General features: G+C 70.9%; 46 protein-coding genes and 4 pseudogenes. 23 read left to right on the forward strand and 27 right to left on the reverse strand.

The features are described from left to right. Positions 1 to 811, forward strand: an 811-nt coding sequence (locus G569_RS66665) for a (Fe-S)-binding protein (protein ID WP_211232967.1), incomplete at its 5' end; no start/stop codon positions are given. A gap of 12 nt (positions 812 to 823) precedes the next feature. Beyond that, positions 824 to 2,136 (forward strand): annotated as a pseudogene (locus G569_RS64545) (SLC13 family permease). Positions 2,137 to 2,183: 47 nt separating this feature from the next. On the opposite strand, the gene G569_RS57770 reads toward G569_RS64545, so the two are convergent. The 3 genes and pseudogenes from G569_RS57770 to G569_RS66325 all read right to left on the reverse strand — a co-directional run. Further along, positions 2,184 to 2,420, reverse strand: coding sequence for a helix-turn-helix domain-containing protein (locus tag G569_RS57770; protein ID WP_028063562.1), 237 nt, complete (start codon positions 2,418 to 2,420; stop codon positions 2,184 to 2,186). Then, positions 2,318 to 2,872: a cupin domain-containing protein gene (locus G569_RS66320; RefSeq protein WP_084284732.1), complete on the reverse strand. Its 555-nt coding sequence runs from the start codon at positions 2,870 to 2,872 to the stop codon at positions 2,318 to 2,320. Before G569_RS66320 ends, G569_RS57770 begins: the two co-directional genes overlap by 103 nt. Before the next feature lie 284 nt (positions 2,873 to 3,156). After that, positions 3,157 to 3,357 (reverse strand): annotated as a pseudogene (locus tag G569_RS66325) (cupin domain-containing protein); the annotation flags it as partial. 70 nt (positions 3,358 to 3,427) lie between these two features. On the opposite strand from G569_RS66325, the gene G569_RS47605 reads away from it, so the two are divergent. Continuing rightward, positions 3,428 to 4,183 (forward strand): Rossmann-fold NAD(P)-binding domain-containing protein, encoded by a 756-nt coding sequence (locus G569_RS47605; RefSeq protein ID WP_064750332.1) that lies wholly within the window; start codon positions 3,428 to 3,430, stop codon positions 4,181 to 4,183. Here the strand turns inward: G569_RS47605 and G569_RS0111785 are convergent. Together G569_RS0111785 and G569_RS47610 are read right to left on the reverse strand one after the other, a co-directional pair. Continuing rightward, positions 4,128 to 4,934, reverse strand: coding sequence for a family 1 encapsulin nanocompartment shell protein (locus G569_RS0111785; RefSeq protein WP_028063563.1), 807 nt, complete (start codon positions 4,932 to 4,934; stop codon positions 4,128 to 4,130). The genes G569_RS47605 and G569_RS0111785 overlap by 56 nt on opposite strands. A gap of 77 nt (positions 4,935 to 5,011) precedes the next feature. After that, positions 5,012 to 5,314, reverse strand: a pseudogene (locus G569_RS47610) (ferritin family protein); the annotation flags it as partial. A 23-nt stretch (positions 5,315 to 5,337) separates the two neighbouring features. Between G569_RS47610 and G569_RS0111795 the strand changes: the two are divergent. Both G569_RS0111795 and G569_RS47615 read left to right on the forward strand, forming a co-directional pair. Next, positions 5,338 to 6,063, forward strand: coding sequence for a sugar phosphate isomerase/epimerase family protein (locus tag G569_RS0111795; protein WP_028063564.1), 726 nt, complete (start codon positions 5,338 to 5,340; stop codon positions 6,061 to 6,063). Further along, complete coding sequence (locus G569_RS47615) at positions 6,060 to 7,073, forward strand: Gfo/Idh/MocA family protein (protein ID WP_037495901.1); 1,014 nt, start codon at positions 6,060 to 6,062, stop codon at positions 7,071 to 7,073. Before G569_RS0111795 ends, G569_RS47615 begins: the two co-directional genes overlap by 4 nt. Here the strand turns inward: G569_RS47615 and G569_RS0111805 are convergent. From G569_RS0111805 to G569_RS0111860, 12 genes are read right to left on the reverse strand one after another with little or no spacing between them, the layout of a single operon-like run. Continuing rightward, positions 7,057 to 8,874 (reverse strand): methyl-accepting chemotaxis protein, encoded by a 1,818-nt coding sequence (locus G569_RS0111805; RefSeq protein WP_157591974.1) that lies wholly within the window; start codon positions 8,872 to 8,874, stop codon positions 7,057 to 7,059. The genes G569_RS47615 and G569_RS0111805 overlap by 17 nt on opposite strands. A gap of 57 nt (positions 8,875 to 8,931) precedes the next feature. Then, positions 8,932 to 9,603, reverse strand: coding sequence for a GntR family transcriptional regulator (locus G569_RS47620; RefSeq protein WP_053226213.1), 672 nt, complete (start codon positions 9,601 to 9,603; stop codon positions 8,932 to 8,934). Between the two features lie 12 nt (positions 9,604 to 9,615). After that, entirely contained in the window at positions 9,616 to 11,127 is a 1,512-nt protein-coding gene (locus G569_RS0111815) for an APC family permease (protein ID WP_028063566.1), read from the reverse strand. A 22-nt stretch (positions 11,128 to 11,149) separates the two neighbouring features. Next, positions 11,150 to 12,589, reverse strand: coding sequence for an aldehyde dehydrogenase (locus G569_RS0111820; protein WP_028063567.1), 1,440 nt, complete (start codon positions 12,587 to 12,589; stop codon positions 11,150 to 11,152). Beyond that, positions 12,586 to 13,416 (reverse strand): acetoacetate decarboxylase family protein, encoded by an 831-nt coding sequence (locus G569_RS0111825; RefSeq protein ID WP_028063568.1) that lies wholly within the window; start codon positions 13,414 to 13,416, stop codon positions 12,586 to 12,588. The genes G569_RS0111820 and G569_RS0111825 overlap by 4 nt, the downstream gene beginning before the upstream one ends. Continuing rightward, positions 13,413 to 14,291: a VOC family protein gene (locus G569_RS0111830; protein WP_028063569.1), complete on the reverse strand. Its 879-nt coding sequence runs from the start codon at positions 14,289 to 14,291 to the stop codon at positions 13,413 to 13,415. Before G569_RS0111830 ends, G569_RS0111825 begins: the two co-directional genes overlap by 4 nt. Beyond that, positions 14,288 to 15,499 (reverse strand): cytochrome P450, encoded by a 1,212-nt coding sequence (locus tag G569_RS0111835; protein WP_037495905.1) that lies wholly within the window; start codon positions 15,497 to 15,499, stop codon positions 14,288 to 14,290. Before G569_RS0111835 ends, G569_RS0111830 begins: the two co-directional genes overlap by 4 nt. A 10-nt stretch (positions 15,500 to 15,509) precedes the next feature. Continuing rightward, complete coding sequence (locus G569_RS0111840; RefSeq protein WP_053226214.1) at positions 15,510 to 16,850, reverse strand: glutamine synthetase family protein; 1,341 nt, start codon at positions 16,848 to 16,850, stop codon at positions 15,510 to 15,512. Further along, positions 16,847 to 17,509, reverse strand: a complete 663-nt coding sequence (locus G569_RS47625) for a type 1 glutamine amidotransferase (protein WP_084284735.1) — start codon at positions 17,507 to 17,509, stop codon at positions 16,847 to 16,849. Before G569_RS47625 ends, G569_RS0111840 begins: the two co-directional genes overlap by 4 nt. Further along, positions 17,506 to 18,612, reverse strand: coding sequence for an NAD(P)/FAD-dependent oxidoreductase (locus G569_RS47630; RefSeq protein WP_053226216.1), 1,107 nt, complete (start codon positions 18,610 to 18,612; stop codon positions 17,506 to 17,508). The genes G569_RS47625 and G569_RS47630 overlap by 4 nt, the downstream gene beginning before the upstream one ends. A gap of 1 nt (position 18,613) precedes the next feature. Further along, entirely contained in the window at positions 18,614 to 18,805 is a 192-nt protein-coding gene (locus G569_RS0111855) for a ferredoxin (protein ID WP_028063572.1), read from the reverse strand. Continuing rightward, positions 18,802 to 19,674 carry a fumarylacetoacetate hydrolase family protein gene (locus tag G569_RS0111860; protein ID WP_028063573.1) on the reverse strand — a complete coding sequence of 291 codons (873 nt, stop codon included), beginning with the start codon at positions 19,672 to 19,674 and terminating at the stop codon, positions 18,802 to 18,804. Before G569_RS0111860 ends, G569_RS0111855 begins: the two co-directional genes overlap by 4 nt. 76 nt (positions 19,675 to 19,750) lie before the next feature. Between G569_RS0111860 and G569_RS47635 the strand changes: the two genes are divergently transcribed. Next, entirely contained in the window at positions 19,751 to 20,389 is a 639-nt protein-coding gene (locus tag G569_RS47635) for a GntR family transcriptional regulator (protein WP_053226217.1), read from the forward strand. Further along, positions 20,386 to 21,504, forward strand: coding sequence for a histone deacetylase-like amidohydrolase (locus G569_RS0111870; RefSeq protein WP_028063574.1), 1,119 nt, complete (start codon positions 20,386 to 20,388; stop codon positions 21,502 to 21,504). The genes G569_RS47635 and G569_RS0111870 overlap by 4 nt, the downstream gene beginning before the upstream one ends. 476 nt (positions 21,505 to 21,980) lie before the next feature. Here G569_RS0111870 and G569_RS0111880 read toward each other — a convergent pair whose 3' ends face one another. Genes G569_RS0111880 through G569_RS0111900 form a run of 5 tightly spaced genes read right to left on the reverse strand, consistent with a single transcriptional unit; the run spans position 21,981 to position 25,951 of the window. Then, positions 21,981 to 22,823, reverse strand: a complete 843-nt coding sequence (locus tag G569_RS0111880) for an ornithine cyclodeaminase family protein (RefSeq protein WP_028063575.1) — start codon at positions 22,821 to 22,823, stop codon at positions 21,981 to 21,983. A gap of 14 nt (positions 22,824 to 22,837) precedes the next feature. Next, entirely contained in the window at positions 22,838 to 23,635 is a 798-nt protein-coding gene (locus G569_RS0111885; protein WP_028063576.1) for an amino acid ABC transporter permease, read from the reverse strand. Next, positions 23,632 to 24,285 carry an amino acid ABC transporter permease gene (locus G569_RS0111890; protein ID WP_028063577.1) on the reverse strand — a complete coding sequence of 218 codons (654 nt, stop codon included), beginning with the start codon at positions 24,283 to 24,285 and terminating at the stop codon, positions 23,632 to 23,634. The genes G569_RS0111885 and G569_RS0111890 overlap by 4 nt, the downstream gene beginning before the upstream one ends. 5 nt (positions 24,286 to 24,290) lie before the next feature. Beyond that, on the reverse strand, positions 24,291 to 25,196 hold the full coding sequence (locus G569_RS47640; protein WP_064750320.1) for a glutamate ABC transporter substrate-binding protein: 906 nt from the start codon (positions 25,194 to 25,196) through the stop codon (positions 24,291 to 24,293). Between the two features lie 14 nt (positions 25,197 to 25,210). Then, positions 25,211 to 25,951: an amino acid ABC transporter ATP-binding protein gene (locus G569_RS0111900; RefSeq protein WP_028063578.1), complete on the reverse strand. Its 741-nt coding sequence runs from the start codon at positions 25,949 to 25,951 to the stop codon at positions 25,211 to 25,213. Between the two features lie 73 nt (positions 25,952 to 26,024). On the opposite strand from G569_RS0111900, the gene G569_RS0111905 reads away from it, so the two are divergent. The 13 genes from G569_RS0111905 (at position 26,025) to G569_RS0111965 (ending at position 37,758) form a co-directional block, all read left to right on the forward strand. After that, positions 26,025 to 26,723 carry a FadR/GntR family transcriptional regulator gene (locus tag G569_RS0111905; protein ID WP_064750321.1) on the forward strand — a complete coding sequence of 233 codons (699 nt, stop codon included), beginning with the start codon at positions 26,025 to 26,027 and terminating at the stop codon, positions 26,721 to 26,723. Then, complete coding sequence (locus tag G569_RS0111910; RefSeq protein WP_028063580.1) at positions 26,720 to 27,358, forward strand: fumarylacetoacetate hydrolase family protein; 639 nt, start codon at positions 26,720 to 26,722, stop codon at positions 27,356 to 27,358. The genes G569_RS0111905 and G569_RS0111910 overlap by 4 nt, the downstream gene beginning before the upstream one ends. Then, complete coding sequence (locus G569_RS47645; RefSeq protein WP_053226220.1) at positions 27,355 to 28,065, forward strand: FAD binding domain-containing protein; 711 nt, start codon at positions 27,355 to 27,357, stop codon at positions 28,063 to 28,065. Before G569_RS0111910 ends, G569_RS47645 begins: the two co-directional genes overlap by 4 nt. Beyond that, positions 28,055 to 28,528, forward strand: coding sequence for a (2Fe-2S)-binding protein (locus tag G569_RS0111920; RefSeq protein ID WP_028063581.1), 474 nt, complete (start codon positions 28,055 to 28,057; stop codon positions 28,526 to 28,528). Before G569_RS47645 ends, G569_RS0111920 begins: the two co-directional genes overlap by 11 nt. Further along, the gene (locus tag G569_RS65920) at positions 28,525 to 29,862 is read left to right on the forward strand and encodes a xanthine dehydrogenase family protein molybdopterin-binding subunit (protein ID WP_028063582.1); all 1,338 of its coding nucleotides are present in this window, start codon (positions 28,525 to 28,527) and stop codon (positions 29,860 to 29,862) included. The genes G569_RS0111920 and G569_RS65920 overlap by 4 nt, the downstream gene beginning before the upstream one ends. Beyond that, positions 29,863 to 30,867, forward strand: coding sequence for a xanthine dehydrogenase family protein molybdopterin-binding subunit (locus tag G569_RS65925; RefSeq protein ID WP_028063583.1), 1,005 nt, complete (start codon positions 29,863 to 29,865; stop codon positions 30,865 to 30,867). It abuts the gene before it with no gap. After that, the gene (locus tag G569_RS47650; RefSeq protein ID WP_053226221.1) at positions 30,857 to 31,699 is read left to right on the forward strand and encodes an AAA family ATPase; all 843 of its coding nucleotides are present in this window, start codon (positions 30,857 to 30,859) and stop codon (positions 31,697 to 31,699) included. Before G569_RS65925 ends, G569_RS47650 begins: the two co-directional genes overlap by 11 nt. After that, complete coding sequence (locus G569_RS47655; RefSeq protein ID WP_053226222.1) at positions 31,696 to 32,736, forward strand: vWA domain-containing protein; 1,041 nt, start codon at positions 31,696 to 31,698, stop codon at positions 32,734 to 32,736. The genes G569_RS47650 and G569_RS47655 overlap by 4 nt, the downstream gene beginning before the upstream one ends. Further along, positions 32,733 to 33,623 (forward strand): amidohydrolase family protein, encoded by an 891-nt coding sequence (locus G569_RS0111945; protein ID WP_028063584.1) that lies wholly within the window; start codon positions 32,733 to 32,735, stop codon positions 33,621 to 33,623. Before G569_RS47655 ends, G569_RS0111945 begins: the two co-directional genes overlap by 4 nt. After that, positions 33,620 to 34,780 carry an XdhC family protein gene (locus G569_RS0111950; protein WP_064750322.1) on the forward strand — a complete coding sequence of 387 codons (1,161 nt, stop codon included), beginning with the start codon at positions 33,620 to 33,622 and terminating at the stop codon, positions 34,778 to 34,780. The genes G569_RS0111945 and G569_RS0111950 overlap by 4 nt, the downstream gene beginning before the upstream one ends. After that, positions 34,759 to 35,052 carry a putative quinol monooxygenase gene (locus G569_RS0111955; RefSeq protein ID WP_028063586.1) on the forward strand — a complete coding sequence of 98 codons (294 nt, stop codon included), beginning with the start codon at positions 34,759 to 34,761 and terminating at the stop codon, positions 35,050 to 35,052. The genes G569_RS0111950 and G569_RS0111955 overlap by 22 nt, the downstream gene beginning before the upstream one ends. 148 nt (positions 35,053 to 35,200) lie before the next feature. After that, the gene (locus tag G569_RS47660) at positions 35,201 to 35,545 is read left to right on the forward strand and encodes a response regulator (RefSeq protein ID WP_169542124.1); all 345 of its coding nucleotides are present in this window, start codon (positions 35,201 to 35,203) and stop codon (positions 35,543 to 35,545) included. Between the two features lie 20 nt (positions 35,546 to 35,565). Beyond that, a complete protein-coding gene (locus G569_RS0111965; RefSeq protein WP_037495908.1) occupies positions 35,566 to 37,758 on the forward strand; it encodes a PAS domain-containing sensor histidine kinase in 2,193 nt (730 codons plus the stop codon). Here the strand turns inward: G569_RS0111965 and G569_RS62470 are convergent. Next, positions 37,736 to 38,125, reverse strand: a complete 390-nt coding sequence (locus tag G569_RS62470) for a response regulator transcription factor (protein WP_037496188.1) — start codon at positions 38,123 to 38,125, stop codon at positions 37,736 to 37,738. The two genes, G569_RS0111965 and G569_RS62470, sit on opposite strands and share 23 nt — an antisense overlap. 52 nt (positions 38,126 to 38,177) lie before the next feature. Here G569_RS62470 and G569_RS62475 point away from each other — a divergent pair, with 52 nt between their 5' ends. Further along, on the forward strand, positions 38,178 to 39,023 hold the full coding sequence (locus G569_RS62475) for a hypothetical protein (protein ID WP_028063588.1): 846 nt from the start codon (positions 38,178 to 38,180) through the stop codon (positions 39,021 to 39,023). 60 nt (positions 39,024 to 39,083) lie between these two features. Further along, entirely contained in the window at positions 39,084 to 39,737 is a 654-nt protein-coding gene (locus G569_RS47670; protein WP_053226225.1) for a response regulator transcription factor, read from the forward strand. A gap of 65 nt (positions 39,738 to 39,802) precedes the next feature. Here the strand turns inward: G569_RS47670 and G569_RS0111985 are convergent, their stop codons facing one another. Then, on the reverse strand, positions 39,803 to 40,144 hold the full coding sequence (locus G569_RS0111985) for a hypothetical protein (RefSeq protein ID WP_028063589.1): 342 nt from the start codon (positions 40,142 to 40,144) through the stop codon (positions 39,803 to 39,805). A gap of 228 nt (positions 40,145 to 40,372) precedes the next feature. Here G569_RS0111985 and G569_RS0111990 point away from each other — a divergent pair, with 228 nt between their 5' ends. Next, on the forward strand, positions 40,373 to 40,909 hold the full coding sequence (locus G569_RS0111990; protein ID WP_084284749.1) for a CAP domain-containing protein: 537 nt from the start codon (positions 40,373 to 40,375) through the stop codon (positions 40,907 to 40,909). Here G569_RS0111990 and G569_RS0111995 read toward each other — a convergent pair whose 3' ends face one another. From G569_RS0111995 to G569_RS63775, 3 genes and pseudogenes are all read right to left on the reverse strand, one after another. Beyond that, positions 40,910 to 41,884, reverse strand: a complete 975-nt coding sequence (locus G569_RS0111995; RefSeq protein ID WP_028063591.1) for a VOC family protein — start codon at positions 41,882 to 41,884, stop codon at positions 40,910 to 40,912. It lies immediately after the preceding gene. 77 nt (positions 41,885 to 41,961) lie between these two features. After that, positions 41,962 to 43,227, reverse strand: coding sequence for a hypothetical protein (locus tag G569_RS64550; protein WP_028063592.1), 1,266 nt, complete (start codon positions 43,225 to 43,227; stop codon positions 41,962 to 41,964). A gap of 2 nt (positions 43,228 to 43,229) precedes the next feature. After that, positions 43,230 to 43,672: pseudogene (locus G569_RS63775) on the reverse strand (hypothetical protein); the annotation flags it as partial.

The raw sequence follows: 43,672 nt of genomic DNA on the forward strand, positions 1-43,672 counted from the left end.
CGCGGGCGGCGCGGCGGGCGCGAGCGGCGCGGCGGGCGCCAGCCGCGCGGCGGGCGCGGGCGGCGCGGCCGGCGCCAGCGGCGTGGCGGGCGCAAGCGGCGTCGGCGAGGCGCGGGGCCAGGTCGTGTTCCTCGCGGACTCGTTCACCACGTTCACGGAGCCCGGGGTCGGGCGGGCGGCGATCGAACTGCTCGACGCCGCGGGCTACGACGTGCGGCTCGAGGGCGGCGGGTGCTGCGGGCGGGCGAGCCTCTCCAAGGGGCTGCTCGATGACGCGAAGGCCAAGGGCGAGGCGCTGACCGAGCGGCTGCAGGGCGAGTTCACGATCACGGGGGTCGAGCCGTCCTGCCTGCTGACGTTGCGCGAGGAGCACGTGCAGCTGCTCGGCGACCGCGGGGTGGCGTCGCGCGTCAAGCTCGTCGAGGAGCTGCTCGTGGCGGCGATCGACGACGGCGCCCTGCGGTTGCGGGACCTCGGTCCGCGCCGGATCCTCTTCCACGGCCACTGCCACCAGAAGGCGCTCGCGGGCACCGCGGCGACCGTCGCGCTGTTGCAGCGGATCCCCGGGGCCGAGGTCGTCGAGCTCGACGCAGGCTGCTGTGGCATGGCGGGGTCCTTCGGCTTCGAGGCCGAGCACTATGAGTTGTCGATGCGCATCGGCGGGATGCGCTTGTTCCCGGCGGTCAGGCGCGAGCCCGCGGCGACGGAGATCGCCGCCACGGGCGTCTCGTGCCGCCAGCAGATCGCGCACGGGACGGGACGCCCGGCGCGCCACCCGGTGCAACTCGTGAGAGAGGCACTGATCGAGTAGGGAGGTACTCGAATGAGCCACCACGTCACAGCGATCCTCGTGCTCGCGGCGATCTTCGCGATCGGCACGCTGCGCCCGATCAACATGGGGTTGCTCGGCATCACCGCGGCGTTCGTCGTGGGGAGCTCGGTCGGGGTGTCGGAAGATGACATCTTCGCCGGCTTCCCGGGCGACCTGTTCATCATCCTCGTCGGTGTCACCTACCTGTTCGCGATCGCGAACAACAACGGCACCGTCGACTGGCTGGTTCATGCCGCGGTGCGCGCTGTTCGTGGACGAGTAGCGCTGATCCCGTGGGTGATGTTCGCCATCACCGCGCTGTTGACCGCGGTCGGCTCGGTCGTCCCCGCCGCGGTGGCGATCGTCGCGCCGATCGCGCTCGGCTTCGCCGTCCGGTACCGCATCAGCCCGGTGATGATGGGCCTGATGGTGGTCAACGGCGCGACCGCCGGAGGCTTCTCCCCGATCAGCATCTTCGGTCGATCGTCAACGGCGTGGTGGAGCAGAACGACCTCGCGGGCAACCCGACGCTGCTGTTCCTCTCCTCGTTGATCTTCAACACCGTGCTCAGCGTGGTCGTGTTCTTCCTGTTCGGCGGCCGCGATCTGCTGCGCCGCCGCGTCGACCCCGAGCCTCAGACGACCGCGCGATTCAGACGCGAGACCACCGCCAAGGGCCAGCCGGTGATCGGCGGCGGCGCGGTCGCGATGAGCGCCGAGGCACCGCCGCTGGACCGCGACCGGATCCTCACGCTCGTCGGCATCGCCGCGCTGGTCGTGATCGCGCTCACGCTCGACTGGGACGTCGGATTCATCGCGGTGACGATCGCCGTGATCCTCTCGCTGTTGATGCCACACGCGACCAAGGGCGCGGCGGAGAAGGTCGCGTGGCCGACGGTCCTGCTGATCTGTGGCATCGTGACCTATGTCGCGCTGCTCCAGGAGATGGGCACGATCGACTGGCTCGGCAACGAGGTCGCCGGCATCGGCGCGCCGCTGCTCGCCGCGCTGGTGATCTGCTTCATCGGCGGCGCCGTCTCGGCCTTCGCGTCGACCACCGGCATCCTCGGTGCACTGATCCCACTCGCGGTCCCGTTCCTCGCGCAGGGCGAGATCGGCGCCGTCGGCATGATCATCGCGCTCTCGATCGCCTCGTCGGTCGTCGACTCGAGCCCGTTCTCCACCTCAGGCGCCCTCGTCGTGGCGAACTCGCCCGACGATCGCCGCGACCTCGTCTACAAGAAGCTCCTCCAGTGGGGCATGAGCATGATCGTCGTCGCGCCCGTCACGGCGTGGGCGATCTTCGTGCTCCCCGGTTGGCTCTGATTCGCCGGGTGAGTCGGTTTCGTCGCGCTTTCCGCGACCAAACCGACTCACCTGGCCGCGCGCGCGTCGCGCCAGCGGCCCGGCGGCTCGCCGAAGTGGCGGCGAAACGCGGCGGCGAACGCGAACGCGTTCGTGTACCCCGCCTCCGCCGCCGCCTCGGCGACGCTCGCGTCGCGGTCGGTCAGCGCCTGCGCCGCGAGCGCCATGCGCCAGCGCGTGAGATAGGCCATCGGCGCCTCCCCGACGACGTCGCTGAAGCGTTTCGCGAAGGCCGCGCGCGACACGCTGCCGAGCGAGCCGAGCTCGGCGACCGACCACGGTGCCGAGGGTCGGCGTGCATCGCGAGCACGGCCGGCGCGATCGTCGGATCGTCGAGCGCGGCGTACCACCCGGGCACGCTCGCGCCAGGCTGCGTGAAGTACGCGCGCAGCCCGAGCACGAGCAGCAGGTCGAGCGCACGGTCGAGGATCGTCTGCTCGCCCGGCCCAGGCGACGAGAGCTCGTCAGCGAGCAGCGCGGTGACGCGCTCGAGTCGCGCGTCGCGCAGGACGACGAGCGGCGGCAGGGGCGCGAGGATCGCGTCGGAGAGGAGCGCATCGAGGGTGTAGGCGCCGCACAGGAGGGCCGCCTGGGTGGGCGCGGCGTCGCGCGGAGGCAGCGCGGCGCGAGCGGCCGGCGCGGGCAGGACGTCGCGGCGCGGCGCGGCGTCGCGCGGCGGCGGCGCGGGCGCGGGCATGGCGCCGCGCGGCGGCGGCGCGGCGCGAGCGGCCGGCGCGGCAGGACGTCGCGGCGCGGCGCGGCGTCGCGCGGCGACGGCGCGGGCGCGGACGGGACCTCGCGCGGCGACGGCGGTGCGGGCGCGGACGGGACCTCGCGCGGCGACGGCGCGGGCGCGGACGGGACCTCGCGCGGCGGCGGCGGCGCGGGCGCGGACGCGGCGTCGCGCGGCGGCGAGATCGTCGTGTGGTCGAGCGGGTCGGTGGGGGCGCCCGGCGTGGGGACCGCGCGGTACGGCGTGCCCGCCGGGACGAGGACGATGTCGCCGGCCGAGGCGTGCAGTGACGTGTCGCGTTCGAACCAGACCTCACCGCGAAGGACCGTGTGGACGGCGAGGAGGCGGCGGCCGCCGAACTCGATGCCACGGTCGGGGCCGATCGTGGTGCGGGCGAAGACGGAGCCTTGAGCGCGGGCGCGGGCGAGGAGGTCGGCGAGGACGTCCATGGACGATCACAAATGCATCGCAGCGTTTGACCCATTGTACGTCTTCCTTGACGCACGCATGCTGGAGGGCATGAGCACCTATCTCGTCATCGGCGGCACCGGGAAGACCGGACGGCGCGTCGTGGATCGTCTGAACCAGCACGACGTACGGATCGCCAGTAGAGCCACCGGCTTCGACTGGGCGGATCCACGCGCGGACCTCACAGGAGTCGACGGCGTCTTCCTCACCGTCCCCGGGCAGGACCCGCGCAACCCCGAGCGGGTCGAACGCCTGCTCGACGGCTATGAGGGCCGGACCGTGCTGCTGTCAGCCCGTGCGGTCGAGTTCCACCCAGAAGGCGCACTCGCGCAGGTCGAAGAAGCGGCGCCGCGAGCGACGATCCTGCGCCCGACGTGGTTCGTCCAGAACTTCACCGAGGGTTTCCTGCAGCCCGACGCGAACAACGAGATCACCGCGCCCACCGGCGACGGCAAGGAGCCGTTCGTCGACCTGGAGGACGTCGCCGACGTCGCGGTCCACGCGCTCACCCACCCCGGCCACGAGGGCATCATCGAGCTCTCGGGCCCACACGCGATCACGTTCGCAGAGGCGGCAGAGCGCGTCGGGGGACGCTTCGTCGCGGCCCAACGAAGCTCGTACGTCGACGGTCTCGACCTCCCGCCCGAGTACGTCGCCTGGCGGATGGCGATGTTCGATGCCATCCGCGAGCACCGCGACGCGCGGGTCAGCCGAGGCGTCGAGGACGTCCTCGGCCGGCCCGCGCGACCGTTCACGCCGACGGTTTCAGGAAGCAGGCCGCCTCTGGCGTCGCAACGCGGAAGGTGAAGCTCTCCTCCAGGTACAGGTGGACGAGCTCGGCGTCGTGGTGGTCGTAGCCGATCGAGAGGTCCTGCCCGGACTCGAACAGGAAGTCGCCGCCTCGCAGCGACACCACGACGGCGCCGCGCACGCCCGGCGCCCACACGATCGGACCGCCGCCGAGGATCTTCTTGAGGTGGTCGAAGAGCGGGTAGCCGCCGTGCTCGGTGCTCTGGATCACGCCCGTGTACTGGTCGGGGCCCAAGGCCAGCGCGAACGGCCCGCCGATGCCGGCCCGCAGCAAGGTCTCGACCGCCTCGGCGGTGTGGCGCGCGTACGCGTTGAAGTCCGCCGACAGCTCGACGGCCGGATGCGTGCACGCCTCGGCGATCCCGCGCACACCCGCCTCGGTCCACCCGTGGAACACGGCGACGTTCTCGGCGTGGGCGATCCGGCGGGCGGCCTCGTCCAGCGGGCCCAGATCGATGTCCTCGGCGCCACGCTCGAGATCGTCGAGCTCGGCGCGCGACAGAGAGAACGACGCCCGCAGCTCGACCACGGACAGCACCCGCCGGCGCCGCGCGCCCACGTTCTCGAAGTCGTCCAACGCCCCCACGCGGCCGAGGTTCGTCGCGCTGTAGTCCCACCCGTGCGGGCCGCCGAAGTCGACGACCTTGCGCGCCGCCAATGCCGGCGACAGCCGCTCGCGAGCCTCCTCGTCGAGCTCGTTCCACCCCGCCTCGGTGATCGGCGCCCGCTCACGTAGAAGATGGTTCACAGTCCCGCTCCCCTCAAGCTTCCGATCCCGAGCGAACCCGGCTGTCCACCGCCGCCGGAGCCGCCGAGCCCGGCGCCCTCCTCGGCCTCCTCGCCCGCTTCCACGATCGCCTCGTCGGTGAACAGGATGCCCTCGGCGATCGACCGCCAGACGGGCGTGCGCCGCAGCAGGAACTCGAGGTCCATCGCGAAGTGCTTGAACTCCTCGGTCTGCGCGTTGCGCATCACCGCGACGGCCTCCGGGTCCTGCTCGACGGCGAGCCGCTGCTCATACCAGCCGATGGCCTCCGCCTCCTCGGTCAAGGACGCGCACAGCCGGGCAAACGTTCGTGTTCGCGCCGGAAGCTCGTCCGGCGGCTCGTGGTACTGATCGAACCCCATGCGCTGAACGTTACGCTCCGGCCATGAAGCTCGCCGTCCAGCTGTACACCCTGCGGGCCAAGCTCGCCGAGGACGTCCCGGGAACGCTGCAGGCGCTCGCCGCGGCCGGAGCCGAGGAGGTCGAGCTCGCCGGGCTCTATGAGAGATCGGCGGGGGAGCTGAGGGCGATCCTCGACGACGTCGGGCTTAGAGCGGCTTCCATGCACGCGCCGCTTCAGCGGCTGGAGACAGAGCCGGAAGCGGTGATCGACGAGGCGCAGACGCTGGGCGTGGACACGGTGATCATGCCGTGGCTTCCGGAGCCGCCCGAAAACGCTTCCGACGCCGACGAGATCGTTGCCCGGATCGTCGCGGCCGGGCAGAAGATCAAGGACGCCGGCCTGCGCTACGGCTACCACAACCACGCGTTCGAGTTCGGGCCCGCCGACCTCTGGGGGAAGCTCGTCGCGTCAGGAATCGACCTCGAGCCGGACGTCGGGTGGATCCGGATCGCCGGCCGCGACCCGATAACCGAGCTCAACGACCTCTCCGGCCGCATCCTCCTCGTCCACGCCAAGGACGTGCGCCCGGACGGCGACGGCTGGATCGACGTCGTCGCCGGCGACGGCGAGCTGGACTTCAAGGCGATCGCGGACGCCGCACGCCAAGGCGGCGCGAGCCACCTCGTGGTCGAGCTCGACACCCCCTCCGACGACCCCGTCGAAGACGCACGCCGCTCCCTCAACACCCTGCGCGAGGCGATCGCATGAACATCGGGCTCGTCGGCTGCGGCAAGATCAGCGGCATCTACCTCGACAATGCGCCGCGGCTGGACGGCGTGCGCTTCGTCGCCTGCACCGACGTCGACGCCGCAAGGGCGCAGGAGGTCGCGAGCGAACGTGGCATCAGAGCGCTCACCGCCGAGGAGCTCCTCACCGACCCCGAGGTCGAGGTCGTGCTCTGCCTCACCCCGCCCGACTACCACGCGGAGGTGATGCTGCAGGCGATCAGCGCCGGCAAGCACGTCTACACCGAGAAGCCGCTGGCGACGAGCGTCGACGACGCCCGCTGGGTCCTCAGCCAGGCCGCCGGCGCGGGCGTGCTGGTCGGCTCGGCACCGGACACCTTCCTCGGCGCCGGCATCCAGACGATCAAGAAGGCGATCGACGACGGCGTGATCGGCGAGCCGGCGGTCGCCCAGATCCGCCTGCTCGCCGGCCCGCCGGAGCGCTGGCACCCCTCCCCCGCGTTCCTCTACGCGGAGCTCTCCGGCCCGCTGATGGACCTCGGCCCGTACGCCGTCGCCACCGCGCTCGAGCTGTTCGGCCCCGTGGCCCAGGTCACCGCGCTGGCCACGATGCCACGCACCTCCGGCGTCACCCTCAGTGGCACCGAGTTCCCGATCCAGGAGCCCACCCGCGTCGCCGGCGTGCTCGCCCACGAGTCAGGTGTCATCACGACGATCACCACCACGGACGACGCCAACGGCCCGGCGCGCTACGGCGTCGAGGTCCACGGCCTCGACGGCTCGCTGCTCGGCGGCGACCCGAACACGTTCGACGGCCCGGTCATCCTCGCCCGCCGCGGCGAGCTCGACCAGACGCTGCCGCTCGTGAGCCGGTGGAACGAGAACTCGCGCGGCCTCGGCCTCGAGGACCTCTGCCGCGCGGTCCGCGACGGGACGCCTCAGCGCGCGAGCGGCGAGCGCGGCCTGCAGGTCGTCGAGACCCTCCTGGAGATGCGTGACATCGCGCTCGACCGGCTCACACCGTCAACTTGAACCTGCGCACGAGTGCGTCGAGCTCGTTGGCCGTGCCGGCCAGCGACTGGGCCGACGCGGCGATCTCCTGGGTCGACGCACTCGTCTGCTCCGTCGACGCGCTGACCTCCTCGGCTGACGCGGAGGAGTGCTCGGCGACGGTGGCGACCGCGGCGACATCGCTGCCGGCAAGCTCCGCCTCGCCCGCGATGCGCTCGATCGCGGCGGTGATCTCGGCGATCCGCGCGCCGACCTCCTCCACCGCGGTGTCGATCGCCTCGAACGACCCGCGCGCCCGCTCGACCGTCTCGACGCCCTCGTCGGTGCGGCGCGAGCCCTCCTCGACGACCGTGACGACGCCCGTCATCCCGGTCTGGATCTCGCCGATCAGCCGGGAGATCTCGGCGGCCGCACCCTGGGACTCCTCGGCCAGCTTGCGCACCTCCTCGGCCACGACGGCGAACCCCTTGCCCTGCTCGCCGGCGCGCGCCGCCTCGATCGCGGCGTTGAGCGCCAGCAGGTTGGTCTGCTCGGCGATGCCGGAGATCGTGTCGACGATGCCGCCGATCCGCTCGGAGCGGGTGGAGAGATCCTCGATCGCGGTGCCGACCCGCGCGGACGAGGAGGCGACCTCGCGCATCGCCGCCGACGCGTCGGTGGCGGCGGCGACGCCGTCGCGCGCCAACTCGCGCGCGGTCGCGGCCGCCTCGGCCGTCGCGCGCGCCGTCTCCGCACCCGCGCCGGCCGCCTCCGAAGCGCGCCCGACCGCCTGCTGCGTGGACTCGACCATCTGGACCTGACGCGTCGCGCCCTGGGCCACGTCGCTCACCGCGGAGGCGATCTCGCCCACGGCACGCCCGGCCTCCTCGGAGGTCGCCGCCATCTGCTGCGAGGCCGAGGAGATCGCCTCGGCGCCGGCCGACACGCGGCCGACCGTGGAGCGCAGGCTCGCGACCATCCGCGCGAACGCGTTGCCGAGCATGTCGCGGTCTGACTTCGGCTCGATCTCGACCGTCAGGTCGCCGTCGGCGATCCGTCCCGCGCCCGCCGCCATGACCTGCAGGTGCTCGACCATCCGGCCGAACGCTGCGGCCATCGCGCCCACCTCATCGCGCGAGCGGACGTCGAGCCGCTGGTCGAGGTCGCCGTCGGCGATCCCCTCGGCCGCGCGCAGGACCGCGCCGACGCCGCGCAGGATGCCGCGCGAGACCAGCAGCGTGACGCCGATGCCGAGCAGGAGCGCGGCGATCAGCAGCGCGATGGTCAGCGTGCGGCTCGAGTCGTTGGTGGCCTGGATCTCGGCGTTGAGCGAGCGGGCGACGTGATCGTTCGTGGCGACCAGCCCGGCGAGGCTGTCATCGACCGCCGCGTAGTGCTTCGCGGTCTGGGCGAAGTACAGCGCGCCCGCCTCATCCTTGCGGCCGGCGACCGACAACTTGAAGACCTCGACGGCGTTGACGCTGTAGTCGGCCCATGCGCGGTCGAACGCCTTCAACGCCTGCTGCTCGGCAGCCACCAACTCCGTCTTGCGGTACGCGCCCACGAGTGCCTCGACGCGATCGCGATCGCTCGCCGCCGCCTTGCGGGCGGCGGCGGTGTCACCGCCGGGGGCGAAGCTGCGCAGCGTCTGGCTGTCGATGTCGCCCAAGATCGCGCGTATCTGGCCGAGATCCCGCAGCGGCGCGACACGATCGCCGTACATCGACGCGCCCTTGGTCCCGACCGAGGAGAGGCTCGAGATCGACGCGATCCCGAGTACGGCCGTCATGGCCAAGATGATTCCGGCAAGGACCAGGAGCTTGCCGCGCAGTGAGAGACTCATGGCCACAGCGGTCGGCGGGTGTCCGTTCCCGCTGGACGAATTTCATCCGGGTGAACTTCAGGCGGCGTCCGAGAGCGCGCGGCCGTCAGGCCCCACGCGGCCCGCGAGGACGTCCTGCGCGTGCGTGATGTGCTCGCGGGTGAGGCGCTCGGCGGTCTCCTCGTCGCCGGCCTCGATCGCGTCGAGGATGCGTTCGTGCTCGAGCGCGTCCTTGGCGAACTGCTCGGGCGTCATCTGCTGCGCGTAGACGTGCAGGCCGAGGCGGCCGGCCCACAGCGTCTCGGAGAAGTCGACCAGGAAGGAGTTGCCGGAGGCGACGGCCAGCTCGAGGTGGAACGCGCGCGACGCGGCGTAGGCGGCCTTCGGGCCCTTGCGGGCGGGCGTGAGCGTCTTGCGCAGCTTCGCCAGCTCGGCGGCGTCGCGGCGCCGCGCGGCGAGCCGGGCGGCGAGGGGCTCGATGCCCAGGCGCGCCTCGTAGGCCGCCTCCATGTCGTTCTTCCCCACCGCCGCGACGCGGGCGCCGCGGTTGGCGAGCAGCTCGACCAGGCCTTCGGCGGCGAGCCGGGCGATCGCCTCGCGTACCGGCGTTCGGGAGACGCCGAGCTCGGCCGAGATGCCCTCCTGGTGCAGGCGCGACTCGGGCTCGAGGTCACCGGCGAGGATCTGCTCGCGCAGGATCGCGTAGACGCGGTCAGGGACCGAGGTGATGTCTACGCGACCCTTCGCCATGTCGCTACGAGATTACTCGCGGCCCTCCCCGATCCGGGCATACACATCGGGCTTGCTCGTCTTCAGCCGCGCGCCCACGATCAGGCCGAGGACGCCGCCCGCCAGCAGGATCAGCGGGAGGATGACCGTCATCTTGTCGGTCGGCGCGTCGGTGGCGCTCGTGATCAGCACGTTGAAGTTCAGGACGCCGAGCACGAGGATCACGACCAGCAGGATGCCCGCGATCGCGGGCGCGATCTTCGACGACCACGCGCTCAGCCCCGCCTCCGGCCGCGCGCGGAAGTAGCCGACGACCGCGAACGAGGTCGCCGCCATCAGCGCCAGCACGCCGAGCGCGCCGAGGTTGGTCAGCCAGGTGAAGAGCTTCAGCACCGGGTCCGCGCCGGCGATGGCGAACACGATCACGATCGTCAGGGCGAGCACGGTCTGCGTGATCGAGGCGACGTAGGGCGCGCCGGTGCGCGGGTTCACGCGGCCGAAGGCCTTGGGCAGCACGCCCTCGCGTCCGAGCGCGAAGGCGTAGCGCGCGACCGCGTTGTGGAAGGACAGCAGCGCGGCGAACAGGCTGGTGGCGAACAGCAGCGAGGCGGCGTCGCCCCAGAACGCGCCGAGCCGGTCCTGGCCGGTGATGAACAGCACCGTGGTCGGGTCCGGGCCGCCGTTGGTCGCGAAGCCGGCCGCGACGAGCTTGTCGGGCGAGACCATCGTGTCCGGGCCGGCGGCGACGCCGAGCAGCCAGCTCGACAGCGCGTAGAAGACCGCGATCAGGCCGACGGCGATGTAGGTGGCGCGGGCGACGGTGCGCTTGGGGTCGCGGCACTCCTCGCTGTAGATCGCCGCCGACTCGAAGCCGACGAACGACGCCACGCAGAACGTCAGAGTGGCACCGACGGCGCTGCCGAACGCGACGCTCGGGTCGAAGGCGACCGTCGTCAGGCCCTGCGGGCCGGGGTCGGCGGCGATCGCGAAGTCGAACAGGGCGACGACGATCACCTCGAGGATCAGCAGCACGGCGAGCACGCGGGCGTTGAGGTCGATCTGCAGCACGCCGAGCGCGCCGATCACGCCGCCGGCGATGACACACCACCAGTACCAGTCGAGCGTGATGCCGATCTTGTCGCTCATGAACGCGCCCATCGCGACGCCGAACAGGCCGTAGATCCCGATCTGCATCGCGTTGTAGGCGAGCAGTGCCACGAACGCGGCCCCGACGCCCTGGACCTTGCCGAGACCACGCGCGACGTAGGCGTAGAAGGCGCCGGCGTTGGCGACGTGGCGGCTCATCGCGGCGTAGCCGACGGCGAAGAGGCCGAGGATGATGCCGAGCGGGATGAACATGAACGCGACTCCGCGGTTGCCCGTGACCAGGTAGGTCGCGGCTTGCCCGCCGGCGACCGCGGTCAGCGGCGCGGATGCGGCGACGATGAAGAACACGAGGTCGGGGACGCCGAGCGCGCGCCTGTGCAGCTTGGCGGTCTCCGAGCCCGCGGGTGCGGCAGGGGGTGCCGACTGGGCGACTGACATGGACTCTCTCCTCCTGAAGGGACTAACGCACGGTGCCGTCGAGGATCTGCAGCGCCTTGAGCTCCGAGTAGAAGTCGAGCGCGTAGTTGCCGCCCTCGCGGCCGATCCCCGAGATGCCGACGCCGCCGAACGGCGCCGTCAGGTCGCGCACGAGGAACGTGTTGACCCACACGGTCCCGGCGCGCAGCTGCCGGCCGACGCGGTCCGCGCGGCCGAGCGATGACGTGTAGACGATTCCCGACAACCCGTATTCGGTCGAGTTGGCGAGTTGGACCGCTTCCTCCTCGGTCTCGAAGCCCTGGAGCGTCAGGACCGGGCCGAAGACCTCCTTCTGCACGACCTCCGAGTCGTTGGACCGCGGCTCGATGAGGGTCGGCTCGTAGTGCAGCCCGCCGGCGCGGCGGCCGCCGCGGACGATGGTGTCGCCGTTGTCTTTGGCCCGTTGCACGAAGCCCTCGACGCGGGCGAGGTGGTCGGGGTGGATCAGCGGCGAGATCGTGGTCGCGTCGTCGCGCGGGTCGCCGAGGACGTGCTCGTCGGTGTAGGCGTGAAAGCGCGCGAGGAACTCGTCTTTGATGCTGTCCTGGATCAGCAGGCGGGTGCCCGCCAGGCAGACCTGGCCGGAGTCGTCGTACTGGCCGGCGGCCTTCTTGGCCGCCGCGTCGAGGTCCGCGTCCTCGAAGACGATCAGCGGGCCCTTGCCGCCGAGCTCGGCCGTGAACGGGACGAGGTTGCCGGCGGCGGCGACACCGATGTGGCGGCCGGTCTCGGGCGAGCCGGTGAAGGACACGCGACGGAGCAGCGGGTGGGCGACGAGCGCGGCGCCGACCTCCTCGCCGATGCCCTGGATGATGTTGAAGACGCCAGGCGGGAAGCCGGCTTCGGCGATCAGGTCGGCGAGCAGGCTGCAGCTCAGCGGCGACCACTCGGCGGGCTTGAGCACCATCGTGCAGCCCGCGGCCAGCGCCGGCGCGGTCTTCCAGGTCGAGAGCATGAAGGGCGCGTTCCACGGTGTGATCACCGCGGCGGGGCCGGCGGGCATGCGCTGGACGCGGTTCCACGTGCCGTTGGAGCGCCAGTCGCGCTCCTCGTAGGCGACCGCGAGGTCGGCGTAGGCGCGGTAGTTGCGGGCGCCGCGGCCGATCACGCGGGCTCTGAGCGAGCGCAGCAGCATCGCCATGTCGAGGCACTCGACCTCGGCCAGGCGCTCGACGCCCGAGTCGATCAGGTCGGCGAGGCGGTGCAGGTAGGGCGCGCGGCCGCTTGGCCCGAGCGCGGCCCACGCGGGGAAGGCGGCGTGGGCGGCCTTGACCGCTGCGTCGGCCTCCTTGGCCCCGCCGCGCGAGACTTCCGCGATGACACTGCCGTCGATCGGCGAGATGTCCTGGAAGTGCTCCCTGGAGGCGACCCGCTCGCCGCCGATGAAGTGATCGGGCGAGACGGCGAGGGCGAGGGCGGTCATGTCAGCTCCTTCACGGTCTCGAGGTCGTCGACCGTGTAGGCGAACGTGAAGCGATAGCCGCGGCCGATCTCGACCGGCGCGAGGACGTGGTGCTCCTCCCCGCGCGCCTCGTAGATGTTCAGCGTGGCGTCGCCGCTGTAGACGGTGCTCGCGCTCCGGTCGCGCGAGACGGAGCGAACCAGTTCGTGCACCTGCGGCTCGTCGTGACGGCCGGCGGCGAGGCGCGGGAAGTGGCGGACGTTGACGATCGGCGGCGCGTTGTGGTGCGGGCCGCCGTCGGTGGCGGGGCCGTCGATCGTCAGCGTCATGTCGGCGATCGCGCGGCCTCGCGCGCTGCACGTCGCGCCGTGACGCGCGCCCGGGCGCAGGCCGGGGTCGGCCGGGCCGCCGAGGCCGTAGTTGCGGGTCATCCAGACCTCGCCCAGCTTCTTCGGGAAGCCCTGGATCCACCCGCGGGCGAGCGCGAAGTCCTGGTCGACCCAGATGAACGGGCAGGTGGTGACCTCTTCGCCCCTGCCTCGCGCAGAGCGCTCATCACCGCTTCGCTCGAGGTACGCGTTGGCGACGACGAAGAACTCCTTGTAGTGCGAGCGCACCGGGTCCAGGAGCTCGTCGCCGCCCTCGCTGCACGACTGCCAGTCGGCGAACACGGCGGCACAGCGGCCGGTGTCCTCGTGCGGCTCCAAGCCCTCGGGCAGGATGCTGCGCACGGCGTCGGGATCGGCCCAGTAGTCGACGACGAGGAAGTCGCCGATGTAGTGCCACGGCGGCGCGGGGACGAGGCTGGCGAGGCCGGTCTCGGTCCGGGGGATCGAGTAGCCCTTCACGCGATCATCTCCAGGCTCTCGCGCTCGGACGCGATCGCATCGGCGTCGAAGCGGAAGTAGGACCGCGGCGGCAGCGGGCCCCACGTGTTGGACGAGTAGCGGTTGTCGGGGTAGACGCGCGGCTCGTGCTCGGCCTCGAGCTGCTCCATGTCGCAGTAGAGCTCGACGAAGCACTCCTCCTCGACGATCCGCACGTAGGAGGCGATGTTGCCGCCGATGCCATGGCGCGTCGGGCCCCAGCCGAGCCAGCGGCCGTGGCGGGCGAGGTGGTCGAGCGAGTCGCGCATCTGGCCGATGTCGACGACGTCGAACGCGAGATGGTGGAAGTGCGAGTAGCCCTTGTCCACGAACGCCATCACGTGGTGGTCGCCGTTGACGTGGAACCAGACGCCGCCGTCGCCGAGCCAGTCGGTGACCTCCATGCCGAGCACGCGCGTGTAGAAGTCGACCTGCTCATGGATCGCGCCCGTGAGGAAGTTGACGTGGCCGAGCTTGCGCGGCGCGCCGATCACGCGATCGCCGGCTGGTCGAACGTGTGCGGTCCAGGTGGTCGGACGGTTGAATGGTTTGACCAGAACCCGATTGCCCTCGGGGTCCGTGACGCGCAGGCCTCCGGCCGCTTCCTCAAAGGGCGCGCCGACGCTCTCGAAGTGCGCGCGGGCGTCGTCGAGCGAGCAGCTCTTGCGGAGTTCGTACGCAATGTGTTCGACGCCCGGCTCGCCCTCGACCAAAGACAAACACACGTCCTCGTCGTCGCAGGCGAGCCTCCCCGGCTCGCGCTCGACGAGCCCGAACTGCAGGCCCCAGCGCTTCGCGGCCTCGCGGACATCGGGCGTGCGCAGCGCGACGTGGTCGATGCGGCGCAGCGCGATCATCGCGTCACCCGCACCGGCAGGCGCTTGATGCCGTTGAAGAAGTTCGAGCGCAGCCGCTCCGGCTCGCCGGCCGGCTCGATGCTGGAGACGCGCTTGAGCAGCTCCTCGAACGCGATCTTGATCTCCATCCGCGCGAGGTGGGCGCCCATGCAGTGGTGGATGCCACCCGGGCCGAACGCCATGTGCTTGTTGGGCGTGCGGCCGACGTCGAACGTGTCCGGGTCCTCGAAGACGGTCTCGTCCCGGTTGCCCGACACGAACCAGGTCGTGACCTTCGCGCCCGCGGGCAGCTCGACGCCCGCCAGCTCGGTCGCCTGCGTCGTCGTGCGGCGGAAATGGTGCACGGGCGTCGCCCAGCGCAGCATCTCCTCGGCCGCCGGCTTGTACAGCGCCGGGTCCTCGCGCAGCCGCTGCAGCTGGTCCGGGTGCTCGAGCAGCGCCAGCAGGCCGTGCGTGATCGTGTGGCGCGTGGTCTCGTTGCCGGCCGTGGCCAGGAGCACGAAGTAGACATCGAACTCGCGCTGCGTGAGCGGCTCGAACGCGAGCTGGGTGATGATGTCGCTGCCCGGGTTCTTGCGCCGCGCCGCCGCCATCTTGCGGCCGAACTCGAACATCTCGATCGCGGCGGGCGAGGAGAACGGCAACAGCCGGTGGCTGTCATCGGTCGGCTGTGCGTACTCCGGGTCCTGGTTGCCGAGCAGGCGGTCGCCGAGCTCGATGATGTAGCGGCGATCCTCCTGCGGGACGCCGAGGATCTCGGCGAAGACCTGCATCGGGATCTCGGACGAGATCTCGCGGACGAAGTCGAACTCCTCCTGCTCGAGCGCGAGGTCGAGCACGCGGTCGGTGACCGTGCGCACGGCCTCCTCCCACACCTGGACGGCGCGGGGGGTGAAGCGGCGCGCGATCAGCCCGCGCAGCTCGTCGTGGCGCGGCGGGTCCATGTCGATCATCGACTTGCGCGCCTCGATCTGATCGGGCTCGAGGTCCTCCAGCGACGTCCCGCCGATCTCCGAGCTGTAGATCTCGGTGTGGCGGTGCACCTCGCGGATGTCGTGGTAGCGGGTGACGGCGTAGAACCCGGTGCCGTTCGCCTCCTCGTTGAAGTGGACCGGATCCTCCTCACGGAGGGTCTTGAACCACTCGTAGGGGACGCGGTCCTTGAACGCGTCGTGATCGGCCAGGTCGATCTGCTGCAGCGTGGTCATGGCGGGGCTCTCAGAGGTGGTGGAGGTACTCGGCCAGCTCCCAGTCACTCACCCATTGGCGGTGGCGTTCGAGCTCGAAGCGCTTCATGGCCAGGAACGTGTCGACGATCTGCGGGCCCATGGCATCGCGCAGGATCGGGTCGCCCTCGAGCGCGTCCAGCGCGACGTCGAGGGAGGCGGGCAGCGGCTCGCCCGGGTCATCGAGCGTGTAGGCGTCGCCGCCGACGGGCGGCCCCAGCTCGAGTTTGTCGCGCAGACCGTGGAGGCCGGCGAAGAGGATCGCGGCGGTCGCGAGGTACGGGTTCGCGCTGCCGTCGCCGACGCGGACCTCGACCCGCGACGCGCGGCCGCGCTCGGCCGGGATGCGGATGAAGCTCGTGCGGTTGTCCCAGCCCCAGTTGGCGTGGGTGGGCGCGAGGCTGTCCGGGACGAGGCGCCGGTACGCGTTGATCGTCGGGTTCAGGAACGCGGTCAGCGCGTGGGCGTGCTTCAGGACACCGGCGCTGAAGTGGCGCAGCTCAGCGGAGACGCCGTCCGGGTCGTGATGGTCGGCGAACGCGTTGTCGTCCTCGCGGTCGAGGCTGAAGTGGATGTGGAAGCCCGAGCCGCCCTGATCGTTGAACGGCTTGCCCATGAACGTCGCGATCAGGCCGTTGATCGCGGCGACGTCCTTGACCGCGGACTTCAGGCGGAACGCCCGATCGGCGGCGGCGAGCGCCGGGCCGTGGCGCAGGTTGATCTCGTACTGCGAGTTCATGAACTCGTGGTTGGAGGCGTACGTGTGCATCCCGAGTCGCGACAGCGCTTCGGTGATCTGGCGCACGACGCCCTTCGGGTCCGCCTGCGGGCCGACCGTGTAGACCATGCTCAGGTTGTCCACGTAGCGGCTAATGCCGTTCGGCGCCGCAGGGTCAGGAGTGCAGAGGAAGAACTCGAGCTCGGGGCCCACGATCGGGCTGTAGCCCAGCTCCTCGAACTGTGCGACGGCCTTGCGGACGGCGCCGCGCGGGTCGGCCGGCGCGGCACTCGTCGCGCTCACCGGCTCGAGGTCGGCGATGCAGCACGCGACGCCCGGCTCCCAGGGCAGCAGCGTGAGCGTGGACAGGTCCGGCTTGGCGATCAGGTCCGGGTAGCCCGCCTCCGAGCCCACGACCGGCGTGTGACGCAGGTCGGTCCCCATGATCGCCGAGCAGAACGCCAGGCCGTGGTCGGCCGTGCGGTCGAACTCGCCGATCGGGACGTCCTTGCCACGGGCGACGCCGTGCAGGTCGCTGTAGACGACGCGGACCGATGTCACGGACTGGTCGCTGAGCTCCGGCGGCCTCGCCATCAGCCCTCTCTCCTCGATCATGCGCTCTCTCCTGTGAAGGCGTCGAACAGGCGGAACGCCGCCCGCCTGGCCGCGTCTCGCCGCTCCGGCGGCGCCTCGATCAGCGCCAGCCCGTCGGTCACGCCGACGGTCTTGAGCTTCTCGACGTCCTTGCGCGCCCAGCCTTCGACGATGTCGGTGGTCGATTCGGGGTGAAACTGCAGGCCGAGATGCCGGCCGTGACGGAACGCGTGCGTCGCGTCCTTGGTGCGGGCGATCTCGGTCGCCCCGGGCGGGACCGTGAAGCGCTGGTAGTGCCACACCAGCCACGGGCCGGCGGGGATCGCGTCCGGCTCGTCGGTCTCGATCTCGAGCCAGCCGAACTCGGGCGTCGGCGCGGCCTCGATCGTCCCGCCGAGCACGTGCGCGAGCACCTGCCCGCCGAAGCACAGCCCGAGGACGGGGACGTCGTGCTCGACCGCCTTTCCGATCAACTCGACCTCGGCCTGCACCTGCGGCACGTCGAGGTCGGCGGGCGAGTAGCGGCAGCCGAGGCTGGCGACGGCGTCGAAGTCGCGCACGTCCGGCGTGTGGTTCGTCCGGGAGTCGCTGACGACGTAGTCGATGCCACGGCTTTCCAGCCACTCGCCGAGCAGCGCGGGCGGGCCGGACTCGCCGTGCTGGCGCACGAGCATCCTCATGCCAGCGCCGCCAGGTCTTCCAGTCGCGGGCGGTCGCCGATCCGGCGCCGGAAGTGCATCAGCCGCCGCGGCGCGTTGAACGTGACCACGCTCACCACGCGGCCATCGCGGATGCCGACCGCCACGTCGGGCTCGATCAGCTCGACGCTCTGCGCTCGCGCCGGCAGGCCGGCGGCCTGGATCTTGACGTCGTACTGGTCCGACCAGAAGTACGGGACGGCCTCGTAGGGCTTGCGCTCTTGCGCGAGCGCGTTGCGGCCGGCGTGCGTCCCCTGCTCGGCGGCGTTGGTCCAGTGCTCGACGCGGACGCGCTCGCCGTCGGCCATCGGATGCGGCCAGACGGCGATGTCGCCGGCGGTGAAGACGTTCGGCGCGGCTTGGAGGGCCGCGTCGCAGACGACGCCGCGGTCGAGCGTCAGGCCGGAGCCCTCGAGCCACTCGATGTTGGGCTGCGAGCCGAGCGCGACGACGATGACGTCGGCGTCCAAGACGTTGGGGTCGGCCGGTGCACCCAGATGGAGATGGACGCCGTGTTCCTCGTGGAGGGCGGCGCACCGTGCGCCCAGCTCGGGCCCGAGCGCCAGCATCGGCTGCTCGGCGATGTCGTGCAGATGCACCTCCAGGCCGAGCTTGCGGGCGCTCGATGCCACCTCGCAGCCGATGAAGCCGGCGCCCACGATCGCGATCGACTGCGCGCGTTGCATCGCGGTCTTCAGGCGGACGGCGTCGTCGCGGTCGCGCAGCGTGTGGACGTTGTCGCCGGTCGGCGTCGGCCACGCGCGGGCGCGGGTGCCGGTCGCGACGATCAGCGTCTCGTAGCGCAACGGGTCCGCCCCGATCGTGACCGTCTTCGACGCGACGTCGAGGGCGGTCGCGGGCGTGCCGAGGCGCCACTCGACGTCGAGCCCGTCGCACGGGAAGGCGCCGGTCTCGAGCTCGTGGCGGCCGTCCAGCACTTCCTTGGACAGCGGCGGGCGGGTGTACGGGCGGTGCGGCTCGTCGCCGACGAGGATCACCTCGCCGGTCCAGCCCTGCGCCCGGACCGCCTGCGCCGCGCGCAGGCCCGCGAGCGAGGCGCCGACGATGACGATCGGGTCGGCCATGTCAGTCGGACAGGCGGATCGCCAGCATCGGGCAGGCGTCGGCCGCCTCCTGGGCGACCTCGCGCTCGTCGTCCGAGATCTCCTCGCGCCAGCGCAGGACGTCGTCGTCGCCGAGCTCGAAGATGTCGGGCGCGACGTAGACGCACTCGCCGTGGCTCTGGCACAGGTTCATATCGACGTGGACTCGGGTCATCGGGCGGTTCTCTCCTCGACCATGCGCTCGGCTTCCTCCTCGGGAATCGCGAGCGCGACATGCAGGGTCTGCGCCGAGGTCTCGGGCTGATCGCCCGGCCCCGACAGGTCAACATCGAGTTCTTCGACGTGGTTCGTCAGCCGGCCGATGCCGTCGATCTCCACCTCGACGGTGTCACCCGGCTCCATCGGGCGGGAATTGGCCGGCGTGCCGGTCAGGATCACGTCCCCGGGCTCGAGGGTGATCAGCCGCGACAGGTCGGCGAGCTGGTAGGCCACGGAGAAGAGCAGGTCGCTCGCGTGGGCCTCCTGCACGATCTCGCCGTTGAGCAGGGTGCGCAGGGTGAAGTTCGTGGGGTCGAACTCGGCCGCGGGGACGAGTTCGGGGCCGAGTGGCAGGAAGCCGTCCTGGCCCTTGACGCGCAGCATCGAGCCGCGGTCGGCGTGACGGAAGTCGTGCAGGCCGACGTCGTTCGCGCACGTGTAGCCGGCGACGTACGTCAGGGCTTCCGCCTCGGACACGCCCTTCATGCGCGTGCCGATGACCACCGCGAGCTCCCCCTCGTAGTTGAGGAAGCGCGTGCCCGCGGGGCGGTGCACGACGCCGCGATGCCCGTTGAGCGTGGTCGGCGGCTTCATGAAGTACGACGGCTGCGGCGGGATCCGCGCCGCGTACTCCTCGACGCGGCTGCGGTAGGTGAGGTGGACGGCGATGATCTTCGTCGGCGTCGCGGGCGCCAGGTACTGCGCGCTCTCCTCCGCGATCCGCTCGCCGTCCTCCAGGACGATCTCAGTGCCTTCGACGCGCCCCCACACCGGCTCCCCAGCGTGTTCGACGCGGACCCGGCGATGCGTGTCGGCGACTGGCATGGCGCATAATGTATCCATTCTTCGCGAAGCCTGTCAAGAGTTGAACTCGAATAATGTATGCATTACTGTCTCGCTCATGCTTCAGGTCGACAGCGTCGTGGACCTCGCCTACGAGCAGATCCGCCGGCTCGTGCTCGACGGTGATATCGCGCCCGGGGAGCGGCTCGGGCAGGTCGAGCTCGCCGAGCGGCTGGGGATCTCCCGGACGCCCGTGCGCGAGGCGCTCCGGCGCCTCAGCGCCGAGGGACTGGTCGAGCTCCGCCCCAACCGCGGGTTCTGGGCCGCGGATCTCGGGTTGGACGCGGTGCTGCGCCGGCTCGAGGTGCGGCTGATCCTCGAACCCGGCATCGCCCGCCTGGCCGCCGAGCGCCGCACCGACCGCCATCTCGCCGAGCTGACCCGCGCGATCACGCGCGAGGAGAAGGCACGCTCCGGCGTGGCCGCCCACGACGCCTCGCGCGAGTTCCACTTCGTCCTCGCCCGCGCGACCGGCAACGACGAGCACGTTCGCATCCTCGACTCGCTCTGGCTGGTCGAGGTCGGGCGGCGCCTGCTCGCCCGCCGCGCGACGACCACCGACTGGCAGGGCGCGGACGTCTCCGAGCACCGCGCGATCGCGGCCGCCGTGAGCGACCGCGACGGCGACCTCGCCGCCCGCCTGATGGACGCGCACGTCCGCGCCGCGTTCCAACACTGGGAGGAGAAGCAACGATGAGCACCGGGTTCCTGTTCCACGAGCGCTACATGTGGCACAACACCGGCCGCCACGCCGGGCCGTTCATCGCCGACGCGTCGGGCTGGCTCGAGCCCGACATCCGCCACACCGAGAACAGCGACACCAAACGGCGCTTGCGCAACCTGCTCGACGTGTCCGGCCTGCTCGACCAACTGGTCCGGATCGACCCGCGCGCCGCCACCGTCGAGGAGCTCACGCGCTTCCACACGACGGGGTATGTCGAGCAGATCAAGACGCTCTCCGAGGGCGTCGGCGGCGAGGGGATCGACGGCACGACCGTCATCGCCCGCGGCTCCTACGAGGTCGCGCGGCTGGCCGCGGGCGGCGTGATCGCCGCGATCGACGCCGTTCTGGACGGCACGGTCGAGAACGCCTACGCGTTGACGCGCCCGGCCGGCCACCACGCGCTGCCGGAAGCGGCGATGGGCTTCTGCCTGTTCGGCAACGCGGCGATCGGCGTCCACCACGCCCGCCAGGTCCGCGGTCTGGAGCGGGTCGCGGTCGTCGACTGGGACGTCCACCACGGCAACGGCACCCAGGCCGCGTTCTACGACGACCCGAGCGTGCTGACGATCTCGGTCCACCAGGACAACTGCTTCCCGCCCGGCTCGGGTCTGATCGAGGAGACCGGCGCGGGCGCCGGGTCCGGCTTGAACCTCAATGTGCCGCTCCCGCCCGGCTCGGGCGACGGCGCGTATGAGGCCGCGTTCGAGCGCGTGGTCATCCCGGCGCTGGAGCGCTTCCAGCCGCAGCTGATCGTCGTCGCGTCCGGCTTGGACGCGAGCGCGATGGACCCGCTCGGCCGGATGCTCCTCTCACCGCGCGGCTACGGCCGGATCGCGCAACTGACCGTCGACGCCGCGCGGCGGCTGTGCGACGGCCGGTTGGTCGCCGAGCACGAGGGCGGCTACAGCGCCGAGCTCGTCCCGTTCTGCGGACTGGCGATCCTCGAGGCGATGAGTGGCATCACGACCGAGTGCACGGGGACGATCCTGCACGAGTTCCCCGCGCATCTGGGCGGGCAGGAGCTCCAGCCGCACCAGGCGGCCGTGATCGACGAGGTCGCCGCGTTGGCGCTGGTGGTCGCCGCTTAGGGGGCCGGCGCCCCGGTTCTCGCGGCCTGGTGGTGCGCCGGAAGACATGCACTGAGGGGAGGGGGACTAGTCCACTCGCGTCTGGTTGCCGGCGCCTGTGTTCGGCTCGTCTATCCGCTCCTGGCTGCCGTGATCGGCCTGAGGAACGTCTATCTGCGCTCCGAAAGGGGTGGCGAACGTTTCGCCCCTGTACGGGGGCGGAACGTCGAACACCCCTACGAACGTGCCAGCTCGAACAGTTCGGTTTCGGTCGGGAGGCGCCGCTGCCGCCGAAATCGGTCACAAACGTCCGTGGACCGTAATTTGACGGTCTCCCTGCACGGCGCCCGCGAGTCAGCACGGCCAGGCGCCGTGACGGACGGCGGCACGACCATTCAGGCCGGGGCGCGGCAGCGCTCCCCCTCCCCCACCGGCCCTGCCCTTCAGCGCACGACCAGGTCGGCACGACCCACGGCGCGCACTCCAACAAGAGCCGCCTAAACGCGCGCCGCCAGCACCCCCGCCATCACCGCGTCCTCCCACGACATCCCGCTGCTCTTGAAGAGTCGCGGCCCGGAAGGAACCGCCGCGCCCCGCACGAGCTCGGACAACGTCACCAACGAGTCGGCTGACAACGCGCCCGACTCGATCGCGCAGATCACATCGCCGCCCTCGCGCAACGCGGACTGGCGGGACTCGACGACGACGGTCGCCCGCGAGGCGAGGGCGTCGTCGGTCTCGCGGGCGTCGGCGTCGTGGGAGCCGATCGCGATCACGACGGCGTCGTCACGGACCAAAGAGCCGTCGAAGACCGGGACAGAGGAGGTCGTGCAGGTGCAGATGATGTCGGCGGCACGCACCAGGTCGGGAGCACCCGCGGCCTCGCGGCCGACGATGTCCACGACGGAGATCGGGCGGATCGCGCGCATCGCGGCCTCGTGTGCGGCGGCCTGCGGACCACGGCCGAAGATCAGCAGCCGCGAGGCGTCCGCACGCGCGAGATGCCGCGCCGCCAGAGCGGAGACGGCCGAGGTGCGGATGTTGGTCATCGCGATGCCGTCCATCAGCGCGACGGGCGCGTAGGTGTCATCCGAGAACACGACGACCACGCCCTGCACGCGCGGCGTGCCGCCGACGGTCACCAGTTTCACGGCGAGATGCCCGCCGAGCTCGGACGGCATCATGATCAGGTCGCCGCCGCCGGCCAGTCCGACGAACGTGCGGGCCGGGTCGGTCTCGGGGTCGAAGCCGCGCTCGAGCGCGGCGCCGAGGGCGTCGATCGCCACCGACGGTGTCAGGTGACGCTCGACGTCCTCAGCGGAGAAATAGGGGAGGTTCATGGGCGGCAAAGACCCTAGACGGGGTCGGCCGCCACCTGGTCCTCGACGCCGACCACGCGTTGCAGCTTGGTGCCGGTGATCCGGCGCTCGCGCAGCTCAAGCCGCCGCGACAGGCGCGAGAGCGCGTAGTTGACGATCACGAACAGGAACCCGACGAAGATGAAGACGTGCAGGATCGGCGCCTCGACGACCGTGAAGAAGTTCGAGGCGGTGACGATGCGGGCGCGGCGCATCACCTCGGTGATCGCGATGATCGAGACCAGCGTCGTGTCCTTGTTCAACGTGATCAGCTGAGACACGGTCGCCGGGACCATGCGACGGAGCCCCTGCGGGAGGATCACGTAGCGCAGCGACTGCCGGTAGGTCATGCCCAAAGCGGCGGCGGCCTCCCCCTGGCCTCGTGGCAAGGACAGGATGCCGGCGCGCATGATCTCCGCCAGCACGGCGCTGTTGTAGAGGACCAACCCGAGCAGCGCGCCCAGCACCAACCCGGACTGGAACGCCTCGGGTGCCCACGAGGGCATCGCGTCCTCCCACGCCTCCTTCCACGAGGACGGCAGTCCCAAGGCGAAGTACAGGATCAGGAAGATCAGCGGCAGGTTGCGGAACAGGTCGATCCACGCACCCGCCGCCACGCTCACGACGCGCGCCCGCGAGAGCCGCAGCAACGCGAGCGCCAGCCCGAAGATCAGGGCCAGCACCATCGAGACCAGCGCGATCTGCAGGTTGATCAGGAAGCCCTCGAGGATGAACCGGACGTTGTTGCCGGTCGTCAGCCACTCCCAGTTGGATGGGTCGAAGAGATACGTCATCGGTGAATGGCGAAGCGCTTCTCGAGGTTGCGGATGAGCAGCGTCACCGCGCCGGTGAGGATCAGGTAGCCGACGGCGGCCCAGAAGAACGTCTCGTCGGTCTGGAACGTGCGCGCCTGCACGATCCGCGCCTCCTTCAACAAGTCAGGCAGCGCCAGCAGCGACACGCCGATGATCGCCGAGTTCTTGATCATCGCGATCGTCAAGGAGCCCAGAGGAGAGATCACGGTCCGGAACGCCTGTGGCAGGACGATCCGGCGCAGCGTCTCCGCGTACGAGAACCCGAGTGACAGCGAGGCCTCGATCTGGCCCTTGCCGACGCTGAAGACGCCCGAGCGCAGCGCCTCGGCGACGTAGGACGCGGTGTACAGCCCCAGCGAGGCGGTACCCGCGACCCACGCGTTGATGTCCACCCCGCCCCGCCGCAGGCCGGCGAACGAGATGAAGAGCAGGACGAGCAGCGGGATGTTGCGGAAGATCTCCACGTACACCCCGCCGACCCGCTGCAGCCACTTCACCGGCGCGATGCGCAACGCCGCCACGAGGGTGCCCACGACCATGGCGATCGCGAACGAGATCACCACGATGCGCACCGTGACCCAGAAGCCCGAGCTGAACTCGGACCAGTGGTCCGTGAGGACGTTGAGCAACGCGGCTAGTTGTTCTTGACCAGTTCCACGGCCTCGGTGACACCGATGGTGGGCGGCTCGCCCTTCTCACCGGTGTACTTGCCGATCCACTCCTCGTGGAGCTTGGCCCAGGTGCCGTCGTCCTTGAGGCCCTGGAAGACCTTGTTGACGAAGTCGGTCATCTGGGTGTCGCCCTTCTTGATGCCGGCGCCGTACGGCTCCTGCGTCAGCTGGTCGCCGACCAGCTTCAGGGTGTCGTCCTGGATGATCATGCCCGTGAGGATCACGTCGTCGGTCGAGACCGCGTCGACGGCGCCGTTCTGCACGAGCTCGAGGCACTCCGAGTAGGAGTCGACGAGCTTGAGCTTCGCGTCGGGCGCCTGCTTCTTCAAGTTGGCCTCATAGGTCGAGCCGAGCGCCGTGCACACGTTCTTGCCCGCGAGGTCGGCCACGCCGGTGATCGCCGAGTCGCCCGGCACCAGCACGCGCCCGCGCGCGATGAAGTACGGGTCGGAGAACTCGATCTGCTCCACCCGCTCCTCGTTGATCGTCATCGTCGAGAGGATCAGGTCCGCGGTCCCGTCCTCCAGGAACGGGATGCGGTTGTCGGAGATCGCCTCGATGAACTTCGGCTTGACGCCGAGCGCCGATGCCACCGCCTTGCCCATCTCGACGTCGAAGCCCTCGACCTCGCCGGACTGCGGGTTCTTGACCCCGAACGGCGGCACGTCGAACTTGACGCCGATCGTGATCTCGCCCTTCTCCTGGATCTTCCCCAGCGTGGTGTCCGCCGGGAACTTCTCCACGTTGGTCTCGGTGGCGCCCTTGACGTCGCCCTCCGGAGTGGCGCTCCCCTCGTCGTCGCCACCGCATCCCGCAACCGCCAATACTCCCGCGCTGAGCGCGATGCCCAGCCAGCGCGAAACCTGCATTACCCCATCCCTCCCTAGTGGTGGATGATCTTGTCGACGAACTCCCGCGCGCGCTCTGACTGAGCGTTGGCGAAGAACTCCGCGGGCGGCCCCTCCTCCACGATTTGACCGCCGTCGATGAACACCAGCCGGTCGCACACCTCGCGGGCGAAGCCCATCTCGTGCGTCACGACCAGCATCGTCATGCCGTCACGCGCGAGATCGCGCATGACATCGAGCACCTCCCGGATCATCTCCGGGTCCAACGCCGAGGTCGGCTCGTCGAAGAGCATCAACTGCGGGTCCATGGCGAGCGCCCGCGCGATCGCCACCCGCTGCTGCTGCCCACCCGACAAGTCGGCCGGGTACTGCTCGGCCTTCTCGGCGATGCCGACACGCTCGAGCAACGCGTGAGCCGTCGCCCGGGCCTCGTCGGCCGCGATGCCCTTCACCTTCACCGGCGCCAGGGTGATGTTCTGCAACACCGTCATGTGAGGGAAGAGATGGAACTGCTGGAACACGAACCCGATCTGCGCGCGTAGCGACGACAGGCCCTTCCCCGTCGTCACAGGTCGACCGTCGAACAGGACCTGGCCCCGGTCGACGGTCTCCAGCCCGTTGACGCAGCGCAGCATGGTCGACTTCCCCGAGCCGGACGGCCCGGCGATGACGATGACCTCGCCGCGGGAGACGTTCAGGTCGACGCCGTCGAGAACGACGTTGTCCCCGAATGCCTTGTGAATCCCCACCAGTTCGACCAGATTCCGGTCTCTCATACACCCCTCATCCTCCACTCAACCTACACGTTCGTCTAGGCGGAATGCCAACGTGATACGGTGCGGTGGTCCAATGGTCCGGCCAATTGCTTATGGAACCGTCACGCGTGACGCGTTGCCCGACCAGATCGCCGCGCGGCTGATCGAGCTGATCACCGAGCGCCAGCTCAAGGCGGGCGACCGGCTGCCGCCGGAGCGCGAGCTGGCCGCGACGATGGGGGTCAGCCGTTCCTCCCTGCGCGAGGCGCTGCGCGCGCTGGCGATGCTCGGCGTGGCCGAGATGCGCCAGGGCGACGGGACCTACCTGACGAACCTGCAGCCGGGCTCGCTGATGCGTTCCGTCGGCCTGGTCCTGGCGCTGAGCGACTCCGGGCTGGAGGAGCTCTTCGAGGCGCGCAAGCTGGTCGAGCCGGGGCTGGCGAAGCTCGCCGCCGAGCGGATCTCGCACGTCAACGCCGGCGAGCTGGTGCGGCTCGCGGTGGCGACGCACGACGTGCTGGACGACCCCGAGGCGTTCATGTGGGCCGACATCGAGCTGCACGCGAAGATCGCCCAGGCCGCCTGCAACGCGGTGCTCGAGCGCCTTCTGGAGTCGATCGCGGGCATGGGCATCGCGAGCCGCCGCCGCACGGGGCGGCTGGCCCCGGTGCGCGAGCAGAGCGCGCACGACCACGTGGACATCGCGACCGCGATCGCGGCGCACAACGGCGACGAGGCCTTCGCGGCGATGCTGCGCCATCTGGAGAACGTCGAAAAGGGCGGGACGAAATGATCGAGAAGCCGGGCAAGATCGTCGCGATCGGGCTCAACTACATGGACCACGTGCGCGAGTCCGGCGCCGAGCCTCCGGCCAAGCCGCTCGTGTTCTGCAAGTTCACCACGGCGGTGATCGGCGACGGCGAGAACATCGAGATCCCGCGCGCGCTCACCGAGCGCGTCGACTGGGAGGTCGAGCTGGCCGTCGTGATCGACCGCACCGCGCGCAACGTGAGCGAGCAGGACGCCCTGGGCTACGTCCGCGGTTACACGGTCGCCAACGACGTGTCCGCCCGTGATCTGCAGTTCGCCGACGGTCAGTGGGTGCGGGCGAAGTCACTCGACACGTTCTGCCCGCTCGGCTCCGAGCTCGTCCTGGTCGACGACCCGCAGAACCTCAAGCTCACGACGAAGGTCAATGGCGAGCTCGTCCAGGACTCGAACACCTCGGAGATGATCTTCGGGGTCGCCGAGCTCATCAGCTTCTGCTCGCACAGCTTCACGCTCGAGGCCGGCGACGTGATCCTCACGGGCACGCCGTGGGGCTGCGGCGAGTTCATGGATCCGAAACGGTCGCTCTCCGGCGGCGACGTGGTCGAATGCGAAGTGGAGGGGGTCGGGGTGCTGCGCAACCCGGTGGTCGAGGTATGAAAGTCCACGTTCCGGAATCGGTCGACGAGGCCGTCGGCCTGCTCGGCGCCGGCGTGCTCTGCGCCGGCGGGACGTCCGTGATCCCGCATGTCGGGCCGACGACGTCGCTGGTCAGCCTGCGCCGTGTGGGCCTGGCCGGGATCACCGTCCAAGACAGGACTGTGCGCATCGGCGCGGCGACCACGTTGGCCCGCATCGGGCGCGAGGTCGAGTTCCTGCACGACGCGATCGAGTCGATCGCGTCGCCGACGATCCGCAACCTGGCCACGATCGGCGGCAACCTGTTCGCGCGCCAGCCGCACGGCGACCTCGCCGTGTGCCTGCTCGCGCTCGATGCCCGCGTGTCGATCATCGACGCCGACGGCGCGCGCGACGTCGGCGTCCTGGACGCCACCGGCCTGGTGACCGCGATCTCGTTCGAGATCCCGGAGCGCTGGTACTACACGAAGGCGATGCGCCGGCGTCAGAACTCGGCCTCGATCGTCACCGTCGCGTCCGACGGCGTCCGGATCGCGCTGGGCGGGGTCGCGCCGCGGCCGGTCCGTGCGACCGCCGCCGAGGAGGCGCTCGCGCAAGGTGACATCGAGAAGGCCGCCGAGCTGTCCGTCGAGGCCGCCGACCCGTTCGACGACGCGTACGCGAGCGCCTGGTACCGCCGCCGCGTCCTCCCTGTCCACGTCCGCCGAGCTCTGACCAATGCCATCTAGCGTCATCGAACTCCAGATCAACGGCGAAGAGCAGGAGTTCATCGCCAAGCCGGGCACGACGCTGCTCGGCGCGCTGCGCGACACGCTCGGGCTGACCGCCGCCAAGCGTGGCTGCGGCGTCGGCACGTGCGGCACGTGCACCTGCCTGCTCGACGGCGAGGCCGTGATGTCCTGCCTGGTCCCGGTCGAGACGATCAACGGCTCGACGGTGACGACGCTCGAGGGGACGACGCCCGCCGAGGGCCTCTCCCCCATCCAGCAGGCCTTCCTGGACGGCTTCGCCACCCAGTGCGGGTTCTGCACGCCGGGGATGATCATGGCCGCGGAAGCGCTGCTCGCGGAGAACAAGCACCCGACGCGCGAGGATGTCGTGCGGGCGATCAGCGGCAACGTCTGTCGCTGCACCGGCTACGAGTCGATCATCCGCGCGATCCTCGACGCCGCCGATCGGATCAACGCATGAGCGCCACCACCAACGGCTTCAACGTCATCGGCAAGGCCGTCCAGCGCTCCGACGCGCTCGGCCATGTCACCGGCCGCACGCAGTTCTTCGAGGACATCAACCCGACCGGGATGCTGCACCTGCGAATGCACCGCTCGGAGCGCCATCACGCGAGCATCGTCAGCGTCGACACGAGCGCCGCCGAGCAGGTCAAGGGCGTCGTGAAGGTGCTCACGCACGCCGACGTGCCGAACAACTGGTACACGGTCCTGACGCTGATCAACGTCGGCTACCCGGACGAGCCGGTGCTCGCCGAGGGCAAGGTCATGTACAAGGGCGAGCCGATCGTCGCCGTGGTGGCGACGAGTGAGCGCGCCGCGCGCGAAGGCGCCGCCGCGGTCAAGGTCGTCTACGAGGACCTCCCCTACGTGCTCGACGTCGAGGAGGCGATCAAGCCCGAGACGCCGGTGATCAAGCCACACGGGCACAACCACTTCATCTACGAGGGCTACAAGTGCCGGCGGGTGCGCTTCGGGGACGTGGAGGCCGGCTTCGCCGAGGCCGATCACATCTTCGAGTGGGACTACCAGTCGCGTCCGATCGAGCAGGCGCCGACCGAGACCACGGGCTGCATCGTCGAGCCGCAGGCGAGCGGGCGGCTGAAGATCTATTCCGACACCCAGGCGTGCTTCTTCACGCTGGACAACACGGCGCTGATCCTCGGCGCGCCGTTCGGGAAGCTGCAGGTCGTCGGCGGGACCGTCGGCGGCGGCTTCGGCGGCAAGGTCGACGTGATCGTCGAGCCGATCGCGTGCGTGGCGGCGATGGCGACCGGCAAGCCGGTCAAGTTCGTCTACGACCGCTACGAGGAGATGCAGGTCTCCTCGCCGCGCGCGGCCGAGCGGATCTACATCAAGGACGGCGTGATGAACGACGGCCGGATCGTCGCGCGGCAGGTGACGATCTATGCCGACGCCGGCGCCTACTCGCGCCACAGCCCGTACGCCACGACCAAGTGCGCGGCGCACATGCCCGGGCCGTACACGATCCCGAACGTGTGGGTCGACTCCTGGTGCGTGTACACCAACCGCACGCCGTCGAGCGCGATGCGCGGCTTCGGCGTGACGATCGGCGACTTCGCGCTGGAGAACCAGATGGACCGGATCGCGCGGGCGCTGAACCTCGACCCGCTCGAGCTGCGGCTCAAGAACGCCTACCGCGACGGCGACATGAAGGCCCATCGCAAGGTCGCCGAGGGCACGGCGCTGATCGAGGTCATCCAGAAGGCGGCGGAGCTCGTCGAGCACCCGCTGGGCGAGGAGTACCTGGCGATGTCGTCACAGGAGGCGCGGTAGATGGCGATCCTGAAGGGCCGCGGGTACGCGGCCGTCAACTACCCGACGGGCATGAACCTGGGCGGTGACCCGACGCAGGCGCTCGTGCACTCGACCACGACCGGCAACTTCGTCGTGTCGCTGTCCAGCGTGGATCTCGGCCAGGGCCTGAAGACCGTCGCCGCGCAGGTCGCGGCCGAGACGCTCGGGCTGCCGTACGAGAACATCATCGTCGACACCGCCGACACCGACACGGGCCCGCACTGCATGGGCACGTTCGCCTCGCGCGGCACGCATCGCGTCGGCAACGCGGTGATCATGGCCGCCACCGAGGCGCGCGAGGCGATGCTCGACGCCGCCGCCGAGAAGCTCGAGGTCGACGCCGAGGACCTTGAGACCGACGGCACGGGCTTCATCAAGCTCAAGGGCTCCGACGAGAAGAAGATCCACGTCACCGATCTGGCGCTCGCCGCGCACTTCGAGCTCGGCCGCACGATCGCCGGCCGCGGCATCTTCCTCAAGGAGCGCTCCTACCCGGAGCCCGAGACCGGCAAGATGGACCCGGACTCCTGCCAGGCGCACGCCTGCACGGTGGCCGACGTGACCGTCGACGACGAGACCGGCGTGGTCGAGGTCGTCGCGCTGCACAACATCTACGAGGTCGGCCGCGCGATCAACCCCGCGATGGCCAAGCAGCAGATCGAAGGCGGGGCGTGGATGGGCATCTCGCATGCGCTGTTCGAGACGACCGAGCCGTACTACCCGAACCGCGATCACGGCCCGGCGGACTTCGAGGAGTACCTGATGCCCGGGCCCGCGGACAACGCGGTGATGGAGTCCGAGATCATCGAGTTCCCGGCCGCCAGCGGCCCGTTCGGGGCCAAGGGCATCGGCGAGATGACGGCCAACGCGCCGATCCCGGCGATCGCGAACGCGATCTTCGACGCCTGCGGGGTACGACTGACGGAGATGCCTTTCACGCCGGAGCGGGTCCTGCGCGGGTTGGACGAGCTGCGTGGCGCTTGAACGCCTCGCACACGAGTTCGCGGGTGAGCGGTACCTCGCCGACGAGGGGCTGCTCACCGCCGTGCACCTCGCGCTCACCCTCGGGCGGCCGCTGATCCTCGAGGGCGAGCCGGGCGTGGGCAAGACCGAGCTGGCCAAGGTGCTGGCGCGCACGCGCGACCGCGAGCTCATCCGCCTGCAGTGCTACGAGGGGTTGGACGCCGCGCAGGCGCTTTACGAGTGGGATCACCCGAAGCAGCTGCTGGCGATCCGCTCGTGCGAGGCCGAGGGCGTTCCGGTGGGGGACCTCTACGACGAGCGCTTCCTGATGGAGCGTCCGTTGTTGCGCGCGCTGCGGGTGCCGTGCGTGCTGCTGATCGACGAGATCGACCGCGCCGACGCCGAGTTCGAGGCGTTCCTGCTCGAGTTCCTGAGCGACTTCCAGATCACGATCCCGGAGCTGGGGACGGTCGCCGCGGCCGAGCGGCCGATCGTCGTCATGACCTCCAACCGCACGCGCGAGCTGCACGACGCCCTCAAGCGCCGCTGCCTCTACCACTGGATCGCGTTCCCGGACGCTGCGCGAGAGCGGGCGATCATCGACGCGAAGGTGCCTGGCCTGGCCGAGGACGCAGCGCAGGCGCTGGTCGCGGCGGTCACCGGCGTGCGCGCGCTGCGGCTGATCAAGCCGCCGGGGATCGCCGAGACGATCGAGTGGGGCCAGGCGGCCAAGGTCCTGTCCGACGAGGGCTCGGCGTGGCCGGTCGCGCTGCGCCGCTCGCTCGGCCTGCTGCTCAAGGAGCAGGAGGACACCCAGGAAGTGCTCGCGCATGCGGAGGCCCTCGGGCTGTGAATGCCCACGGGTTCGGGCCCGTCGAGGGCTTCCTGGCGGAGTGGGGGCCGATCCCGGAGAAGCGGATCGACTTCCTGACGGCGCTGCGCGACAGCACGCCGCAGGACATCACGCGGCTGTACTGGCTGGCGCGGGTGACGCTGGTCTCACGGCTGGAGGACATCCCCGCGTTCGACGCGGTGTTCGCGACGTGGTTCCGAGGCGCGCTGCCGACGGTCGAGCCGCCCGAGGACGGCGAGTCCGAGGCGCCGCCGGATACGAGCCAGGTGGGTGAGGTCCAGCCGCAGCTGATCGCCGAGGGCACCGGCAAGGACGCGAGCGTGCACGAGCTGCGCAACCGCCGCGACTTCGAGCAGACCGCCGAGGACCTCGGCGAGCTGCGCCAGGCGTTGCGCGAGCATCTCCCCCGCATCCGCTCGCGCCGGCGCCGCCCCGCCCGCCGCGGCCCCTACATCGACCTGCGCCGCACGCTGCGCGCCGCGACCCGCACCGGCGAGATCACCCACCTCGCCCGCCGCGACCGCCCGCACCGCACGCGCCCGCTGCTGGTGCTGATCGACGTGTCGGGCTCGCTGCGCCCACAGGTGCCGGACTACCTGCGCTTCGCGTGGGCGGCGCAGGGCGAGACGTTCACGTTCGGCACGCGCCTGACCCGCATCACCAAGGCGCTGCGCGAGCGCGACGTCGACACGGCGCTGGCGAACGTGACCGAGGTGGTCGAGGACGCCGACGGCGGCACCCGCATCGGCCCCGCCCTGCAGGAGTTCCTCGACACGCCGCGCTACGCCGACCGGGCGCGCGGCGCGCTCACGATCGTCCTCTCGGACGGCCTTGAGCGCGGCGACCCCGCACTGATGGCGCACGCGGTCCGTCGCCTGTCGAAGCTCAGCCACCGGCTGCTCTGGTGGACGCCGCTCGGCCTGGACCCCACCTACAAGCCGGTCACCCGCGGCATGGCGGCGATCGTCGACGACCTCGACGGCCTCGCCGGCGCGCGCGATCTCCCCTCTCTCCTGAAACAGGTCCAACGGCTATGAACTTCGTCGACGCCCATCACCACATCTGGCCGGCGACGGGTCTCCCCTGGCTCGACGGGCCGATGATCCCGCGCATCTTCGGCCCGTACGAGCCGCTGCAGGGCAAGGCCTACACGATCGACGAATACAAGGCCGACGCCGAGGCCAAGGACTTCAGCCAGTCCGTCTACGTCCAGGCCAACTGGCGCCTCGAGGACTCCGTCAAAGAGGTCGAGTGGGTCCACGCCCAGCACGAGCGGACCGGCTGGCCGCACGCGATCGTGGGCTCGGCGGACCTCTTCGCGCCCGACGCGATCGACACTGTCCAGGCCGAGCTGGACGCCTCGCCGCTGCTGCGCGGCGTCCGTCTACAGCTGCACTGGCACGACAGCGTCGACGCGTATCGCTTCGCCAGTGGCCCCGACCGGGCGTCGGACCGTACGTTCAACGAAAACCTCGCAAAGCTTCCCGGACTCGGTCTGCTGTTCGAGCTGCAGGTCTTTCCGAACCAGCTCGCGTCCGCGTTGGAGCTGGTCGCGGCGCATCCCGACCTGGCCTTCGTGCTGATCCACGCCGGGATGCCGATCGCGGGCGAGCCGTGGCGCGACGCGCTGACCCAGCTCGCCCACCACCCCAACGTCAACGTCAAGCTCTCCGGCCAGGGCACGTTCGTGCACAAGGTGGATCCCGAGCTGATCGCGGACGTGACCAAGGTCGTCCTCGACACGTTCGGTTCCGGCCGCGCGATGTTCGGCTCCAACTTCCCGATCGAAAGCCTGTGGACCGACTTCTCTAGCCTCATTGATGCGTGGCTCGGTGTCCTCGCCGAGTACCCGGACCAGGTGCGCGCAGACGTTCTCGGCCGGACCGCACGTCGCATATACAGGCTTGAGGAGGTCCAGGGATGACACGACCCGTTCAGCACACCGCATCCGCCGTCGCCGGCTGGTTGCGCGACGGTCGAAAAGTGGCCGCGGGGTTGCTGGTCCAGGTCGACGGGTCGTCCCCGCTCGACGTCGGCGCCTCGATGTACATCGACGACCAGGGCGGCATCGAAGGCTCGATCACGGGCGGGTGCGTCGAGGGCGCGGTGGCCGCCGCGGCGATGGAGATGCTCGACGCCGACGGGCCGCCCCAGCTCGTCACCTACGGCATCAGCGACGAGCTCGCCGGCACCGTCGGGCTGATGTGCGGCGGGATCGTCCACATCTTCATCCACGAGATCAAGCCCGAGCACCGCGAGGCGGTCCTGAAGGACCTCGAAGCGACGATCGAGCACCGGCCGGCGGCGCTCGTGACGTTGATCGACGGCGAGCAGGCGGGCGCGAAGCTCTACGTCGACGCCGACGGCACGACCGGCTCGCTGCACGGCGGCGAGCTGCTCGACAAGAACGCCGGGCGCGAGGCGCGCGGGCTGCTCGCCGAAGGCCGCTCGAGCATGCGCGACTTCGGCCTCGACGGCGCCTCGCTCGGCGCGGGCCAGCGCGTCTACGCGTCGATCCAGGCGGAGCCGCCGCGGATGGTCGTCTTCGGCGCGATCGACTTCTCCAGCGCGCTCGCCCCGCTCGCCAAGGGCCTCGGCTACAAGGTCACGATCGCCGACCCGCGCAGCGCGTTCCTCGCGAGCCGGCGCTTCTCGGCCGACGCGACGACCGAGGTGGGCTGGCCGGACAAGGTCCTCGAGGGGGTCGAGCTCGGGTCAAGAGACGCCGTCCTGATCTTCACCCACGACCCCAAGCTCGACGTCCCGGCCGTCCAGGCCGCGCTGAAGACCGGCGCCGGCTACATCGGCGCGCTCGGCAGCCGCAACACGACCGCGGACCGCAACCGGCGGCTGCGCGACGTGGGCGTGACCGACGCCGAGATCGATCGCATCTTCGCGCCGTGCGGGCTGGACATCGGCGCGTCCACCGTGGAGGAGACCGCGGTCGCGGTGCTGGCGGAGATCATCGCCCACCGCGCCGGGCGCCACGGACAACCGTTGCGGGAGGCCGAAGGGCCGATCCGCCACGCTGACACCCAAGAACAACCAAGTGAGGAAGCATGGCCTATACCGTCGCCGTGACGTGGATCGCCAAGCCGGGCGAGGAGGACGCCGTCGCGTCCGCCCTGGAGGCATTGGTGGAGCCGTCACGGGCCGAGGAGGGGGTGCTCGTGTACATCCCCAACCGAGACCCTGAGGATCCCACCAAGTTCTTCATCTACGAGCAGTACGTCGACGAGGCCGCCTACACCGCGCACACGGAGACCGACCACTTCAAGCAGTGGGGTTTCGGTGACGCGATTCCACGACTGCTGGAGCGCAAGCGCGAGTTCTACGCGCCGATGGTGAACTGACCGAACGAACGTTCGTCGGGCTGGAGGCCGAGCCTTTGGGCGAGGCCTCCAAGCGACCGCGAGGCCTCTGGCCGAGTCGGTCGCCGCGCCCGCAGAGTCGCGGGCGCCCGGCCGGACGGGTAATTTGCGTCATGCAATGCCCAAGCGCGTGCTCGTCGTCGACGATCATCCAGCGGTCGCACTGGCGCTGAAGGTCTTCCTGCGTTCTGACGGGCGCTACGAGGTCGCGCAGAGCGCGAAGACCGCCGCGGAAGGCCTGGCAATGCTGGGCGACCAGGACGCGGTGCTGCTCGACCTCAACCTGCCGGACATGAGCGGGTACGAGCTGGTGCGCGCCTTCCGGGACGCCGGCCCGGACGCGAAGCTGATCCTGCACTCCGCCGCCGACGACACGCCCGAGGTGGACGCCGTGCGTCCGCTCGTGGACGCCGTGGCCGCCAAGAGCGGCTTCCTCGAGGTGTTGGCCGCTCTGGAGCGGTTAACCGGTGCATGACACCTATGCTGCGTCGAGCGGTGACGGACGGTCAGACTCCCGGGGACGAGCGCGGATGGCTGGCCGCTGCCTTCGCGAGCCTGCCTGACGCGGTCGTCGCGTCCGACTCCGAGAACCGGCTCCAGCTCGTCAACCAGGCGGCCGAGACGCTGCTCGGCGTCGAGGAACGCGCGGTCCTGGGGCGCAACTGCGTCGACACGATGATCGAGCCGGGCGCGCGCGGCGCCGCCCGTGCGTCCGTCGCCAAGGTCCTCGCGGGCGAGCTCGCCGGCGCCACGATCCCCACGCGGATGCTGCGCGGCGACGGGACGTCCTTCTCGGCCGAGGTCGTCATCTCGCCCCTGCGCGGGCCGGACGGCGACGTGCAGGGCCACGTGGGGGTGGTCCGGGATGTGACCCGGCGGCTGGAGGCCGAGGGGGACATCGCGACGCTGCGCGCGATCGTCGACGCGGCCGAGGAGGCGATCGTCGGCGTCGATCGCAAGGGCGCGATCCTCTTCTTCAGCCCGTCGGCCGAACGGCTTTACGGCTGGCGCGCGGACGAGGTCATCGGCCAGCCGGTCACGATCCTCGTCTCCGACCCGGAGCGCCATCTGATCCCAGAGGTCCGTGAGACGCTGCTCGCGGGCGAGACAGTCCGCCGCGAAGGACTCGCGCGGCGCAAGGACGGCACCCACATCGAGGCCGAGCTCAACGCCAGCCCGATCATGGGCCCGGACGGCAAGATGCAGGGCACGGCGCTGATCGTGCTCGACATCTCCGCGCGCCGGCGTGCCCAGCGCGTGCTCGAGCGCTTCTTCCAGCACGCGCCCAACGTGATCGCCGTCAAGGACGCAGACGGCCGCTACGTCCTCTTCAGCTCGCGCGGCCGCGAGATCGTCCGCCGCCCGGACGAGGAGTTCGTCGGCAAGACGGACCGCGAGATCTGGGGCGACGCGTTCGCCGACAAGCTGGAGGAGCAGGACCAACGCGTGCTCCGCCAGAACCTGCCGCTCACGTTCGAGAACACGTGGGCCGCGCGCGACGGGGGACAGCTGAGCTTCGTCACGACCAAGTTCCCCCTGCCGGGCCCTGACGGGACACCGGAGGCGATCGGCGTCATCGCCGCCGACGTGACCGAGATCCGGCGTGCGGAGAACGACCGCATGCAGCTCGCGGCGCTCGTCCAGGCTGCGCCGGACGCGATCGTCGCCCGCGACCGCGAGGGCCGGGTCGCGACCTGGAACCCGGGCGCCGAGCAGATGTTCGGCTACACGGCGAGCGAGGCGATCGGCCGCAGCTACGTCGACCTCGTCGTGCCCGCCGACGAGCGCGAGCGGGTCGCGGACATCGTCTCCAAGGTCGAGACCGGGCAGACCCGCACCGGCCGTTCCTACCGGGTGCGCCGCGACGGGACCCGCTTCCCCGCGCAGATCTCGCTCGCGCCGCTGACGCTTCTGGACGGCAGCTGGCACGGCACGCTGGCGATGATCCGCGACATCACCGACCTGGTCCAGGCCGAGGAGGAGTTGCACGAGCGCGCCGAGGCGCTCGAGCGCTCCAACGCGGACCTCGAGCGCTTCGCCTACGCCGCCAGCCACGACCTGCAGGAGCCGCTGAACTCGATCCGGCTCAGCGCCGGCGCGGTGATCGAGGCCGCCAAGGAGCGCCTGGACGCCGAGGAGCGCGAGCTGATGGCGCACATCGACGCCGCCGCCAGCCGGCTCAGCGGTCAGGTGCGCGGGCTGATGGAGGTCGCGCAGGTCGCGCTCGGGCGCGAGACGCCGGGTGAGCAGGTCGCGCTCGCGGTCGCGATCAAGGACGCGATCGACGCGCTCCGCGCCGCCGCGGTCGAGTGCGGCGCCGAGATCGAGGTCCAGGAGCCGATCCCGGACGTCGAGGTGCCGCGCACGGAGCTCTCCGCGGTGCTGCAGAACGTCATCTCCAACGCGATCAAGTACCGCCGCGACGGCGTCACGCCGCGGATCGTGATCTGCGCCGAGAAGGGCGAGGCGATCATCGAGGTGCGCGTCGCCGACAACGGCCTCGGGCTCTCCGACGAGGAGCTCAACCGGATCTTCGGGCTGTTCGAGCGCGGCGCCACCGACGTGCCGGGCACGGGCATGGGGCTGGCGACCGCGAGGCGCATGCTCGAGCGCCTCGGCGGCACGATCCTCGCCCGCTCCCCCGGCCGCGGCCAGGGGTCGGAGTTCACCGTCCTCGTCCCCCTGTGACGGCGAGGTCCGCGGCGGCTTGGGCAGCGGCCTCGAAGCCGGCGCCCTTCTCCAGGTAGCGGTCCGCGCCGGCGGCGAGCGCCTCGTGCTCGGCCTCCAGGTCCGAGAAGACGAGGATCGCGCAGCCCGGCAGGTCCTGGCGCAGCAGGCCCGCGACCTCGAAGCCGTCCATGTGCGGCATCGACAGGTCGAGCACGACGACGTCCGGCGTGAGTTGGCGCGCCAGCACCACGGCTTCGGACCCGTCGGCGGCCTCGCCGACGATCTCGAGGCCGGGATGCTGGCCGATCGCGCGCCGCAGCAGACGGCGCACGAGCTCGTGATCGTCGGCCAGCAGCACGCGGGCGGTGGAGAGCTCGGTGGACATGCTTGCGGCGAGTATCTCTTGCTCAGGCGGTCGCGTGCTAGATGATCGGCCGATGCGGGAGCTCGCAACGTCCGCGATGGAGCTGCGGTTCGACCTCGCCGGCCGCGCCGCGGTGCGGGTCGCCGGCGGTCCGGTGGCGCCGCGCCACGTGGAGCCGGTGCCGCCGCGGGCGCCGTGGGTGGCGCAGGCGCGCTGCGGCACGGCGACCGGCTGGCTGCTCGCGCACGAGACCCCGCCGGACCCCGAGGCCGTGCAGGAACGCCTGCAGCACGCGGTCGAGCGCGAGACCGCCCTGCGCCTGCAGGCCGCCGCACGGGCCGTGGGGCCGCTCGCGGCGGACCTGCTGGAGCGGCTCACGCACCGCCTGCGGACCGATGTCACGACCTTGCAGGCCGTCGCCGACGGGGCGATCAAGGGCCTGTTCGAGCCCGAGGACCTCGCAGTGCTTCCGGGGGAGCTCGAGCGCAGCGCCCGCGAGTCGCTGCGACGGCTGAGCGGGGTGCGCGAGGTGATGGGCGTGCTCACGCCGGGGGCGCGGCTCGACGCCGAGCCGGTCCAGGAGACCCTGCGGGCCGAGCTCGAGGGTGCCGGCCGCGGCGCGACGATCGTCGGGCCGCCCGGCGAGGCTCCTCTGACGCTCATTCCCGGCCCGGGCTGGGCGGCCTGCGCCCGGATGCTCGCCCGCGACCCGAGGCTCGAAATGTTCGTACTCGGACCTGACCCGGGTGGTTGGCTGCTGACAACGGGCGTTGACGGGATTGAAGTCGGCTGGACCGAACGGACCGCTGGAGAGCTCGTGCATGTGGGCCAAATCGTTGCTGCGGCAGGCGGTTCGGCGGTCGTGACCGAGCCGTTCGGGATCCGTTTGACCCTGCCCGCTGCACCGCCATCTGGATGATCGGAACCGCTGAGCGGTCAGGTCGGCTCGACTAGCATTTCCGGGGGAGGCCTCCGTTTGATGTCCGCGCTCGCCGTACCTGTCGTCTTGGTCGATGACCACCACATGGTGGTCCTGGGCCTCCGCACGCTGTTCCACAACCGCCCCGAGATCGACGTGGTGGCCTTCGCCCACGACGCCGAGGAGGCGCTGGCCCGCGTGCGCGACCGCCACCCGCGGGTGGTCGTGCTCGACGTCGCGCTCGACGGGTCGACGATCGACGGCTTCGAGCTCTGCCGCCGGCTGCGGACCGAGCACGAGGGCGTCGAGGTCGTGTTCTACACCGGCGTCGACGAGCTCGGGCTCGCCGAGCGCGCGTTCGCCGCGGGTGCCCAGGGCGTCGTCTCCAAGGGCGACTCGGCCGCCGACCTGCTCAAGGCGGTGCTGCTCGCGTCACGCGGCCGCACCTACGCATCGCCCGCGTTCGCGGCGCGAGCCGACCATCGCGACTTCGAGGACCTCTCCCCCAAGCAGCTGGCGGCGCTGCGCCTGCTGGCCCAGGGGCTGGAGCGCAAGCAGATCGCCGAGCAGATGGGCGTCGGCGAGGAGACCGTGAAGTCGCATCTCTCCGAGGTCCGCCGCAAGCTCGGCGCGCGGACGAGCGCTCAGGCCGTCGCGATCGGCCTGATCAACTCGCTCTTCGAGTACGACTCAGAGCCGGCGGCCGCGTCCTAGGCGATCCTCGCGAGCGGGCTTCGCCCGCTGCTTCGGTCGCTTGGAGAATCGCTTCGCGGATGCTCCTAGCCGAACGCGGGCTGCAGCATCGTCGCCGCGCGGTGGCGGCGGTAGCTGTCGGCGACGACCTCGCGTACCGCGGCGTCGTAACGCTCGCCCGCCTCGGTCCAGGCGTGCACGGAGTCCGAGACCTCGTCGATCGCCTCGACGAAGATGTCGTTCGCCAGCGGCCCGTGGACCTCGAAGCCCTTGCCGGAGAGCGCGAACTCGCGGGTGTCCTCGCCTCGGGCCAGAGCACCGAGCATGTCCTCGAGCTCGGCGTCGAGCGAGATGTCGGCGGGTGAGGCGTCGACCGCACGCAGCAGCGCGGCGCAGAAGAACAGGAAGCGCAGGTTCTCGCGGGGCATTCGCGAACCTCCAACCGGGACCGAGGGACGGGGCAAGGAGAGGTATAAGCGCCCCGCGAACGCCGTGCGAACGCGCCCTCCCCCGCGCGGGGGTGGGCCGGGACGGGTTCCCCCATATGGGGAGGTGCGGCTTTGAGACCGGCAGCACGGGCTTGGCAGACTCCGCTCACGGCGGCTGCGTGGTCCCCGGCCGTCTGGTTCATCCGTCTTTCTGCCTCGGGTTGGTTCATGTCTGTTGCCGTACGCCCGGTGGCCGGTCTCACGCTGGTCGCCGCTCTGCTCGCCTGCTCGCTCTTCACCGCGGCCCCGGCGAGAGCCGAGTCCTGCCCGGGAGCCGACGCGACAGGAGGAGGCGCGAGAGCCCGGACGGCCGCGGTTCTGTGTCTCACCGCCCAGGCGCGTCGCCGCGCCCACCGCACGGCGCTGCGGGGTGCCGACGCCTTGCGGCGCTCGGCGGCGCTGAAGGTCGACTCGATCGAGCAGTGCGGGACGTTCACGCACACGCCGTGCGGCCACAAGATGACGTCCCAGATGAGCCGCACCGGCTACGCGCGGGGGTGCTTCTCGGTGGGTGAGAACCTGGCGTGGGCGGACGTCGGGACGACGCCGCGCCAGGTGGTCCAGGCGTGGCTGGACTCACCCGGTCATCGGGCCAACCTGCTCGACGCGCGCTTCCGCGACACCGGCGTGGCGAGCAAGGTGGTCACGCTCGCCGACGCCGGCCGCGTCGAGCTCTGGGTCCAGCACTTCGGGACCCGCTGCTGACTACGACTTCACGGTCTCGATCGTGTCGATCGGCTCCAGTTGGTCGATCTCGGAACGGCGGTCCTCCCAGTGCGGCGGGATGCACATGTGGGTGCCGAGCTCGTCCACGGACTCGTCGATCGTGAAGCCCGCCTCGGTCGAGTAGGCGAGCTCGAACAGCGCCCCGCCGGGGGTGCGCAGGTAGACGCTGAAGAAGTAGCCGCGGTCCTTGACGTCGGAGACGTCGGTGTAGCCGAGGCCGACGATGTAGTCCTTGACGGCGAGCTGATTGTCCGATGAGCCCACATCGAAGGCGTGGTGGTGGATGGTGCCCTCGCCGAAGCGCCACGTGCCCTGCGGGAGGTCCGGCTCCTCGACGAGCTCGAGCGTCCGGCCGTGGCCCGAGCCGGTCAGCCGGTACTGGTGGTGCGCGCCGTCGGAGGCGAGGTGCTCGGCGTTGAACGCGTTGCGCAGGAAGTCGTCCATCGGCTCGGGCTCGCGGACCGAGGTCGTCGTGCCCCAGGCGCCGCGGATCGCGTGCTCGGCGGGGACGTCGCCGCCGGCGTAGGGCTCGCGGGTGTCGTCGCGGGTCTCGAAGACCAGCTGGTACGGGATGCCGCAGGGGTGGGCGAACTCGAGCCGCTGGGTGCCGAAGCGCTCGACCTCGTTCGTGGCGATCCCGGCGGCCGACAGGCGGTCGCGCCAGTAGCCGATCGACTCCTGCGGGGCGGCGACGTTGATCGACTTCGCCTGGTTGGTCCCGCGCTTGCCCATCCAGCCCGCTTGGCGGTAGGGGAAGCTCGTGAGGATCGTGCTCGCGTCGCCCACCCGGTTGGCGTAGTACAGGTGGTAGATCGGGATCTCGCCGTCGAAGAGCACCGTCTTCTTGACGCTCTTCAGGCCGAGGGTGCGGACGTGGAAGTCGTAGTCCTCCTGTGCGCCGCCGACGCAGAAGGTCAGGTGGTGGGTGCCTTCGATCGTTCCCGGGTTCGGCATGCGACTGCTCCTCCTCGATCGCAATTTGAGTCGAAATCTAATTATCGCGCCCGAGGAGGAGCCGTCGTGTCAGCTCATTAGAGCTTGATCGTGCGCTTCAGCGGGCCCGCGGCGAACGTGATACGGGTGCCTTTGGCCAGGCGCTTGCCGACCAGCTTGCGCACGCTCGTCGGGCTCTTCGGGCAGCCGTGCCGCTTCGGGCACTTGACCGTGATCACGAGCTTCGTGTCGGCCGGGATGTTGTCGACCACGAGGCGGGTGAGGAAGCCCTTGCGGTAGGTGTAGGACACGCGCAGCGGCCGGGCGGGCATCGTCGCCGGGACGGCGGTGATCGGCGCGATCGCGGTGGGCGCCGCGGTCATGGCGGCGGGCGCGGCGGTGTCCGGCGTCGCGCTCGGGGCCGGCGTGGGCGTCGGGATCGGGGTCGGCGTCGGGATCGGGGTCGGCGCCGGGGCCGGCCTGGTGTTGAGCGTGAACGTGCGCGAGACCGGCGTCGGGTCCACCCACGCGCCCACCTTGCCGCGGACCCGGACGTTGTGGCTGCCGTCGCCGAGCGCCGGGATCGTCAGGCTGGGCGTGGCCCCGCGGCCGCAGGTCGCGAACTGGCCGCGATCCCACGAGCACTCGAACTCGGTCGCGACACCCGACGTGGCGGAGAGCGACACGGACGCGACCGTGGCGCCCTCGGCCGGGCCGGACAGGAGCTTGGTGTCGACGACCGTGAACTTGACGGAGCTCAGCGGGCTCTTGTTGCCGCTGGGGTCGATCGCGCCCACGGTCACCTTGTGGTCACCCTCGGGCAGGCTCAGCCCCATGCCGGGGCGGCAGTTCTGCATCGTCCCGGCGTCGACGGCGCACTGCCACGTCAGGCCGCCCTCGCTCGCGTCCCAGTTGACCGCGTGGCTCGGGACGTCCATCCCCGTCCCCACGACGGCGAGGTTCGGCACGGCGACCGGCTTCGTCGTGTCCTCGAAGCGCGCCGTCACGTTCGACGTCGTCGTGCCGCTGAGCGCGGAGATCGTGCACTTCGCGCCGACGGATGACGGGCACCCCGTCCAGCCGGCGAACGACCAGCCGGTCGCGGCGGCGGCGGTGATGTTCATCGTCGCGGGCAGGTTGGAAGTGATCGTCCACGGGTTGTTCGTGCACTTCAGGGCCGTCGAGCCGCTGACCGGATCGGCCTGCGCGCACTTGATGACGACGCCCTCGGCGCCGGTCGGCGCCGACACGCCTCCGGCGCCCTGGACGGTCAGGTTCGCCTTGATCGTGGCGTCGGCCAGTGCGGCGTCGGCGGTGGCGGCGCCGAGCACGAGGGTGCCGGCGAGGATGGCGAGCATGCGCATGGCTAGCGGCTCCTGGGGAGGGTGATGGTCCGAGTGGTGGCGCCCGCGGTCACGGAGATGCGGGTGCCGGGGGAAAGGCGCTTGCCGACGAGGCGGGTGATCGTCGTCGGCGACTTCGGGCAGCCGCGCTTGCGCGGGCAGGTGACGGTGACCGTCGCCTTCGTGCCCTTCGGCAGGCCGACGGCCTTGAGGGAGGTCAGCCGGCCCTTGGCGTAGCGGAAGCGCAGCGTGAACGGGGGCGCCGGCGCGGTGACGCGCGCGGCTGGCGTGCTGACGGCGCCGCGGGGGCTGCCGGCGACGCCCGCGCCGTCGCCGCCCGCGCCCGCCGGGCCGCCGCTTCCGCCCGCGGTGCCGCCCGCGCCCGCCGGGCCGCCGCCCGCGCCCGCCGGGCCGCCGCCCGCGCCCGCCGGGCCGCCGCCCGCGCCCGCCGGGCCGCCGCCCGCGC

Source organism: Solirubrobacter soli DSM 22325, assembly GCF_000423665.1.
Lineage (GTDB): Bacteria > Actinomycetota > Thermoleophilia > Solirubrobacterales > Solirubrobacteraceae > Solirubrobacter > Solirubrobacter soli.

Excerpts from the sequence above, each read along its gene's own strand:
- G569_RS66320 (WP_084284732.1), bottom strand. The coding sequence starts at position 2,872 with ATGCCCGCGCCCGCGCCGCCGCCGCGCGACGCCGCGCCGCGCCGCGAC.
- G569_RS47605 (WP_064750332.1), top strand. The coding sequence starts at position 3,428 with ATGAGCACCTATCTCGTCATCGGCGGCACCGGGAAGACCGGACGGCGC.
- G569_RS0111795 (WP_028063564.1), top strand. The coding sequence starts at position 5,338 with ATGAAGCTCGCCGTCCAGCTGTACACCCTGCGGGCCAAGCTCGCCGAG.
- G569_RS47615 (WP_037495901.1), top strand. The coding sequence starts at position 6,060 with ATGAACATCGGGCTCGTCGGCTGCGGCAAGATCAGCGGCATCTACCTC.
- G569_RS0111805 (WP_157591974.1), bottom strand. The coding sequence starts at position 8,874 with ATGAGTCTCTCACTGCGCGGCAAGCTCCTGGTCCTTGCCGGAATCATC.
- G569_RS47620 (WP_053226213.1), bottom strand. The coding sequence starts at position 9,603 with ATGGCGAAGGGTCGCGTAGACATCACCTCGGTCCCTGACCGCGTCTAC.
- G569_RS0111815 (WP_028063566.1), bottom strand. The coding sequence starts at position 11,127 with ATGTCAGTCGCCCAGTCGGCACCCCCTGCCGCACCCGCGGGCTCGGAG.
- G569_RS0111820 (WP_028063567.1), bottom strand. The coding sequence starts at position 12,589 with ATGACCGCCCTCGCCCTCGCCGTCTCGCCCGATCACTTCATCGGCGGC.
- G569_RS0111830 (WP_028063569.1), bottom strand. The coding sequence starts at position 14,291 with ATGATCGCGCTGCGCCGCATCGACCACGTCGCGCTGCGCACGCCCGAT.
- G569_RS0111835 (WP_037495905.1), bottom strand. The coding sequence starts at position 15,499 with ATGACCACGCTGCAGCAGATCGACCTGGCCGATCACGACGCGTTCAAG.
- G569_RS0111840 (WP_053226214.1), bottom strand. The coding sequence starts at position 16,850 with ATGATCGAGGAGAGAGGGCTGATGGCGAGGCCGCCGGAGCTCAGCGAC.
- G569_RS47625 (WP_084284735.1), bottom strand. The coding sequence starts at position 17,509 with ATGAGGATGCTCGTGCGCCAGCACGGCGAGTCCGGCCCGCCCGCGCTG.
- G569_RS47630 (WP_053226216.1), bottom strand. The coding sequence starts at position 18,612 with ATGGCCGACCCGATCGTCATCGTCGGCGCCTCGCTCGCGGGCCTGCGC.
- G569_RS0111855 (WP_028063572.1), bottom strand. The coding sequence starts at position 18,805 with ATGACCCGAGTCCACGTCGATATGAACCTGTGCCAGAGCCACGGCGAG.
- G569_RS0111860 (WP_028063573.1), bottom strand. The coding sequence starts at position 19,674 with ATGCCAGTCGCCGACACGCATCGCCGGGTCCGCGTCGAACACGCTGGG.
- G569_RS47635 (WP_053226217.1), top strand. The coding sequence starts at position 19,751 with ATGCTTCAGGTCGACAGCGTCGTGGACCTCGCCTACGAGCAGATCCGC.
- G569_RS0111870 (WP_028063574.1), top strand. The coding sequence starts at position 20,386 with ATGAGCACCGGGTTCCTGTTCCACGAGCGCTACATGTGGCACAACACC.
- G569_RS0111880 (WP_028063575.1), bottom strand. The coding sequence starts at position 22,823 with ATGAACCTCCCCTATTTCTCCGCTGAGGACGTCGAGCGTCACCTGACA.
- G569_RS0111885 (WP_028063576.1), bottom strand. The coding sequence starts at position 23,635 with ATGACGTATCTCTTCGACCCATCCAACTGGGAGTGGCTGACGACCGGC.
- G569_RS47640 (WP_064750320.1), bottom strand. The coding sequence starts at position 25,196 with ATGCAGGTTTCGCGCTGGCTGGGCATCGCGCTCAGCGCGGGAGTATTG.
- G569_RS0111900 (WP_028063578.1), bottom strand. The coding sequence starts at position 25,951 with ATGAGAGACCGGAATCTGGTCGAACTGGTGGGGATTCACAAGGCATTC.
- G569_RS0111905 (WP_064750321.1), top strand. The coding sequence starts at position 26,025 with ATGGTCCGGCCAATTGCTTATGGAACCGTCACGCGTGACGCGTTGCCC.
- G569_RS0111910 (WP_028063580.1), top strand. The coding sequence starts at position 26,720 with ATGATCGAGAAGCCGGGCAAGATCGTCGCGATCGGGCTCAACTACATG.
- G569_RS47645 (WP_053226220.1), top strand. The coding sequence starts at position 27,355 with ATGAAAGTCCACGTTCCGGAATCGGTCGACGAGGCCGTCGGCCTGCTC.
- G569_RS0111920 (WP_028063581.1), top strand. The coding sequence starts at position 28,055 with ATGCCATCTAGCGTCATCGAACTCCAGATCAACGGCGAAGAGCAGGAG.
- G569_RS65920 (WP_028063582.1), top strand. The coding sequence starts at position 28,525 with ATGAGCGCCACCACCAACGGCTTCAACGTCATCGGCAAGGCCGTCCAG.
- G569_RS65925 (WP_028063583.1), top strand. The coding sequence starts at position 29,863 with ATGGCGATCCTGAAGGGCCGCGGGTACGCGGCCGTCAACTACCCGACG.
- G569_RS0111945 (WP_028063584.1), top strand. The coding sequence starts at position 32,733 with ATGAACTTCGTCGACGCCCATCACCACATCTGGCCGGCGACGGGTCTC.
- G569_RS0111950 (WP_064750322.1), top strand. The coding sequence starts at position 33,620 with ATGACACGACCCGTTCAGCACACCGCATCCGCCGTCGCCGGCTGGTTG.
- G569_RS0111955 (WP_028063586.1), top strand. The coding sequence starts at position 34,759 with ATGGCCTATACCGTCGCCGTGACGTGGATCGCCAAGCCGGGCGAGGAG.
- G569_RS62470 (WP_037496188.1), bottom strand. The coding sequence starts at position 38,125 with ATGTCCACCGAGCTCTCCACCGCCCGCGTGCTGCTGGCCGACGATCAC.
- G569_RS62475 (WP_028063588.1), top strand. The coding sequence starts at position 38,178 with ATGCGGGAGCTCGCAACGTCCGCGATGGAGCTGCGGTTCGACCTCGCC.
- G569_RS47670 (WP_053226225.1), top strand. The coding sequence starts at position 39,084 with ATGTCCGCGCTCGCCGTACCTGTCGTCTTGGTCGATGACCACCACATG.
- G569_RS0111985 (WP_028063589.1), bottom strand. The coding sequence starts at position 40,144 with ATGCCCCGCGAGAACCTGCGCTTCCTGTTCTTCTGCGCCGCGCTGCTG.
- G569_RS0111990 (WP_084284749.1), top strand. The coding sequence starts at position 40,373 with ATGTCTGTTGCCGTACGCCCGGTGGCCGGTCTCACGCTGGTCGCCGCT.
- G569_RS0111995 (WP_028063591.1), bottom strand. The coding sequence starts at position 41,884 with ATGCCGAACCCGGGAACGATCGAAGGCACCCACCACCTGACCTTCTGC.
- G569_RS64550 (WP_028063592.1), bottom strand. The coding sequence starts at position 43,227 with ATGCGCATGCTCGCCATCCTCGCCGGCACCCTCGTGCTCGGCGCCGCC.